This is a genomic window from Betaproteobacteria bacterium, from assembly GCA_009377585.1.
In the GTDB taxonomy this organism is placed as follows: domain Bacteria; phylum Pseudomonadota; class Gammaproteobacteria; order Burkholderiales; family WYBJ01; genus WYBJ01.
Genome location: WHTS01000029.1, coordinates 1 through 41444 on the forward strand (window position 1 = coordinate 1; position 41444 = coordinate 41444).

At 65.3% G+C, this 41444-nt stretch carries 36 protein-coding genes and 3 pseudogenes (1 of these 39 running past the window's edge); 11 read left to right on the top strand and 28 right to left on the bottom strand.

All coding sequences use genetic code 11. The features are described from left to right. From cas3u to GEV05_11715, 5 genes and pseudogenes are all read right to left on the bottom strand, one after another. Positions 1-1765: type I-U CRISPR-associated helicase/endonuclease Cas3 (gene cas3u, locus GEV05_11695; GenBank protein MPZ44048.1), on the bottom strand; the 1765-nt coding region annotated here is incomplete at its 3' end. 555 nt (positions 1766-2320) lie between these two features. Then, positions 2321-2530, bottom strand: coding sequence for a hypothetical protein (locus GEV05_11700; GenBank protein ID MPZ44049.1), 210 nt, complete (start codon positions 2528-2530; stop codon positions 2321-2323). 89 nt (positions 2531-2619) lie between these two features. Continuing rightward, a complete protein-coding gene (locus tag GEV05_11705; GenBank protein MPZ44050.1) occupies positions 2620-2901 on the bottom strand; it encodes a hypothetical protein in 282 nt (93 codons plus the stop codon). A gap of 78 nt (positions 2902-2979) precedes the next feature. After that, positions 2980-4389 (bottom strand): winged helix-turn-helix transcriptional regulator, encoded by a 1410-nt coding sequence (locus GEV05_11710; protein MPZ44051.1) that lies wholly within the window; start codon positions 4387-4389, stop codon positions 2980-2982. Between the two features lie 339 nt (positions 4390-4728). After that, positions 4729-4824 (bottom strand): annotated as a pseudogene (locus GEV05_11715) (hypothetical protein). Between the two features lie 1039 nt (positions 4825-5863). On the opposite strand from GEV05_11715, the gene GEV05_11720 reads away from it, so the two are divergent. The 3 genes from GEV05_11720 to GEV05_11730 all read left to right on the top strand — a co-directional run bounded on the left by GEV05_11720 (position 5864) and on the right by GEV05_11730 (position 7527). Beyond that, positions 5864-6085 carry an AbrB/MazE/SpoVT family DNA-binding domain-containing protein gene (locus GEV05_11720; GenBank protein MPZ44052.1) on the top strand — a complete coding sequence of 74 codons (222 nt, stop codon included), beginning with the start codon at positions 5864-5866 and terminating at the stop codon, positions 6083-6085. Between the two features lie 10 nt (positions 6086-6095). Further along, positions 6096-6572, top strand: coding sequence for a type II toxin-antitoxin system death-on-curing family toxin (locus GEV05_11725; protein MPZ44053.1), 477 nt, complete (start codon positions 6096-6098; stop codon positions 6570-6572). 79 nt (positions 6573-6651) lie between these two features. Next, complete coding sequence (locus GEV05_11730; GenBank protein MPZ44054.1) at positions 6652-7527, top strand: hypothetical protein; 876 nt, start codon at positions 6652-6654, stop codon at positions 7525-7527. Between the two features lie 83 nt (positions 7528-7610). On the opposite strand, the gene GEV05_11735 is transcribed toward GEV05_11730, so the two are convergent. From GEV05_11735 to GEV05_11745, 3 genes are all read right to left on the bottom strand, one after another. Continuing rightward, on the bottom strand, positions 7611-8765 hold the full coding sequence (locus GEV05_11735) for a DUF1501 domain-containing protein (GenBank protein ID MPZ44055.1): 1155 nt from the start codon (positions 8763-8765) through the stop codon (positions 7611-7613). 21 nt (positions 8766-8786) lie between these two features. Further along, positions 8787-10355 carry a DUF1800 family protein gene (locus tag GEV05_11740; protein MPZ44056.1) on the bottom strand — a complete coding sequence of 523 codons (1569 nt, stop codon included), beginning with the start codon at positions 10353-10355 and terminating at the stop codon, positions 8787-8789. Between the two features lie 103 nt (positions 10356-10458). Beyond that, on the bottom strand, positions 10459-10752 hold the full coding sequence (locus GEV05_11745; GenBank protein ID MPZ44057.1) for a hypothetical protein: 294 nt from the start codon (positions 10750-10752) through the stop codon (positions 10459-10461). A 394-nt stretch (positions 10753-11146) separates the two neighbouring features. On the opposite strand from GEV05_11745, the gene ompR reads away from it, so the two are divergent. The 3 genes from ompR to GEV05_11760 all read left to right on the top strand — a co-directional run bounded on the left by ompR (position 11147) and on the right by GEV05_11760 (position 13768). Beyond that, complete coding sequence (gene ompR / locus GEV05_11750) at positions 11147-11893, top strand: two-component system response regulator OmpR (GenBank protein MPZ44058.1); 747 nt, start codon at positions 11147-11149, stop codon at positions 11891-11893. Positions 11894-11924: 31 nt separating this feature from the next. Then, a complete protein-coding gene (locus GEV05_11755; protein ID MPZ44059.1) occupies positions 11925-13250 on the top strand; it encodes a HAMP domain-containing protein in 1326 nt (441 codons plus the stop codon). A 77-nt stretch (positions 13251-13327) separates the two neighbouring features. After that, positions 13328-13768: a host attachment protein gene (locus GEV05_11760; GenBank protein MPZ44060.1), complete on the top strand. Its 441-nt coding sequence runs from the start codon at positions 13328-13330 to the stop codon at positions 13766-13768. Between the two features lie 6 nt (positions 13769-13774). On the opposite strand, the gene GEV05_11765 is transcribed toward GEV05_11760, so the two are convergent. From GEV05_11765 to GEV05_11785, 5 genes are all read right to left on the bottom strand, one after another. Next, the gene (locus GEV05_11765; GenBank protein ID MPZ44061.1) at positions 13775-14380 is read right to left on the bottom strand and encodes a cyclic nucleotide-binding domain-containing protein; all 606 of its coding nucleotides are present in this window, start codon (positions 14378-14380) and stop codon (positions 13775-13777) included. After that, positions 14287-14859 (bottom strand): RNA 2',3'-cyclic phosphodiesterase, encoded by a 573-nt coding sequence (gene thpR, locus GEV05_11770; protein MPZ44062.1) that lies wholly within the window; start codon positions 14857-14859, stop codon positions 14287-14289. Before thpR ends, GEV05_11765 begins: the two co-directional genes overlap by 94 nt. Before the next feature lie 63 nt (positions 14860-14922). Then, on the bottom strand, positions 14923-15402 hold the full coding sequence (locus tag GEV05_11775) for a 2-C-methyl-D-erythritol 2,4-cyclodiphosphate synthase (protein ID MPZ44063.1): 480 nt from the start codon (positions 15400-15402) through the stop codon (positions 14923-14925). Continuing rightward, complete coding sequence (locus GEV05_11780) at positions 15393-16103, bottom strand: 2-C-methyl-D-erythritol 4-phosphate cytidylyltransferase (GenBank protein MPZ44064.1); 711 nt, start codon at positions 16101-16103, stop codon at positions 15393-15395. Before GEV05_11780 ends, GEV05_11775 begins: the two co-directional genes overlap by 10 nt. Positions 16104-16144: 41 nt before the next feature. Next, complete coding sequence (locus GEV05_11785) at positions 16145-16411, bottom strand: hypothetical protein (protein ID MPZ44065.1); 267 nt, start codon at positions 16409-16411, stop codon at positions 16145-16147. 495 nt (positions 16412-16906) lie between these two features. Here GEV05_11785 and amrB point away from each other — a divergent pair, with 495 nt between their 5' ends. Both amrB and amrS read left to right on the top strand, forming a co-directional pair. Continuing rightward, positions 16907-18322 carry an AmmeMemoRadiSam system protein B gene (gene amrB, locus GEV05_11790; GenBank protein MPZ44066.1) on the top strand — a complete coding sequence of 472 codons (1416 nt, stop codon included), beginning with the start codon at positions 16907-16909 and terminating at the stop codon, positions 18320-18322. A gap of 18 nt (positions 18323-18340) precedes the next feature. Next, positions 18341-19423 (top strand): AmmeMemoRadiSam system radical SAM enzyme, encoded by a 1083-nt coding sequence (gene amrS, locus GEV05_11795; GenBank protein MPZ44067.1) that lies wholly within the window; start codon positions 18341-18343, stop codon positions 19421-19423. A 6-nt stretch (positions 19424-19429) separates the two neighbouring features. On the opposite strand, the gene GEV05_11800 is transcribed toward amrS, so the two are convergent. Then, a complete protein-coding gene (locus GEV05_11800; protein MPZ44068.1) occupies positions 19430-20701 on the bottom strand; it encodes an aminotransferase class I/II-fold pyridoxal phosphate-dependent enzyme in 1272 nt (423 codons plus the stop codon). Between the two features lie 305 nt (positions 20702-21006). Here GEV05_11800 and mfd point away from each other — a divergent pair, with 305 nt between their 5' ends. Continuing rightward, entirely contained in the window at positions 21007-24558 is a 3552-nt protein-coding gene (gene mfd / locus GEV05_11805; GenBank protein MPZ44069.1) for a transcription-repair coupling factor, read from the top strand. 3448 nt (positions 24559-28006) lie between these two features. On the opposite strand, the pseudogene GEV05_11810 reads toward mfd, so the two are convergent. Continuing rightward, positions 28007-28327, bottom strand: a pseudogene (locus GEV05_11810) (hypothetical protein). A 151-nt stretch (positions 28328-28478) separates the two neighbouring features. On the opposite strand from GEV05_11810, the gene serB reads away from it, so the two are divergent. Further along, entirely contained in the window at positions 28479-29312 is an 834-nt protein-coding gene (gene serB / locus GEV05_11815; GenBank protein MPZ44070.1) for a phosphoserine phosphatase SerB, read from the top strand. A gap of 397 nt (positions 29313-29709) precedes the next feature. Here the strand turns inward: serB and GEV05_11820 are convergent, their stop codons facing one another. The 12 genes from GEV05_11820 to GEV05_11875 all read right to left on the bottom strand — a co-directional run bounded on the left by GEV05_11820 (position 29710) and on the right by GEV05_11875 (position 39763). Next, positions 29710-30762 (bottom strand): metal-dependent hydrolase, encoded by a 1053-nt coding sequence (locus GEV05_11820; GenBank protein ID MPZ44071.1) that lies wholly within the window; start codon positions 30760-30762, stop codon positions 29710-29712. A gap of 3 nt (positions 30763-30765) precedes the next feature. Continuing rightward, positions 30766-31086, bottom strand: a complete 321-nt coding sequence (locus tag GEV05_11825) for a Rieske 2Fe-2S domain-containing protein (GenBank protein ID MPZ44072.1) — start codon at positions 31084-31086, stop codon at positions 30766-30768. 212 nt (positions 31087-31298) lie between these two features. Next, entirely contained in the window at positions 31299-31865 is a 567-nt protein-coding gene (locus tag GEV05_11830) for a NifU family protein (protein MPZ44073.1), read from the bottom strand. Positions 31866-31868: 3 nt separating this feature from the next. Beyond that, complete coding sequence (locus GEV05_11835) at positions 31869-32360, bottom strand: SUF system NifU family Fe-S cluster assembly protein (GenBank protein MPZ44074.1); 492 nt, start codon at positions 32358-32360, stop codon at positions 31869-31871. Further along, positions 32357-33625 carry a SufS family cysteine desulfurase gene (gene sufS, locus GEV05_11840; GenBank protein ID MPZ44075.1) on the bottom strand — a complete coding sequence of 423 codons (1269 nt, stop codon included), beginning with the start codon at positions 33623-33625 and terminating at the stop codon, positions 32357-32359. The genes GEV05_11835 and sufS overlap by 4 nt, the downstream gene beginning before the upstream one ends. Then, the gene (gene sufD, locus GEV05_11845; GenBank protein MPZ44076.1) at positions 33622-34932 is read right to left on the bottom strand and encodes a Fe-S cluster assembly protein SufD; all 1311 of its coding nucleotides are present in this window, start codon (positions 34930-34932) and stop codon (positions 33622-33624) included. Before sufD ends, sufS begins: the two co-directional genes overlap by 4 nt. Positions 34933-34937: 5 nt before the next feature. Next, positions 34938-35726: a Fe-S cluster assembly ATPase SufC gene (sufC, locus tag GEV05_11850; protein MPZ44077.1), complete on the bottom strand. Its 789-nt coding sequence runs from the start codon at positions 35724-35726 to the stop codon at positions 34938-34940. Beyond that, positions 35723-37156, bottom strand: a complete 1434-nt coding sequence (gene sufB / locus GEV05_11855) for a Fe-S cluster assembly protein SufB (protein ID MPZ44078.1) — start codon at positions 37154-37156, stop codon at positions 35723-35725. The genes sufC and sufB overlap by 4 nt, the downstream gene beginning before the upstream one ends. Beyond that, the gene (locus GEV05_11860) at positions 37153-37500 is read right to left on the bottom strand and encodes an iron-sulfur cluster assembly accessory protein (GenBank protein MPZ44079.1); all 348 of its coding nucleotides are present in this window, start codon (positions 37498-37500) and stop codon (positions 37153-37155) included. The genes sufB and GEV05_11860 overlap by 4 nt, the downstream gene beginning before the upstream one ends. Positions 37501-37530: 30 nt before the next feature. Further along, positions 37531-38001, bottom strand: coding sequence for a Fe-S cluster assembly transcriptional regulator IscR (iscR, locus tag GEV05_11865; GenBank protein MPZ44080.1), 471 nt, complete (start codon positions 37999-38001; stop codon positions 37531-37533). A 103-nt stretch (positions 38002-38104) separates the two neighbouring features. Next, positions 38105-38833 (bottom strand): serine O-acetyltransferase, encoded by a 729-nt coding sequence (cysE, locus tag GEV05_11870; GenBank protein ID MPZ44081.1) that lies wholly within the window; start codon positions 38831-38833, stop codon positions 38105-38107. Positions 38834-39022: 189 nt separating this feature from the next. After that, the gene (locus GEV05_11875; GenBank protein MPZ44082.1) at positions 39023-39763 is read right to left on the bottom strand and encodes a TrmJ/YjtD family RNA methyltransferase; all 741 of its coding nucleotides are present in this window, start codon (positions 39761-39763) and stop codon (positions 39023-39025) included. Between the two features lie 162 nt (positions 39764-39925). Between GEV05_11875 and GEV05_11880 the strand changes: the two genes are divergently transcribed. Then, a complete protein-coding gene (locus GEV05_11880) occupies positions 39926-40792 on the top strand; it encodes an inositol monophosphatase (protein MPZ44083.1) in 867 nt (288 codons plus the stop codon). A 73-nt stretch (positions 40793-40865) separates the two neighbouring features. On the opposite strand, the pseudogene GEV05_11885 reads toward GEV05_11880, so the two are convergent. Continuing rightward, positions 40866-41444 (bottom strand): annotated as a pseudogene (locus GEV05_11885) (response regulator) (it continues 1296 nt past the right edge of the window).

Below are 41444 nucleotides of genomic sequence, written 5' to 3' on the forward strand. Positions count from 1 at the left end.
CTAGCGGGCGCGAAAGCGCTGGCCGCAAAGGGACTGCCGTGCTACACGCCTGTATTGCGTGCGCGAAACCGGTATCGGCAACCGTATTGGCGAGGAGGTTAAGAAGCGCTCGTGGACTGGCATCACCATTGAGGCGCTCTAGCAGAGAAATCCGCTCTTTGTAGAGAATGGTTGGCGCCCAGTCCTCGCGATACTTCGCAAGCGCTTCCTGGTAGTTGTCCTCCGCCTTCTGCTGCCTCTTCTGCTTGTCTTTGAATAGCTTCAAAGCTTCCTTGTAATCGGCTTCCTCTCGGTTGAATCGGGAGATTGCCTGAGAGTAAGCACCGTACTCTTCAGTCGTCGCCTTCTTGCCAGGCTTCTTGGGCTTGACGGGCTTCGACGGATCAGAGAGTGCCGCGATTTGCAGCTTATCGGGCAGCTTGGTCTTGGGTGCTTCTGGTGGCGGAGCAACGATAAGGATGTCAGCCGAAACCCTACCGCGCCGATTTACTCGTCCGAAGCGCTGCACCATGCGCTCCCAGGCAACCAGGTCGCAGACAAGGTGATCGGCGTCGAGATCCACGCCGACTTCACCGGCAGAGGTCGCCACCAGATACGTCGCCGAGCCGAGATTCGACTTTGAGTCGGCAAGAAAGCCAAGCGCTTCAAGCCGCTTCTGCGCCTGCTGGCGCTCGCAGACTCGCCGCGCGCCGACGAACAGCTCGATACGCTCTTGAACTGCTACAGATACACGAACTTCGTGCTGCTCCTTGCTCTCTCCCTTGGCCTTCCTCATTTCCGTCTTTGCGCGCCTGATAAGCCGGTCTAGGAGATCGTCAAAAGCTCTCTGTGCATCATCGCGCCTGTCGCAATAGATCAGACACCGCACGTCGTTCACACCCTCGCCGGAAACTTCCCACGCCCGCTCCGCAATCGCCTGAGGCAAGTTTCTGGTGCCGGCCGTTTCGATGCGCAAGCGCTTGACGGCATCTAGTCTCTTCCGCGTTCGCTTGGCCCCTTCGTCGGCAGGATCGTCGTAATCCTGCGCTTCCAGCGCGAACACATCTGCGCCCGAGTTGCGGTTGGTGGCCGACAACGGGAGCACCTTAAATTCCGGAATTCGCTTGCGATCCTCCTTGGTGTGTGCACCGTAAACATGCGGCCCGCTCGCAATCGTGGCCAGCAGCGCCTCAAAAGGCGGCACAAGATGCGCTTCGTCTAGCATGACCAGCGAGTCGGCACCTAAGAGGCCCGCGTGATAGGGTCGCATCCTACGGCTCACCCCGTAGCCTTCGAACAGCAGCCGTGAGCCGATCATGTCCACAGTGCCAACGATGATCGCGGGTCGGCTGGGGTTTTCCAGCCACTCGCGATTGTCCACGAACTGACCGCGCAAGGTGGAGATGGCAAGCTTCTGATCTTCGGTGAAGCCAAGGGCGGTGCGCAGTTCATTCGCTGCCGGTGTCGCCAAGGCTTCACGCAGCTTTTCAGCGAAGATCGTGGACTGGTCCACTACGGCCCTTCGGTCAACGACATAGACCAGGCGCCTTGGGAGACTGGGCGCTGCTTGATTTCGCATCTGCCATGCAAAGCCGATGAGCCAAACAGCCATGACCGCTGTCTTACCCAGGCCGGTCGGGATACTGACTGCCTCGGGCAAACTGCCAGATACGAAATGTGTACCAAACAGACGTGCCTGCCACGGCATCGGCGGATATCCCGTCAGCGCGAGGAAGGAACTCGTGAAGAACTTGCCAGCCTCCAATTGTTCATGCCTGATCGTCATCACTGGCTTCCAGTTGCGTTGGTCGGCGACACGAGTCGCGTCGAGATATGGCCGGGTGGGCGAACCCAAGTTCTGTGTGGCTCATCGCTCCTCCACGCTTCTCAATCTTGGACGGCGCTCGCGTACCTGGCATATCTCGGTGCGGGGAAGATCGCCGCTCACTTCCGTTTCCCCTTCTTCAAACCGCTCTCCCCAGACATCCATAAGCAACGGCAAGTCGTTCCGATCGGCAGCGCGTAACACAATCAATACTCGGTCCTGTCAGGCTCAGCCGTTGGCGCAAGCCGCACAGGCGCAAGGTCGAGCCGCCGCAGAATCTCGCGCAACTCGCGAGCAAGCGTCGGTACCCTGAAAAAATCAGGCGGCTGGTGTCGCCGACGATCACGTTCGTGCGCCGCCAGCCGGCGCTCTGCGGCACGAGATCGCCGCAGATCAGCCGATGAAATTGACGCAGTAACGCGTCGTCGAGGCTGGCCTTAGGAAATTCGCCATCCTCGAGGCGGCGTTCCAGGGCAAGGACCCTGCGCGCCAGGTGCGGTGCGAGCTCGGTATAGCTCAGGATTCCGAGGCGGGTCTCGACGTATCGGCCAGCGTGTCGAGGCGCATGAGCTCCGCCTTCATCGTCTCCAGATCCACGGGTTCGCCCTCCAAGGCCATGCTCTCGGCCACGTTGAGAGGAATGCGGTCGCGCCGCATGCGGGTCCGTGCTGCCTCCGGGAGGCTGCGCCAGCGCTCGATTGCCTGTTTCCAGTCCACGGGCGGCATTGTGGGCGCCCATGGAAGGAGGCTCAAGCTTCTCTTGTCGCGCGCTACTGCCTAAGAGCGTAAGCAATTTTCCGATCCACTTCAGCATGTCAGGCCGATGAGTTCCTGATTACTTCCAGGCCCAGCACCTCCGGACTGTGATCGAGCACGTCGCGCCCGTTGAGTTTGTAGAATGCTGCCAACTCATCCGCAGCGATGGTGACGGATAGGTCGTCGTGCCTGATCTCGTAGTCGGTGAAGTGCTCACGGTCGTGGTAGACCCGGAACATCGTGGCGCCGTCGAACGTGCGGATCAGCACGCCTCGCACGCCCGCTGCTGACTGCACCTCCGTCGTTTGCCTGCCGTAGAGATATCTACTGCTCGCTGCCATACGCCCTCACTCATCCGCTAGCCGAAAGGACCTTCCAAAGAACTCATTGGCCTCCAATGGGGTCATGCGAGAGCACCATCAGGGTCGTACCTCCCACCGCCCGCCCTTGTCCGGACCGATCCGGCGCAGACGGCCGTCTTCCTTCAGTCGCCGGATGTGCCACTCGGCACCCTTGGGTGTAATGGCCGCGCCCTTCGCCAACTCGACTGTGGCGATTGCCGGGTTTGCCCGAAGCAGCTCCACGATTTTCTCCCTAGTTTTCTCCCTAGTTTTCTCCGCCGCTCCAACGCGGCCCGACGCTGGCTCTGGAGGAACAGGTGCTCTTCTCCGAACCGTCGCGACGAAAAGGCACCCATCCCGGTCGTCCAGGAATTCGATTTCAGGCCAGGATTCAAGTGCTCGGGGCACACCGGAGCCGAGCCCGCGATAAGGCAGAAGCCCTTTGGCCACGTAACTCGCGAGGATCGGATTGCGCAGGTTGGAGTTGCCCGCGCGAATATTGTCGACCGTCAGGTTGTTCGGCAGATAGCCGGGGCTGATGATCTCGATGCGATTGTTGAACACGAAGAGGCGAATCGGCGCACTGATGAGATAGTCCCGGTGCACCAGTGCGTTTACCAACAATTCCTCGAACACGACGGGCGGGATCTCGGGTAAGCCCGGATCGTTGACGCCACGCCCCGCCTGGATCTTGTGGAGATTGCGCAGCACGAAGGCAAGCGCATCATCGAAGACCCGGCGCATCGGCCCACTGAAATCCTCGGTGTCGTCGTAGCTCGTGGTATGTATGTCGTTTCCGGGATACTTCACCGCCTTGACGACGAACTGCGGCTTGAAGCGCTCCGGCTGCTCGCCGAAAAGCAGCAGGCCTGCCAGGTTCAGGACGCCATCGCCGGTGGCGAGCTTCATATTCCTCAGAAGTTTTCGCCGCTCGGCCGAAGCAGCCGGGAATGCGCGGCCGTACACGTCGCGTAGAAAGTCGCGAAAGCGCAACTTGTCCAGCGCATCGAGTCCGGCCCGCGTCGGAAGCTCATCGGCATGGAACTGGTCGCTCGTTTGGAATAGGCGCCGCAATTCCTCCTTCGAATTCACCCGCCGCTTGTCCGCTCCTGCTTTGAGCCAGATCACGCCGTTGCGGTCGAAGTACGGCTTGTCGATCCCCTTGGGAACGGTGAGCATGATCACGAGGCGGCCGTTGCCGAGTGGCACGTTCCGAGTCTGTACCGTGATAGGGCTGCGCACCGCGTGGCTGGCGGCATTGCCGATGAGCTGATTAAGGCGCCTCACGTCGTCGCGCGAAAGACCGGGCGCCACGCCGTCGTCGGCTACGCCGATGAAAATCGTGCCGCCCTCGGAATTGGCGAACGCGACCATCTCGGAGGCCAGCGAATTGCCGTTGTGCACGTCCCGCTTGAACTGGCGCGTGCCATCCTCGCCGAGAGATATTGCAGCGAGTGCCGACGGCAAGGCTACGCGCGTTCGAATCATCGCGCCGGAAAGCCAGAGCCGTCCGGAAAGCACGCGGGGTCGGTCACGTCGTTCGCGATGATCCCAACAGACGAGGGGGTGAAAACACCAAGCGGCGCGCCCCGGAAACATGGCGCATGCATCGATGCGTCCGGCACGGGCTCGTCGGAGCACGCGTCCAGCATACGGCGCTGCATAGTTCCTCCCTGCCGCAAATTGTAGACCGATTGCCATGCATCGGTCATTGCTCGCATTATGCGGATCGAGAGGCTCACCAGATGAGCCTGCCGAAGGGATTTGGCGTCACGACTTCCGTACGCGTCTGGCCGCGAATGGAATCGGGCGGGTCGATAACCGAGCTCAGCCGTCCTTACCCAGACAGCATTTCTTGTACTTCTTTCCGCTGCCGCAGGGGCAAGGATCGTTGCGTCCGACCTTCGGACCTTCGCGCACGAAGGGCAGCACCGGCTCGCCGAGATCGTCCTCGTCAGCCTCGTCTTCCTCGCGCGCCCAGCGTTTCTGGCGCTCGACGATGGCGGACGGCTCGTAGAATTCCCATGGATCGTTGCGCTCGTGCCACTCGGGACGATCCTTGGCAGACCCGTAGGCTTCGGTCACCTCCTTCCCGGTGAAGAACACTGCCGGACCGGCTTGTTGCTTCGCCAAGTTACGCAGGAGCGGGCGGTAGCGCTCGCGCGGGAAATCGAGCAGACGGTTGCCCGTTGCTAGGCGCATGTCCCAGTCGTCAGACTCATCGGCGGCAATGCCTGCCACCCAGTCCAGCGCAGCATCGAGCGCATCTGCGCCGCCGCGTTCGGCCATGGCCAGAACCGAGCCAACCGCCTGGCTGCGCATGTACCAGTCGACACCACGGTCATGCCCAAGCTCACGCAGCGCCGATAGCAGCGATTCGGGCTTTTTGCGGAAGAAGATCGGCCAGTGTCCTGCGAGCCAATCCTGGATGTCTTCGTCGTTCGCCCGTTCCATCCGGCGCATGAACGATACGAGCAGCCGGCCGGCTCGCTCGCCTTCCATGAGCCCGAGAATCATGACCGCGTGCAGCTGCAGCCACCATTCTCCGTTCGTGCCCGGATCGCTCCATCGCCGATCCGGGGCGATCAACGTGGCGAGGCGCTCGACCATCGCTTCGCCGCGTGCGGCGCACTCGTCGATGAGTGCGCGGGGCGCCCGGTCCTCGTTCTGGATCAGCAGGTCGATCAGTGCATCGGGATCCCGTGATGCCAGGTCGGCTGCGTCGTATGCCGGCAGCGGCGTCGCGCCGGCTGTCGTGAAAGTCCCCTCTTGTTTGCCTTCCGTCTGGTTCACCATGTTGCCTTCCGAGCGAGCCCATTTGCGATTCACCCGGAAGTGTAAAAGACGAGCGATCGGGTGACACATGTGAGCGGGCTTCACCGCGAAAGTCGCGCTCCTGATTCAATTCGGGCCGAAACGCCCACGTATAACAAACGTTATAATCGCCCGCGGAGGTGCCGCAATGAAGATCAAGATCACGACCGTAGGCAATTCCGCGGGAATTGTCCTGCCAAAAGAGCTGCTTGCGCGGCTGCGCGTCGGCAAGGGCGACGAGCTTTATGCGACCGAGCTGTCCGACGGCATCAAGCTGAGCCCGTTCGATCCGAAGCTCGCGGAGCAGATGGAGGTTGCGGAGCGCATCATGCGCAAGGACCGCAACGTACTCCGCAAACTGGCCAAGTAGGTCAATCGTCATGACCGTCTGGTTGCAGAAAGATCTGCTGCTGGCGATCCACGCCCGGCAAGTCGCGGAGCACGGCGGGAGCCACGGGATACGCGACGAAGCACTTCTCGAATCGGCGCTTGCTCGACCGCAGCAACGGGCCGCATACGGAGACCCTGAACCGGATCTCGCGAATCTGGCTGCAGCGCTTGCATACGGGCTGGCACGCAACCACGCGTTCGTCGATGGCAACAAGCGTACGGCGCACGTTGCCTATCGGACGTTTCTCGTCCTCAACGGAGCCGATGTCGTCGCGGCCGACGAAGAGAAATACGTCGCCATGATGGCGCTTGCCGAAGGCAAGCACTCCGAGCGGGAGTTTGCGGCCTGGCTGCGAGAACGCCTGCAGTCTCCGACCCGGCACAAGGCTCATGAGCCGGCAGCGACGTACCAAGCCAAGAGCAGAGGACAGCGCGAAGCGGCGGCTCGAAGACGCTCCGCGCGTTGAAGGGTGCGATTGACTTGGTAGCATTTGCGCGATAGAACAATAGCATTCGCCCAGCGAACCGCCCGAAGGGAGAAGGACGATGCATCCGCTGCACCCCAGGCAGAACATTGCCGGCATCGCAAACAAGGCGAAGACGGCGATACGGCAAAAGCCGAAAATCACCGACTCGGCCGTAATCAGCGCCGCGCGCTCGCGCGCTCAAGCTGGCTTGCACAAGTTTCAACGCCTCCCGATCGGTGCCTCCCCGGTCGCGGTGGCCTTTCAGCACTATTTGCAGGACCGTCTGAGCAACGGCGAGGACATCGAGGATTTCGTGCAAGAGGTGAAGCAACGAGCCGAGGAGGAGATCGACAAGCGTCGGCACATCGTGTCCGCGCTTGCCGAAGCGATGGAGCTGTGCAGCAGCAAGGACAGGCTCCCCCGGCTTCGCACCGACGTGCTCCAGCCCGCCCGAGCGCGACGGATCAACGGAACACAAGCCTGGGACAAGGTCACGGAAATATTCGCTACGCCGTACCCGTTCCTGTCGTGGATCGAACGCCGTACGGGTCCGTTTACCATTGGCCTGGCCATGCAGGTCGAGGGCGGCGCAGGAGTCGGCGGCGGCATGACGACCGGTATATCCGGGCTGCGCCATTGCGCTTTAGGCTGTTACTTCCAGCAATATTCGGTCTGCGTCGGAGCGGTTGCAGAAGCGGAGATTGCGCTGCAGCTCTCGGTTTCAGCGGGCAGGCCGGCATCTGGGGTCAGTTGGGGCGTCGAAACGGGCGCGGGCGGCGGTGTCAATGCCACCGTGTCGGTTACCGCCTCCTTCACGCCGAGCCTGCACCGCCCCAGCCTGCGCGAGTCGTGGATCTGCGACTACGAATTCGACGGTCTTGCCGTAAGCATCGGTGGAGGCGGCGGTCTCGATATCGGCGTTGCACTCGGTGCCACGTTCTCCGCCGCCTTGTGAGACAAACCTTGGTAGCGGCCAATTCCGGCGCCTGCCTCGCGGCGATCGCCTGCGCGGCCTGAGCCCCGCGGAGGGTGTCGCACTCAAGTGCGAATCACATCCAGCGGCCGAAATCTCCCCCCGAGCGGTCCATACGAATCGATGCCCCACCAGCGCTCGAGCACGGTGGCATAGAGCTCGCGGAAATCGACGGCGAATGGCAGATTGCCGGTTCCGTCCAGCCGGTCGAGCGCAGGCGCCGCGCCATACAGTCCGCCGCTGACGCGGCCGCCGGCGAGGAAATGCACGGAGGCAGTCCCGTGATCGGTGCCGCCGCTTGCGTTCTGCCGCGGCCGGCGTCCGAACTCGGCATAGGTCATCACGAGCGCGTCGTCCCAGCGACCCAGCTCGACCAGCGCCTGCTTCAGCGCCGCCATGCCATCGGCGAACGTCTGCAGCAGCCGTGCGTGCACGCCGGCCTGGTTGCTGTGCGTATCGAACCCGTTGAGCGAAAGCTTGACCGCCGCAACGCCCGCGCGCGCCGCAATGACCTGGGCTGCGGTGCGAACGCCATTGCCGAATCCGGTGCGCGGGAATTGCGTTTGAAACGCATGACCGGTGTCGAAACGCGCCGCCGCCTGCACGATATCGCGCTCCACCCGCAGGATGTGACGAAGTGCGGCGTTGCTCGCATGCTCGGCGGGCGTCGCGAGCCGCGCCTGGCGCAGGAACCGCTCGGTGCTTGCCAGCGCAATCACGCGCGCGGTCGAACCTGCGAGAGGGCCGAGGTCGTGGCCGCCGACCACCACGCCGTCAGCCGCGAACTCGCGCGGCGCGGGCGCTTGCCGGAACGTGCGGCTCAACCAGCCTTCGTCGAGATACTGGTCGGACTTCGACGCCGTGTCCCAGATCTCGATCGAGCGGAAGTGCGACAGGTTCGGCCCGGGATAGCCGATCCCCTGCACGATCGCGAGCTCGCCGGATTGCCACAACGGCAGCAGCGGCTTCAGCGCGGGATGCAAGCCGCTGCGCTCGTCGAGCTGCAGTACCTGGTCGCGCGCGATGGCCAAGCGCGGGCGCAGCGCATAGTAGTTCTCGTCGGCGTACGGCACGAGCGTATTGAGTCCGTCGTTGCCGCCTTTGAGCTCGATCAGCACCAGCAGCTGCCGATACGTCGAAGCCGGCGCATCCCCGTAAGCCGGCAACGAGAGCGCGAGCGGTAATGCGCCGAGCGTTCTTACGAATTCGCGTCTATCCATGGCAGCCTCGCATTCTCACCGCTACTTCAGTTGATAGACAGGATCGAGCGCCAGCTGGCGCACCAAGGCCAGCTGGTCCGGCGCGCGCGTGACGGGATTCAGCGGTCGCGCGGGCAGCATCGCCGCTTCGATCTCGTCCACCGTGCCGCGCTCGAGCTGCGACGCCCAACGCGCCGGGTCGAACCGGACCGATCGCATCGCTTTCTGGTAACGGGTGGGCGCGGGCGCGGCCATCGCATTCGCATTTCCGGCCATCGCATTTCCGGCCATCGCATTTCCGGCCATCGCATTTCCGGCCATCGCATTGCCAGTCATCGAATTTCCGGCCATCGAATTTCCGGCCATCGCCGCCGGTGTTGCCGTCGCAGCCGAAGGGCTGCGTTCGCCATTCCGAAACAGCCGCTCCATGATCTGCTTGCGCGCGAGCAGCGTGCCGGCGTTGATCCAAGCTTCGCCGCCGGGCCAGCCTTTCACATTGGGTGGCGCCATCAGATCCTGCCCGAGCTGACGGCTGATGACGACGAAGGGATACACGTCGCCGACATCGAAGCGAAATTGCCGCAATGTTCCGACCAGCAGCTCCACGGGCGACTTCACCAGGGTTGCGCGATTGGCTTCTGCGAAGAACGCCTCCGAGGTCAGCAACGCCCGCATCGCCGCGCGGACGTCGTAGCCTGTACGGCGGAATATGTCGGCCAGGCGACGGATCTCGTCCGGATCGGGATCGGGCGAGACGAACTCGCGCCAAAGCTTGCGCACGATCGACTCGGCCGTTTGCGGTTGCGCAAGCAGGATATCGAGCACTTCGTCGCCGTCGAAGGCGCCGCTGCGGCCGAGAATCGTCTTCACCCCGCCGTCATGCAAGGCGGGCCGGAACCGGAACGCGCCGGTCTCACCGTCGATCCCCCAGCCGGTAAAAGCGCGCGCGGCTTCCTTCACGTCCTGCTCGCTGTAGTTGCCTTCGCCGAGCGTGAACAGCTCCATCACCTCGCGGGCGAAGTTCTCGTTGGGCTTGCCCTTGCGGTTCGAGGCGTTGTCCAGGTACAGGATCATCGCCGGATCGCGCGCGACGGCATGCAGCATGTCGCGGAAGCTGCCGAGCGCGTGGCGGCGCAGCAGCAGGTTCTGTCGATACATGAGACGCGTCGGGCGCACTTTGCGCAAGCTGGAGACGAAGTGGTTGTGCCAGAAAAGCGTCATGCGCTCGGTGAAGGACGAGGGTGTGGCAAGCATTTCGCCGAACCACCATCCGCGCAGCGCCTGGCCCTGCTCGATCGTGTGCCGCAACCGGGCGCGCCGGTCCTGCGGGCTCATGGCGCGCAGCTCCGAGCGCGGCGTCCAGCGGTCGAGCTCAGGGCTCGGGTGCGTGCTGGGCGCCGTTCGCGCGCTGTCCAGCAGCCAATCCACGGCTTCGCTGCGAGTGAGCCCGGCAAGCGCCCGAACCTCGCCGGGCGCAGCATGAAAGCTCGTCCGCAGCAACAGGTGGCGCGCCTCCTCGGGGCCCATCGGCATCGATGGCTGCGCACTGGCCGCGATCGCCAGCAGCATGCCGATGACGGCCATCGCGATCTGCCCGAGCCTGCTCACCATTCGAGGTTCACGCCGATCTCGGCTCGCCCGATGGAACCCGGCCAGCGCGATCTGCCCGAGTCTGCCTCCCATGCCGAATCGCTGTGCGCGCATGGGACGCCTCTCAGCGCCTTTCCCGGCCCTGGCGATAGATCTCGCGATTCGCGCGCTGCAGATCGCGATTGAGCTCGCGGTGCTCGTCCGGGGTCAGCGACTCGCGTTGCTGGCGATCCGCTTCGCGGCGGCGCTCGCGCTGCTCGCCCCGACGGTTGTCCCGGCGATTGTCGCGGCGCTGAGCATCACGGTCCCTGTCGCGCTGGGCCACGACGAGCGGATCGTCGCGATCAGCGGGTTGCGCCTGCGCCGCGGGCAGCCCGATGCACCAGGCAAGCGCAGCGATTGCCATCCATCGCCACATGACCGACTCCCTCGTGCTCGCCCGTGCTCCGCCATCGGCGCAACGTGCGGGCGGTTCGGCACTGGCTCGTGATGCCGGCTCCTTCGTGCTCGTACGCGCCACGCCATGGGGAATTCGTGCGCGCTCATTATAGGCAACGCCGGAGCTCGGCGCGGCGACATCGGATGTGGCGTAGGAATTTGTCATGGACGGATGGTTGCAACCGGCGATGCCGAGCATACTGCATACTGCGCCGAATGCAGCGGTTCGGCCGCAATCGGTCTGTAACAGTTTGTTAGCCCGCAAAGCCATGCAATAAACTGTTACAGCGCGCTCGCGCCGCGCCGCAGTCCGGCGCGTATTCTGCGTCATCGAAAACCGCGGCGGCGGGGCTAAGGAGCGAAGGCGGACGAGCATGACGGAAAAAAGAACCAAGATCCTGGTCATCGACGACGATCTGAGGTTGCGCGACCTGCTGCATCGGTACCTGAGCGAACAGGGTTTCGCGGTCCAGACCGCGCCCGACGCGGGCGCGATGGATCGGCTGCTCAATCGCGAGCTGTTCGATCTGCTGGTGCTCGATCTGATGCTTCCGAACGAAGACGGCCTGGCGGCCTGCCGGCGCCTGCGCGGAGCCGGCAATACGGTTCCGATCATCATGCTGACCGCCAAGGGCGACGAGGTCGATCGCATCGTCGGGCTCGAAATGGGCGCCGACGACTATCTGCCCAAGCCTTTCAACCCGCGCGAGCTGGTGGCGAGAATCCACGCGGTGCTGCGCCGGCGCCAACCGCCGCCCCCGCCCGGGGCGCCGGCGCTGGAGGAGCAGGCGGTGAGCTTCGGCGCCTTCACACTCGATCTCGGCACGCGCACGCTCACGCGCGGCAAGGAGGAAGTGCCGCTCACGACCGGCGAGTTCGCGCTGCTGAAGGTGCTGGCGACCCATCCGCGCGAGCCGTTGTCGCGGGACAAGCTGATGGAGCTCGCGCGCGGACGCGAATTCGAGGCGTTCGACCGTTCGATCGACGTGCAGATCTCGCGGCTGCGGCGCCTGATCGAGCCCGATCCAGCCCGCCCCGCGTTCATCCAGACGGTCTGGGGATTCGGCTACGTGTTCGTGCCCGATGGCCGCAAGCGCGAGGAAAAACCGGCCAAGGGATGAGCAGTCCAGCCCGCAGCCGCAGCCGAACGTCATGATCGCGCCCGCTGCCCTGTTGCCGCGCTCGCTGTTATGGCGCACCTTTCTCCTGATCACGCTGCTGCTTCTGGTGAGCCTGATCGCGTGGATTACGGTAGTTGATCTCTCCGAGCGCGAGCCGCGCGCCCAGGCAGCGGCACGCTGGATCGTCAGTATCGTCAACCTGACGCGCGCCGCGCTCATTACTGCTGCGCCGGATAAGCGAATCCCGCTGCTGCGCGATCTGTCGCAGCGCGAGGGCATCCGGGTCTACTCGTCGAGCGACCACGAAGAACCGCTGCTCGATCTGCCCGACTCGGCGCGCAACCGCATCATCCTGCGCGAGGTGCAGGATGATTTGGGCGACGACACGCAGCTCAAGCTCGAGCAGGAGGGCGTCTCCAGTTTTCTGGTCAGCTTTCGCATCGACGATGAGCAATACTGGCTCGCGTTGCCGCGCGGGCGCATCGAGCGCCCGATCCGTTGGGAATGGATCGGCTGGAGCGCGCTGGCGGCATGGCTCGCCATGCTCGGCGCCTGGTACATCGTTTCTCGCATCAACTCGCCTCTGCGCGCTCTGACCGATGCTGCCGCGGCGCTCGCCGGGGGCGAGCGCCCGCAGCCGATGGCGGAGACGGGAGCCACCGAGCTGAGAACCTTGGCCGGCGCATTCAACCGCATGACGGCGGCGTTGCAGCAGGCCGAGACCGAGCGCGCGCTGCTGCTCGCCGGCGTATCGCATGACTTGCGCACACCGTTGTCGCGGCTGCGGCTCGCGGTCGAAATGAGCATCGATCACGACTCGGCGATGAAAGCCGGCATGGTGCAGGATATCGAGGACATGGACGCCATCATCGACCAGTTCCTCGACTTCGCCCGCGACCAATCCGGCGAGGGCATCGAACCGGGCGGCGACCTGAACGCGATCGTGCGTTCGGTCGTGGCGCGCTACGAGCGCCGGCAACAACCCGTAAGCGCACGCCTGAGCGAGCTTCCGCCGATACCGCTGCGCCCGGCTGCCATCCAGCGCCTGCTCGTCAACCTGATCGAAAACGCGCTGCGCCACTCCGGCACTGCGGTGGAGGTCGAAACCCGCCTGGAAGACGGCAATGTCGTAGTCGCAGTGGGCGATCGCGGCCCCGGCATTGCAGCCGGCGAGGCACAGCGCATGCTGCAGCCGTTCACGCGCATGGAAGCTTCGCGTAGCGGCGCCACCGGGTCGGGTCTCGGGCTTGCCATCGTCCAGCGCATCGCGGCGCTGCACCGCGGGCGCGTCGAGTTGTTGCCACGGCCGGGAGGCGGCCTGGAAGCGCGTGTGACCTTGCCGCTGCCGCCCGGGTGAGAATGCCGGAGAGGAATTCCCCCGACCGTGGCGGGTCTCACGGGAAGCATCCCGCGTCCCTGGAAAAGGAGGACTGAATGGCACGCACCTGGATTCTCGTCGCCAACGCCTCGCAAGCAAGCGTCTACCTGAACGAAGGTCCGAACAAGGGCCTCACACGGCTGAAGACGCTGGAGCATGCAGCCAGCCGTGAGAAGGGCGCCGATCTCACCACCGACCGGCCTGGCCAGCAGCAAGGACCGAATGCCGGGCGCGGCTCCTTGGTCGGAGCCAAGTCGCCGAAGGAAGTCGAGGCCGAGCGTTTCGCTCTGCAAGTTGCGCGCGAATTGGACCACGGACGCACGAAAAATGCGTATCAGCGCCTGATCCTGGTCGCCTCACCGCATTTCATGGGACTGATCAATCAGCATCTCGATGCTCATGTGCGGCAACTCGTGAGCGATTCGATCGAGAAGGACTACACCAAGATCAGCGAAAAGGAGCTGACCGGGCACCTGGAGGGGTGCATTTTTCTCTGATTTCGTTCAGTGCACGCGCACCGTCGTGCTTCGCAGCCGCAGCGACAGGATGCGAGCCAATGCAAACGCCAGGTCGCGCGCCAGCGCGGGCGCAGCCGCCGCAAGCGCCGCGTAGCCTTCGAACGGCAGGACGAGCAATTCCCCGGTCGCATGCGCCCAGACGTTGGCCGAGCGCGGCAGGCCGTCGAAGAACGATTGTTCGCCGAACACGCTGCCGGTCGGAATGCGGGCGAGCGACGTGAAGCTCATGCCACCGATGTACGCACCGCCCACTTCGTACTCGCCCGCGACCGTGAAATACAGGCAGCGCTCCTCGGTACCCCGGGCGATGATGATTTCGCTCGCCGCCACGCGACGCAACGTCGTGCGCGAGAGCAGCGCCATCCAATCCGGCTCGGACCAGTGCGGAAGCAGCAACGCATCGGCCGACGGCGTAACCGCCGCGCGCGAAGCGTTCATGAACACGTGCGCATATTCCAAGCGCTTTCCTCCGGGAGTTGCCAGGCGAGCATAGCGGCTCAGTCGGCAAGCGTCCAGCGCTCGAGCGGCTGGTAAACGAGCCGGCCCCCACTGCGCACCGATTGCACCAGCGCGAGGGTATCGACCTGCCATAGCAGGGACGCAACGCGAACACCGGCTGGCGCCCGGCGCGCCGCGCGCAGCAACGTCACGTGCGCGAAATAAGGGCGCTCCTCGATGCGAAATCCCGCCCCGGCAAGGCGCAGCGCCAGTGCCCCCGCCAACGCGGACAATGGCGCCGGCATGGATTCGGCCGTCGCGTACACGATCCGGTTGTGGGGCCAGTAGCCGACGCGATCCAGCACGAGCTCGAAGCGCTCGGCAACGATCTCCTGCGCCAGCACAGCGAGCTCGGGTAAGCGGCCGCGATCGATCTCGCCCAGGAACGCAAGCGTTGCGTGCAGATTCTCGCGCCGCACGAGCCGGCCTTCCGTGCTCGCGCGGCAGGCTTGCGCCCAGCCGAGGAGCTCGCTTCGAACCGCTTCGGGCGGCCAGAGCGCGAAGAATGCACGCAGCCTGGGCTCTGCGTCCGCAGACCGCATTCCGGCCCGGGCGCTGGCATCAGGGCACATCAGGTGCCTCCGAACGATGTAGCTCCCGCGTCCGAAGGCCGCATTCCGACCCGCGTCTCGGCATCAGGGCGTGGCGAGCGGGCGCAATAAGGCGATCGCTTCGGCTGCGATGCCTTCGCCGCGTCCGATCGCGCCGAGCCGCTCCATGGTCTTCGCTTTCACGTTCACGGCGCATTCGCCCCCGATGCACTCGCGCAGCCGCTGCTCCATGCGCGGAATATGAGGCGCCATGCGCGGCGCCTGCGCGATGATGGTCGCATCGACGTTGAGCGCCTCCCAGCCGCTTGCGCGCACGCGCCGCATCACCTCGGCGAGCAGCGCCATGCTGTCGGCGTCGCGGTAGCGTGGATCGGTGTCGGGAAAGTGGCGGCCGATATCGCCCAGCGCGGCGGCGCCGAGCAGCGCGTCGCAGATCGCGTGCGCCAGCACGTCCGCATCGGAATGGCCGATGAGGCCTTTGTCATGCGCGATTTCGACGCCACCGATCACGAGCTTGCGTCCGCTCCCCAGCGCGTGCACGTCGAACCCCTGCCCTATCCGCATCGGTCCTCCGCGCGGCTCGCCAGGATCTGCTCGGCGAGCGCGATGTCCTCGGGGTATGTCACCTTGATGTTGGTGGCGGCGCCGGGCACCAGGCGCGGGCGCAGGCCGAGCGCCTCGATCGCAGCCGACTCGTCGGTCGGATTGGACGATCGCGTCTTGTACAACGCCTCGACCAGCAGGCCGTAGCGAAACATCTGCGGGGTAAGCGCACGCCACAGCGCGTCGCGCGGCTGGGTCGATACGACCCGATCGGCCGGGTCGGCGCATTTCAGCGTATCTGTGACCGGTAAGGCGAGCAGACCGCCGACGTCGTCCGCATCCGCTTCGCCCAGCAGCCGGTCGAGCTCCGCGCGGGTGAGGCACGGCCGTGCCGCGTCGTGCACCAGGATCCAGTCCTGCGGCTGGATGCGGTCGCGCAAGGCGACCAGCGCATTGAATACGCTGCACGCCCGGGTCGGCCCGCCGCAATACAACGGTGCGACGGCGCCGCCCAGCGCATTCCAATCGCAAGCGGCAAAGTCGCTATCCCCGGGGGCGAGCACGACGAACGTGCATTCGATGGAGGGGTGACCGGCGAGCGCGCGAACCGCGTGCTCGAGCATGCTGCGACCAGCTAGGGAAGAATACTGCTTGGGTTTCGCTGCACCGAAACGTGAACCGCTGCCGGCGGCGGGGACGATTGCGAAATGACCACCATCCATCCGGGTTTCAGCACTCGCTCCGCTTCAGCGCTCGCTCCGCTTCAGCGCTCGCTCCAATTGAGCTCGTCGGTTGCGATCAGCCAGTTGTCTTCGGCTTCGTTGCCATGCGTTGCGGCACGACCGGTGAGGAGTATCTCCATCTCGGCTTCCTCGAGCCGATCGCGGTCGGAATCGGTTTCCGCCCAATCGTCCAGATCGCGTTCCTCGGCAGCCAGGCCAAGCCGGGTGGGCCCCTGCTCGACCGCGATGGTTCTGCGCTTGAGCGACCGACGCGATGCGCCGGTGCGCGGAGCTGCTCTCGCTGGCATCGTCATCTCCTTTACCGTCTTCGCGGCAGCCGCCCGATCGGTTTCCGGACACCGGCCAACCGCATGGCCGCGGTCGCAATCGCTGTCCGTGACGCATTCGCGCCTGCAACTCGATTCCGACACGCGCAGCTTAGGCTTGTCCCGCGCCCGGCGCAACCGTCATCGTTGGCCTGGCGCTGTGCCTGACACGGACTCGTCTCGATCGACGACATCATCGCAATCCTGGCCGAGGAAATGAACGGGCTTGCGGCAACAGCCTGGGTGTATCCAGGGTGCATGGCTTCGTCAAGCCGTCGCGCGGCCACATCGCCATCTGCGGTGAGATCGGGCGAGGCACGACCGTGCGCTTCATGCTATGCCGGCGCGAGCGAGCGTCTGGACGCCGTGACTTGCACCCCGGGTGGTTCCGGGCGTATGGTCGCCGTAGCACCGGCTTGCGCTGCCTTGTCATCGGGCCGCGTCGCCGCCATTGGAGTGATCGACCCGAGAAAACCCATGCCCAGCACCCGACCACCGGCCGTTGCCGGAACGTTCTATCCCGCCGAGGCCCGCACCCTGGGTGCCGAGATCGATGCGATGCTCGCAGCTGTCGCCACGCGCCCCGAGGCGACAACGCCCAAGGCGCTGATCGTGCCGCACGCCGGCTATGTCTATTCCGGGCCAGTCGCGGCCTCGGCCTATGCGCGCATTGCGGGCGCGCGTGCACGCAATGTGAGCGCGCATCCGCGCAATGCGAGTGCGCATCCGCGCAATGCGAGTGCGCATCCGCGCATTCGCCGCGTCGTTCTACTCGGCCCGGTGCATCGCGTGCCGGTCCGGGGCCTGGCCTTGCCGGGCGTCGAGGCGTTCGAGACGCCGCTTGGCCGGGTCGCGCTCGACACGGACGCATGCACGCGGCTGCGCGCATTGCCGCAGGTTGTCGAGAGCCCGGCCGCTCACCGCCTGGAGCATTCGCTGGAGGTTCACCTGCCGTTCCTGCAGCGGGTGCTGGACGACTTCACCCTTGTGCCGCTCGCCGTGGGCGATGCAACCGCCGAAGAAGTCGCCCAGGTGCTCGATTCACTCTGGGGCGGGGACGAGACGTTGATCGTGATCAGCTCCGACCTCTCCCACTACCTGCCCTACGATCGGGCACGTGCGGTCGACAGCGAGACCGCCGCCATGATCGTCGCGCTGCGCAGCGACATCGAGCACGACCAGGCGTGCGGCGGAACACCCGTCAATGGCTTGACCTTGGTTGCGCAGCGCCGCGGACTTTCGATCGAGCTGCTCGACTTGCGCAATTCGGGCGACACCGCGGGCGGCCGTGAGCGCGTGGTCGGCTATGGCGCCTTCGCCGTCGCTGCCGAGGCGCGCATCGGTGCGGGCACCGGATCGACGCTGATCGGCATCGCACGCGCCGCGATCGGCGAAAAGCTCGGCGCTTCGGCGTCCGTTCATCGACCGGCACCGTGGCTCGAGCGCCCGGGTGCGACGTTCGTGACGCTGACGTGCGAGAACGCCTTGCGCGGCTGCATCGGCTCGCTCGAAGCGCGCAGGTCGCTCGCGCTCGATGTGCGCGAGAACGCCTTGGCGGCAGCGTTTCGCGATCCGCGCTTCAAGCCGTTGACCGCGCAGGAATGGGCTCGCACCTCGGTGGAGATTTCGTTGCTCTCGGCGCTGGAAGCGCTGCCGCTCGACGACGAATCGCAGGTGCTGCAGCGCCTGCGCCCCGGCGTCGACGGGCTCGTGCTGGAGTTCGGCCATCATCGCGGCACGTTCCTGCCGCAAGTCTGGGAGCAGCTGCCGGAACCAGCGTCGTTCCTGACGAATCTCAAGCGCAAGGCCGGCCTGCCGCCGGACTTCTGGGAGCCGGAAATGCGGCTTTCGCGTTACACCGTGAGCAAGTGGCGGGAGCAGGATCTCGCCTGATTCATGGACCGAGACGATATGGCAGGACACGATTATCCCGGGCGCTATTGGCATCTGCTCCCCGACGGGCGCATGCAGTGCGACCTGTGTCCGCGCGACTGCAAGCTGCACGAAGGCCAGCGTGGCGCGTGTTTCGTGCGCATGCGGCTGCGCAATCAAATGCTGCTCACGACCTACGGCCGGTCGTCCGGCTTTTGCGTCGACCCGATCGAGAAGAAACCACTCAACCAGTTCTATCCCGGCAGCTCGGTGCTCTCGTTCGGCACCGCCGGCTGCAACCTGGCGTGCAAGTTCTGCCAGAACTGGGACATCAGCAAGTCGCGCGATATGGACCGGCTGGCCGACGAGGCGTCGCCGCAAGCCATAGCCCGCGCCGCGCGCGACGCCGGATGCGCATCGGTTGCGTTCACTTACAACGATCCCGTCATCTTCGCCGAGTATGCGCTCGATGTCGCTACAGCGTGTCATGCCCATGACGTAAAGGCGGTGGCCGTGACGGCCGGCTACATCGGACGCGAAGCGCGGCGCGAGTTTTTCGCCCAGATGGACGCGGCCAACGTCGACCTGAAGGCGTTCACCGATGACTTCTACGTCAAGCTCTGCGGCGCGCGCCTGCAACCGGTGCTCGACACGCTCGTTTATCTCAAGCAGGAAACCCAGGTCTGGTTCGAGATCACGACCTTGCTGATCCCGGGCAAGAACGATTCGGACGCGGAACTGAGCGCGCAGTGCGAATGGATCATGCGCGAGCTGGGTCCGGACGTGCCGTTGCACTTCAGCGCGTTCCATCCCGACTACAAGATGACCGACATCGCACACACGCCGGCGGCGACGCTGACCCGCGCGCGTAACATCGCCCGCGCCGCGGGTTTACATTACGTCTACACGGGCAATGTGCACGACCGCGACGGCGGCACGACCTATTGCCCGCACTGCGATAGCGCGCTTATCGTGCGCGACTGGTACGAGATCCGCGACTATCGGCTCAATGCTAGAGGCACCTGTCCCGATTGCGGCGGTGCGATCGCCGGGCGCTACCGCAAGTTCGAAGGTCAGTTCGGCCGGCGGCGCGTGCCGATGAGAATTGGAACTGTGGCGTGAGTCGGTTCATACCGCAACCAGCGCTGCATCGAGATCGGCCACGATGTCGTCGATGTGCTCGATGCCGATCGAGAGTCGCACCGTTTCCTCGGTGACGCCGGCTTTCGCCAGCTCCGCAGGCGCAAGCTGCCGGTGCGTGGTCGAAGCCGGGTGACACGCGAGCGACTTGCAATCACCGATATTGACCAGCCGCACCACCAGTTTCAGCGCATCCTGGAAGCGCGCGCCGGCCTCGCGCCCGCCTTTCACACCGAAGGTGAGAATCCCGGAAGCGCGCCCGCCCATATATTTCTGCACCAGCGGATGATCGCTGTGCGCGGGCAGGCCGGCGTAGTTGACCCAGGTCACCTTCGGGTGTGCCTCGAGATACTGCGCGACCGCGAGCGTGTTCGCACAGATCCGGTCCATTCGCAGCGCCAGCGTCTCCACGCCTTGCAACACGAGGAAGGCATTGAACGGACTGATGGCGGCACCGGTATTGCGCAAAGGCACCACGCGCGCCCGGCCAATGTAGGCAGCCGGCCCGAGCGCCTCGGTATAAACCACCCCGTGGTAGGAGACGTCGGGCTCGTTCAGCCGGCGGAACCTGGCCTTGTGCTGCGCCCAGGGAAACTTGCCCGAATCGACGATCATGCCGCCGATCGAGTTGCCATGGCCGCCGAGGTACTTGGTGAGCGAGTGCACCACGATGTCGGCGCCGTGGTCGAAGGGCCGACAAAGGTAGGGCGTGGGAACGGTGTTGTCGACGATCAGCGGCACGCCGTGGCGATGCGCGATCTCGGCCAGGCGCTCGAAGTCCGTGATGTTGCCGAGTGGGTTGCCGATCGATTCGCAGAACAGTGCCTTGGTCTTGGTGTCGATCAGGCGCTCGAACGCACCCGGCTCGCGATAGTCGGCGAAGCGCGCTTCGATGCCGAACTGCGGCAGGGTATGCGCAAACAGGTTGTAGGTGCCGCCGTAGAGCGTGGAAGCCGACACGACGTTGTCACCCGCCTCGGCGATGGTCATGATCGAGTAGGTGACTGCCGCCTGGCCTGAGGCGAGCGCGAGGCCGGCAATGCCGCCTTCCAGCTCCGCCACCCGCTTCTCCAGCACGTCCTGGGTGGGATTCATGATGCGGGTGTAGATGTTGCCCTGCACCTTGAGGTCGAACAGATCGGCGCCATGTTGGGTGTTGTCGAAGGCGTACGAGGTGGTCTGGTAGATCGGCACCGCGACCGCCTTGGTGGTTGGCTCCGGCGAGTAGCCGCCGTGTACGGCGATCGTTTCGAATCTCATCGCGCATTCTCCTTGTCGAACCTGCGTGGTGAACGAAGCACCCTGGCGTGGAACCGCGGGCCAGTATACCGCCCGCGGAAAAAGGGGCCCGGAAAAAGGGGCCAGGCTCCGGGCCAGGCTCGATTATTTTCTCTTGCGAGCCTGGCCCCTTTTCCTCTTTCCCTGGAAAAGCGAGCCTGGCCCCTTTTCCGGAGAACGGGAGTGCGGGGAGATCGAGCAAGGCGGACGATATAATCGCAGCCGCTGGCGTCGTCCCGATGCGAGCTTGCGCCTGACGCCTCGGCGCCTCATCCGTTGGCTGAAGCATGATACTCAGTGCTCCCCCGCCCGCCGCCGGCATGCGGCATCGTTATTCCGGGCTCGCCGGCTCGGCCGACGCGCTTGCGCTCGCGGAGCTTGCGGCGAGCGGCCGGCCGCTGGTCGTGCTCACGGCGGGCGCCGCGGACGCGCAGCGCCTGACCCAGGAGCTGCCCTACTTCGCGCCGAAGCTGCGGGTGTTCATGCTTCCGGATTGGGAGACGCTGCCCTACGACCAGATCTCGCCGCACCAGGACCTGGTGTCCGACCGTCTCGCCACGCTCTACCACATGACGCAGCGGGCGTTCGACGTGATCACCGTGCCCGTCACCACCGCGCTCTACCGGCTCACTCCGGCGGAATATCTTGCCGGACGCACGTTCTTCCTCAAACAGAGACAGACGCTCGATCTCGAGCGCTTCCGCGCTCAACTCACCCTCGCCGGCTATAGTCACGTCACCCAGGTTGTCGCGCCGGGCGAGTATTGCGTGCGCGGCGGCTTGATCGATCTCTTCCCCATGGGCAGCGCGCTGCCCTACCGCATCGATCTGGAAGATCGCGACATCGAGAGCCTGCGCACGTTCGACGTCGACACCCAGCGCACGATCTACAAGGTCAATGACGTGCGCCTGCTGCCGGGGCGCGAGTTCCCGCTCGACGACGACGCGCGCGCGTACTTCCGGCGCCGCTTTCGCGAGCGCTTCGAGGGCGACCCGTCCAAGCGCGAGCTGTACAAGGCGATCGGCCGCGGTGGCGTGCCGGCTGGCATCGAATACTACCTGCCGCTGTTCTTCGAGCAGACGGCGCTGCTGACCGACTACATCCCGGCCGACACGCTGCTGTGCGTGCACGGTGACATCGGCGCATCGATCGCGCGCTTCTGGGAAGACACGCACGCACGCTATACGCTCATGCGCGGCGACCCCGACCGGCCGTTGCTGGAGCCGGCGGAGCTCTTCCTCGCGCAGGATCAGCTGTTCGGCGCGATCAAGCCGTTCGCGCGTATCGAGCTCGACACGCGGGCCGTCGCGGCCTCCGCAGTTCAGGCCGAGCCTGCACAGACGCGCATCGAGCCCGACGTTCCGGCCGCCGATGCCTCCGCAGTGCAGGCCGAACCTGCACAGGCGCGCGCGACCATCGCGTGCCCGACCGCGCCGCTGCCGCAGATCGCGGTAGAACGGCGTGCCGACGATCCGCTGCGACGGCTGAAGTCGTTCATCGAGCGCGTCGAAGGCCGCGTCCTGGTCGCGGCCGACAGCCTCGGACGGCGCGAGACGATGGCAGCCTACTTCGCCGAGTACGGCCTGCGCCTGCCGACTTGCGCCGACTATGCAGCGTTTCGCGCTCACGACGCCAAGGCGATGCTCGGCGTGGCGCCGCTTGCTGGCGGCTTCGTGCTCGACGCGGACGGCATCGCGATCGTCACCGAGAACGAGCTCTACGCCGCGCAGGCTCGCACGCGTGCCGCGCGCGAAGTCGGCAAGCGCATTTCCAGCGAAGCGATGGTGCGCGATCTGTCCGAGATCCGCATCGGCGACCCGGTGGTGCACGAAGGCCACGGCATCGCCCGCTACCAGGGCCTGCAGACGCTCGATCTCGGCGACGGCGCGAGCGAATACCTGATGCTCGAATTCGCCAACGCCGACAAGCTCTACGTGCCGGTCACGCAGTTGCACCTGATCGGGCGCTATGCCGGCGCCGCGGCCGACCAGGTCACGCTCTCCACGCTCGGCAGCGGGCAATGGGAGAAGGCCAAGCGCCGCGCCGCGCAGCAGGTACGCGACACTGCCGCGGAGCTCTTGCATCTCTATGCGCAACGTGCCGCGCGCAAGGGTCACAGTTTCAAGCTGAAGCCGCACGACTACGAAGCGTTCTGCGATGCGTTTCCGTTCGAGGAGACGACCGACCAGGCCGCCGCCATCACGGCCACGGTGTACGACCTGCAGGACGGCAAGCCGATGGACCGCCTGGTCTGCGGCGACGTGGGCTTCGGCAAGACCGAGGTGGCGCTTCGTGCCGCGTTCGTCGCGGTGATGGACGGCCGCCAGGTCGCGGTACTGGTGCCGACGACGCTGCTCGCCGAACAGCATTTCCAGACTTTCTCCGATCGCTTCGCCGACTGGCCCGTGAAAATCGCCGAGCTCTCACGCTTCCGCTCCGGCAAGGAAGTCGCGCGCACGCTGCAGGGTCTCGGCCGCGGCGAGATCGATATCGTCGTCGGCACCCACAAGCTGATCCAACCGGACATCAAATTCAAGCAGCTGGGGCTCGTCATCATCGACGAGGAGCATCGTTTCGGCGTGCGCCAGAAGGAGCGGCTGAAAGCGCTGCGGGCGGAAGTCGACGTGCTCACGCTCACCGCCACGCCTATTCCACGCACGCTCGCCATGGCCTTAGAAGGGCTGCGCGATTTCTCCGTCATCGCCACGGCACCGCAGCGGCGGCTCGCTATCAAAACCTTCGTTTCGCCTACCAGCGCGGGGCTCATCCGCGAGGCGTTGCTGCGGGAGCTGAAGCGCGGCGGCCAGGTGTATTTCCTGCACAACGACATCGACACCATCCAGCGCCAGGAGGAATCGCTCGCGCGCCTGGTGCCCGAAGCACGCATCCGGGTTGCGCACGGTCAGATGCGCGAGCGCGAGCTCGAGCAGGTCATGCGCGATTTCTACCAGCAGCGCTTCAACGTGCTGCTGTGCACGACCATCATCGAGACAGGCATCGACATCCCGACGTCCAATACCATCGTCATCAACCGTGCCGACCGCTTCGGCCTCGCCCAGCTGCATCAGCTGCGCGGTCGGGTCGGACGCTCGCATCATCAGGCGTATGCCTATCTGTTGATCCCGGACGAAGAGGCGATCACCACGCAGGCGCGCAAGCGCCTGGAAGCCATCCAGATGATGGAGGAGCTGGGCTCCGGGTTCTATCTCGCGATGCACGACCTCGAGATCCGGGGGGCGGGCGAAGTGTTGGGCGAGGGCCAGAGCGGCGAGATGGCCGAGGTCGGCTTCAATCTCTATGCTTCCATGCTGCAGTCCGCGGTGCAGGCATTGAAGCGCGGCCAGGAACCGGATCTCACCGAGCCGCTCGGGATCGCCACCGAGATCAATCTGCACTGTCCCGCACTGCTGCCGAGCGACTACTGCAGCGACGTGCACGAGCGCCTGGTGCTGTACAAGCGCATGGCGAGCTGCGAGAGCGTCGAGGCGCTCGACGAGATCACCGAGGAGCTGATCGACCGCTTCGGCCTGACGCCGCTGCCCACGCAGGTGCTGATCGAGATGCACCGCCTGCGCATCCTGGGCACACCGCTGGGCATCACGCGCATCGACGCCGGCTCCGAGATCGTGCAGCTGCAGTTCGGTCGTCACGCCGATATCGATCCGGCGCGCGTGATCCAGCTCGTCCAGACCCGCCGCAACTACCGCTTCGCGGGCCAGGACCGCCTGAGGATCGCGATTCCGGCCGGCGATATCGCGGTTCGCATTGCGGCGATCAAGGAAGCGTTTCGCGAGCTTGCAAGGCCGGTCCAGGCGCAGGCTGCGATGCGCGCGAGCTGATGCGCCGAGCGGCACGGAACATGCGCTCGAAGCGCTCGCGGTCGGCGACCGCATTGGCGCCGCGCAGCTCCGGCGCTCGCGTTGCGAGGTCCAGCCGCGTACCCGGATAGGCGGCGAGCAGCGCGAGCAGCGAAGACCATCCCACCCCCATGCGCTGCAGGTGGTCGGCCACGCGGAAATAGCGCAATCCCCAGTGGCCGGGACGCTCGGCCTGACTGCGCAACACCGCGAACGCGACCGGAAAGCCGAAGGTCGATTGCTCCGATGTGCCCGCGAGCGCGCTGCGCACCGTCAAGGCGAAACGCACGACCTGGTCCGAAGCGACGACTTCTCCGGTGCGATGCAGAGCCTCGATGACGTTGCCTTCCAGCACGCTCGCCAGGACCTCGGTGCGCTCGTGGTGCAGCTGTGCCACGGTCAGCTCGGCGTCGATCGTGACATCCGGATCGCCCAGCCCGAGGTGGTGCTGGCAGAAGCTCTGGAAGCGCGCGCCGTACGATGCGCTCGACACCGCCCAGGTGACGCGCACCATGCCGGCCGCAGCGAAACGGCGAAAGAGGTTCATCCAGCCGCGATTGTCGGGATGGTCGTAAGTCGTCTCCAGGCTCACGTCGATGTAGACGCTTTGCATGAGCTGGATGATCGATTCGCACAGGTAGAACGCTGCGCGCAACGCCAGCACGTCGTTGGGCAGCCAGGGCTGAGCATGGGATTGAGCGCCGACCTTGTGCTCGAGATATGGCCATTCGGGATTGAGCTGGCGATCGAGGAAGCGCAGCCTTTCATCGCACCGAATGTGATCGAGAATGCGGTCGAGCGCATCGCCGTGGCGCGTCACCGCGCCTTCGGCCAGCGCCAGGCGCGGATACCAGCGCTGGCGCAGCTCCTTGAACAAGCGCTCGATGTCGATGTCCGCGTCATCGTTGTCGCGCGTCACGTCCTGCGCCCGCGGCTCCTCGCTGCGGGCGCGCGCGACCGCACTTTGCAGCACGGTGTCGCCGATGTGCAGCCCGAGCCGGCGATAGCTCTCGAACTGCGGCTCGTCGAAGAACTGGTCGACCGTCGTCTGGTGCGGAAACTCGGGGTGCTCGTTGCGATACTGGGCGACGTCCTGCGGCTCGGCGCCGCATAGCGTCGTCTTGATGTAGAGCAGGTAGCCCACGCTGCCCGCGCGTGCCTGCACGCGATCGTAACGGATGAGCCCGAGCGCGCAATGGTGCGGACTTACGCGCGCATCGCCCTGGGGCACGAGCGCGCTGGTATCGATCTCGATGTCGACGCCGAGATCGATGCGACACTTGCGGATCGCGTTGCCCAGGTCTTCGAACGTGCTCCTGGGGTCGCAGCTCGCATCGCAGGCGACGATGAAGCGGCAGCGCCGGCGCACCAGCTCGTAGATGGCGAGATTCTCGAAGTGCCCGCCGTCGCTCAGGTAGACGAAGTCGCTGCTATCGTTCGACAGCCCGAACAATTCGCTCAGCAACGGCCGCAAGCTCTGGCTGGGACCCGGCCTCGCCCACACCTTGGGCCGGCGCGGATTCTGGAACCAGCTGCCGAGCCGGACGCTGAACACGGTGAGCAGGAACGCGACCGTGGGCGAGGAGTGATAGCCGGCGTTCGGGCTTGCAGCCGCCCCGGAGATGGTGACCGCGTTCGAGAGGGCGATCGAGCCTTTGCGTCTGAAGCGCGATACGCCGCTCACATAATCCTGTGTCGCGCAGTAGCGTCCGATCCAGCGCGAGCTCCCTTCCTCGGGCATCTGATAGCCGCAGTACAGCGGCGTGAAGACGAACGAGCCGGCCTTGCGATGCTGCCAGGCGAGCTTCTGCCCGGTGGTGAGGTTGATCGCCGTGTTGACGATCGGATACGGCCGCTGCTTCGAGCTGGCGAGGTCGGCAAGCGCGATGTCGTCTTCGCGGTCGAAGCCGGTGAACGGATGCGGGCGCCGAACCGTCCGGCTGGCGCCGAAATAGCAGCGCAGCAGGCGGTTGCGGTACAGGGGCCCCAGCGAGAACACGTTCACGTCGACCCGGGACGAGAGCACGATCGCCAGCACGGCGAGCCCGAACATCAGCAGCGCCAGTTCGACGATGCGCGTCAGCGCGAGCTCGCAATAAGCCACGGCCGCATGCTGCGAGAACTCCGGCGGCGGCGGTACGCCGCCCGACGGCGCGGCTGCCGAGGCTGCTTCGGCTGCGACGGCATCCGGAGTGCACAGCAGCGGATCGGGTGCGAGCGCCCAATGCATCCCGATCGCAACCGCGATGATCAGCCCCGCGACGAAGACGTAGGGCAGCACCGCCGTGATCCACTCCAGGATGCGCCCGGGCCGCAGCACCGTGGTCGAGGCCGTCCGGCCGAGCAGCACGCCCACGATCGTAGTCGTGATCCAGCCGATGCTGAGCGCTGCCATCCATTGCCCTGCCCAGTCCATGACCGCGGGCGTATAGATGACCACCGCGAAGCCGATCCCCCAGGCGAACATCACCAGCGTCGCCCAGCCGCCCAGGCGTCCCCACCATTCACGCACGTCCTCGCTGAAACCGCGGCTCACCAGCCCGATGTGCAGCACCAGGCCGAAGGCTATGATGCTCAGAAACGCGGGCACGCCGAACGCCGTGATGAGCCACGACGACGCCTCCCAATACGAAACCGCCACCTGCAGGCCGACGACCGAATAGCCGTAGCACATCCAGCCGATCAAGGCGCCGGCAAAGGGCGCCCACAACACCACGTAGTCCCAGCGGAAGCGGCCGCTCGCCGGAAAGAACAGGCTCGCGGCCGCGCCCAGTGCCCAGGGCAGCGTGTACACGAAGGCGCCGGAAAGTATCCATGAGGCCATGTGCATCGGCTGCGGATTCGGCCACAGCGCCTGCGGCCAAAGCGCTTCCGGCGAAGCCGACCGGGGCCACCAGGACGATGGCCACATCGAGGCCACGGTGAACAGAGGTTCGCGCAGCGACGCAATGAACGTTCGCATCGCGGCCGCCAGCGGAAAGTCGACGATCAGCGCATGCGCCAGAAACAAAGCCGCGATCGTTCCGGGCGCAACGATGGCGAGTAGCACGCCAGGCTGGATGCGCAATAAGCGCCAATGCGGATTGTCGACGTTGGAATTGAGCAGAATGCAGGCGACCGACACGGCGATCGAACCGATCCCGATAGGACCGAACCAGATGCCGGGTATCCAGTCGAGCGCATGAATCAGCAACCTCGGAGCCAACAGCGCGAATCCGAGGCACGCAACGATCAGCGTGAGGTTGAGCCACAGGTTGCGCAGGTAGATCGCGATGGTGGACCAGCTGTCACCGCTGAAGAAACCGAGCCGCAGCACGAGGTAGTTGCTATAGTCGCGCAGCCAGCCGATCTGCGGCGGCTCCGGCTTCTCGCCCACGACGCCGTCGCGCAGCGCCTGTTGCACACCGCGCGCACCCTGCGGATGGCGATGGACCCACGCGGACAACCAGGCGCCGATATAGCCGCCGCCGGATACCGTCGACAGGTAATCGAAGCGCGTGAGCAATCCATATCGGGCGAGCGATTGCAGCATGCCGAGATTGAAAGTCGCGCTGCGGATGCCACCTCCGGACAATGCCAGGCCAACGAGATTCGCACTGCGGGCCCGATTTGCCGCGGCCGCCTCGTCGTCGGAAGCAGGGGGCTCGACCATCTCGGCTCCGAGTCCGCAGCTGCTGCGCGCGTCGGCGATGAGGTCGATCTCCGCGTTCAGGACATCCTTGAATCGCCTCGGCTGGACTTCCTCGGCCATCGCTTCCGCCTCCCTCGTCGGGCCGCCGCTACTGGCAAGTGCACCGCAGCCGCAAGTCTGGCACACAAGAATTGCGCCGCCATCGTCCGGAAGGACGTGGCTGCATGCGGGCCAAGCCCGTAGAATACTTGATTGACCAGCCTCAACCTCGATGTCGAATCTCGTCATTCAAGGCGCCGAAGTCGCCACGGCCGATCTCAAGGCGCTGGCGAAGCTCACAGACGGAAAGCGCATCGAGCGCATCGGTCCGAATGCTTTCCGGATAGACGAAGCTCAGCCGCACGGCGATGTCACGGCTTTGTGTGCTCGCGCGCAGCTCGATCATGCCTATGTGCCCACGGGCCGGCGGCTCACCGATTTCGGCCTGGCGGTCATGGACATGGACTCGACGCTCATCTCGATCGAGTGCATCGACGAGATCGCCGACATGCAGGGCATCAAGGCCGAGGTCGCGGCGATCACCGCGGCGGCCATGCGCGGCGAGCTGGACTATGCGCAAAGCCTGCGCCGGCGGGTGCAGCTGCTCGCGGGGCTCGACGAAGACGCGCTCGAGCGGGTCTACCGTGATCGGCTGCAACTCACGCCGGGCGCGGAGCGCCTGCTGAAGGGGCTGCGCGCGCAGCGGATTCGCACACTGCTCGTTTCGGGCGGCTTCGACTTCTTCACCGAGCGGCTCAAGGCTCGCCTGGCGATCGACTTCACTTGCGCCAACCGGCTGGAGGTCGTCGGTGGCAAACTGACCGGCCGCTTGCTGGGCGAGATCGTCGATGCGCACGGCAAGGCAGCCGAGCTCGTGCGCATACGCGCCTCGCTTGGCCTCACGCGCAGCCAGGTGATAGGGATCGGCGATGGCGCGAACGACCTTCCGTTCTTGCAGGAATCCGGCGTGTCGATTGCCTTTCGCGCCAAGCCGGCGGTGCGACAAGCCACCACTCACTGCCTGGACTACGTCGGTCTCGACGGCGTGCTGAATTTGTTCGAGTAGGTGCTGGCAACACCACTGCGGTATCACCCTGTCCGCGACATCGTCGCGTCCAAACTCCTCCTTGCCAGGAGAGGAAGCGATCAGGGACGAGACACCGCTGCGGGTCGCCGGACCACCCCGTCCGCGACATTGTCGCGTCCAGCCCCTCCTTGCCAGGAGGGGAAGAATGCTGGATATCCTTTTTCCAACAGAGGAAGGGTGTTTGTATTTCCCCTCCTCTCAGGAGAGGAAAGGGAGTTTGTATTTCCTCTTCTCTCAGGAGAGGAAGGGTGTTTGTATCTCCCCTCCTCTCAGGAGGAGGGGTGGCGCGAAGCGCCGGGGTGGTGTGGTCTGCGGGTTCGAACCAGCAGGCAACGGTACATCGGCCCCTGCGCGATGAAAGAATGCGCTGGCAGATTCAACGCGACAGCGCGATGCTCTCGCCGGGAGCGAGTGCCTGGTATGGCTGCCAGGGACCGGAGTTCTCCCGGCACATCCCATAGCGAAACGGCCAGCCGTCGCGCCCCGGAGTGAGGAAGCGCAAATCCTGGAACCATACGCACTCGGACGGGTTGCCGCGCTCGACGGCCGCCAGCACCGGGTAGGCCGCGAACCAGCGAAAGAAGCGGAACGCGGGTTGCTGGAACGCCTGCTCGGCCAGCGCTCGATCCACGCCGTCGCCGAGCTTGGTCACGGTTTCCCAGCGCGCCATCGCGACCGGACGATACGGCGCATCGAGCCGCGCGATGAAGCCGTCATCCGCTCCGATCTGCCTGACTTGCGAGCGCCGCAAGTTGACGAAGCTGTAGTGATACGTCCCCGGCGTGTCCACGATCACCATCCAGTTGAACGGCGACACCGGGCGCGGCAGTGCGCTCACCGATGCTTGCTCGAGGCTTTGCGAGCGTGCGTGCGCTTCGCCGACATCGATTGCCCGTTGCCGTTGCAGCGCCTGGAATCCGATGTAGCCGCAGAGGGCGGCCACCCCCAGGAGCGCGGGTATGCGCGAGCCGCGAAAAAGCGCAGCCGCGAGTAGTGCGATCGCGACGATGCCGCTGAGCCACGGGTCGATGATGAAAGTTGTATTCCACGCCACCCGCAGATCGGTGAGCGGCGCGAAGATCATGGTGCCGAAGGACGTGATCAGATCACCCAGGATATGCATGCCGATGCCGAGCACGGCCACCAGCAGATAGCTGCGGAATGCCTCGCGCCTGCGGCGCAGCCGCGACCAGACCCACGCCAGCAAGAACGCCCACAGCGGCAGCAGCAGAAGCGAGTGCGTGACGCCGCGATGGTAATGCAGATAGGCAAGCGGCGAGACGTAAGAGAGCACGACGTCGGAATCGGGAAAGGCGGCGGCGAGAAAGCCGAGCGCTACGCAATCGGCCCGGGTCGCGTACGCCGGCCGCGCCGGAACGACCGCACGCGCCATCAGCGCCCCCGACAGGGCGTGAGTGAGCGTATCCATGCGTCAGTCCCAGCGGTCGTCGCGAACCTGGACGATGCCGTTTTCGACGCGCACCGGAAACGTCGCCGTCGGTTCGTAAGCCGGCGCGCTCAGCGCCTCGCCGGTGCGCACGCAAAAGCGCGCGCCGTGGCGCGGACATTCGATCTGGTCGCCCTCCAGCGTCCCGCTCGCGAGCTCCCCGCCGTCGTGCGTGCAGACGTCCTCGATGGCATAGTAGCTGCCCTCGATATTGAAGACCGCGATCATTGTGCCGTCGGCGTCGACCACTCGGACCTGCCCCGGACCGAGCTCGTCCGCGGCTGCGACATCGACCCAGTCGGCCATCGCGCGAGCCGGGACCGTTTATTGACGATCCGGAAAGTGGCTGACAAGCCGCTTTCCACACGATGCTCCCCTCTCCCTCCGGGAGAGAGGTTGGGGGGTGAGGGCGGGAATTCGCGGACCATGGTCCGCGCCGACCGAACGGCATCGGCCTGCATGCCGATGCGCGCACTGCAAGTGAGGGAGCGAGCGGCCGGCCATCTTTTGGAAGCTCGCTAGACGGCGACCACTTCGATATCCGGCTCGATCGAGCGCACGAGCCCTTCGATGCCGGCGAGCGTGCCCGAGATGGAGCTGGGGCAGCTGCCGCATGCACCCTGGTAGTGGACTTCGAGCATGTTGCCCTTCAAGCCCACCACGTACAAGTCGCCGCCATCGCCCTGCAGGTAGGGCCGCACCTGTTCGTCGAGCAGCTCGTTGATGCGGGCGAAACGCTCCTGCTCTCCCGGCGTCATCTCCTCGACGTTCGGCGTAAACGTCGTGGTGCCGTATTGCTGCTCCGACTGGATCTCCGCCGAGGGCGCGCTTCGAATGGGCTCGGCGAGCTTGCGCAGGAGCTCCGGCCACTCGGCTTCTCCGTCCTGCGTGACCGTGATCCAGTGATCGACATAGAAGACGTTGGTCACGTTATCGATGGCGAACAGCTGCGACGCGAGCGGATCTTCCTGCGCCTGTTCGGCGTTATCGTACGCGCGGGAGATGCCCCAGGTGAGCGGTTCCCTGAGGATGAACTTCTTCGCGTTGGGGTTGGGCGTCCCCTCGATCTCGGCGATCCTGGGCATGGCTTAAGCTTGCTCCACTCCCGATCCTGGAACCGGATCGGCCTCACCCTCGGTCGACGCCTGCGCCAGCGAATTCAACGCCGCATGCAAGGTGTGCCACGGCAGGATCGCGCACTTAACCCGGGTGGGCAGGTCGCGCACGCCGGCGAACACCTCGAGGCGACCGAGATGATGCTCACCCGAGTCGGTGTCGAGCCGGCCCAGCGCCATGTCACGGAATTCCTGCGCGAGCGCTTTCGCATCGGCCACGCTCTTGCCTTTCACCGCATGCGTCATCATCGATGCGGAGGCCTTGCAGATGGCGCAGCTCTGGCCCTCGAAACCGATCGCCTCGACTTGCGTGTCCTTCAGGCGCAGATATACCCAGAGGTGATCCCCGCACAGCGGATTGAGTCCCTCGGCCTGGTGGCTTGCGTCGACGAGCTTGCCGAAGTTGCGCGGCTTGCGGTTGTGGTCGAGGATGACTTCCTGGTAGAGGTGGTTGGCGGCACTCATCCTGCGAAAACCTTTTGCACTTTCCTGATTGCAGCAACCAGGGTGTCGATTTCGGGCAGCGTGTTGTAGAACGCGAACGACGCGCGCACGGTGGCCGGCACGTCGAAACGCCGCATCACCGGTTGCGCGCAGTGGTGCCCGGTGCGTACCGCGACACCTTCCTCGTTGAGCAGCGTGCCGACATCGTGCGGGTGGATGCCGTCGAGCTCGAACGACAGCACCGCCGCCTTTTCCCTGGCGGTTCCGATGATGCGCACACCCGGCAGTGCGCCGACCCGGTCGGTGGCGTGGCGCAACAGCTCGTCTTCGTGCGCCTTGATCTGACCGATACCGATCGCGTTCAGGTAGTCGATCGCAGCCCCCAGGCCGATCACTTCGGCGATGGCCGGGGTGCCCGCTTCGAACTTGTGCGGGATCGGCGCGTAGGTGGTCTTCTCGAAAGTGACCGACGCAATCATGTCGCCGCCGCCGCGGAAGGGCTGCATCGCTTCCAGGTGGCGCGCTTTCCCATAGAGGATTCCGGCACCGGTCGGCCCGCACATCTTGTGGCTCGAGAAGGCATAGAAGTCGCAGTCGAGCGCCTGCACATCGACCGGCAGATGGGGTGCGGCCTGCGCGCCATCGACCAGCACCGGAACGCCGTGGCCGTGCGCGATCGCGGCCATTTCGGCAATCGGATTCACCGTGCCGAGCGCGTTCGATACGTGCGTGACCGCGACGAAGCGGGTCCTGTCGCTGAAGAGCTTGCGATACTCGCCCATCAGGAGCTCGCCGGCATCGTTGCACGGGATGACGCGGATACGGGCGCCCTTCTCCTCGGCCAGCATCTGCCACGGCACGATGTTGGAATGGTGCTCGAGCACCGACAGGATGATCTCGTCGCCGGCTCCGATGAACTTGCGCCCGTAACCGTGCATGACGAGATTGATCGAATCGGTGGTGCCGCTGGTGTAGATGATTTCGCGTTCTTCGCTCGCATTGACCCAGGCGCGCACGCGCCCGCGCACCGCTTCGTACTCGCGCGTGGCGACTTCGGAAAGATGGTGCACGCCGCGGTGGATGTTCGCGTGCTCGCTCGAGCGATAGCGCACGTAGCGGTCGATCACCGCTTGCGGCATCTGGCTGGAAGCGGCGTTGTCGAGGAAGACCAGCGGTTTGCCGTTCACGCGCGTGCGCAGGATCGGGAAATCCTCGCGGATGCGCTCGACATCGAAGCCGAGCTCGTCGGCGCGCGGACCGGGCGTGGTGGCGAGTTTGGAGCTCACGCGACCTCCACGGTGCGTTCGACCAGTGCGCGTTCGAGCTCGCGCACGACACTGGCCACCGGGATGCGCTCGATCACCTCGGCGGCAAAGCCATACGTCAGCAGGTTGCGCGCCTTCTGCGCCGATAGACCCCGGCATTGCAGGTAGAACGCTTCCTCGGGATCGAGCTGGCCGATCGCCGCGCCGTGCGCGCACTTGACGTCGTCGGCGAAGATTTCGAGCTGCGGCTTGGCGTCGATCTGCGCGCGCGCCGAGAGCAGCAGGCCGCGGCACGATTGCGCCGCATCGGTACGCTGCGCACCCTGCCGGACCAGGATCTTGCCGTTGAATACGGCATGCGCGCCACCGCTCGCAACGGCCTTGTACAGCTGCCGCAGCCGCCCTTGCGGATGGGCGTGATCGACCATGCTGTGGGTATCCGCGAGCTGGCGCGCGCCGATCAGCGTCAGCCCGTCGAGCACGGTTTCGCAACCCGGGCCTTCGTGCGCCACGTGCCAGTCGAGCCGCGACAGCCGTGCGCCCAGCACGACGTTCGCCGCCTGGTAGCGGCTGCCGGCGGCTTGCGCAACGGCGCAGGTACCGAGATCGAACGCACCAGGCGCCTGGCGCTGCAGCCGCACGTGCTCGATCGAGGCCTCGCGCGCAACCACGATCTCGGTGACCGGGGCGGCGAAATAGCCGGCATCTTCGGTAGCGATGAAATCTTCGATCAGCGTGCAGCGGCTGCGCGCCCCTGCCATCAGCAGCGTGCGCGGATAGATTGCATGCGCTCGCTCGCGCCGGGTGGCGACGTGCAGGATCTGCACGGGCGCGGAAAGCGCGGCATCGGCATCGAGCACGATCACTGCGCCGTGATCGAGGAACGCGGTATTGAGCGCGGCGAAAAGATTCGCATCGATGCGCGCCAGCTTGCCGAGGTGCGCTTCCAGTTCCGCTGCGCGGCTGGAATGGATGGCCGCGCGCAGCTCGGACACGAGCACCCCGCCCACGGCCGGAAGCTCGGAGAGCTGCGGTGCAAACACGCCGTCGATGAACACCAGTCGCGCGCACGCTTCCGGGATGAACCGCGTACGCAAATCCGCGGCGTCCAGCGCACCGGCCGAGCGTACCGGTTGGAACGAGAGCCGCGTGAGCGCAGACAGGTCGGTGAAGCGCCACTCCTCGTCGCGCGTGCTCGGCACGCTCAGCGCATTGGCCCGCTCGAGCGCCTGCGAGCGCAAGCGGCTCAACCACTCGAACTCGGACCCGGCGGGCGGCCGCTCGGCGAGGAGGGTGGTCAGGAAAGGGCTGCTGCCGGTCGCCGCCATGGGATTCAAGCTGCCTCCCGGCGCTCGTACTCCGCCCGGACCCAGTCGTAACCGCGCGCTTCGAGCTCCAGCGCAAGCTCGCGCCCACCGGTCTTGATGATCTGCCCACCCTCCATGACGTGCACGTAATCGGGCACGATGTAGTTGAGCAGACGTTGATAGTGCGTGACCAGGACGATCGCCTTGTCGGGGCTCGCCAGGGCATTGACGCCCCCGGCCACCACGCGCAGCGCATCGATGTCCAGGCCCGAATCGGTTTCGTCGAGCAGCGCGACCACAGGCTCGAGCAGCGCCATCTGCAGGATCTCGTTGCGCTTCTTCTCCCCGCCCGAGAACCCTTCGTTGACGTTGCGCTCGAGAAAGCTCGGGTCCATCGCCACCATCGCAAGCTTCTCGCGCACGAGGTCGTCGAACTCGAGCGGATCGAGCTCGTCCTCGCCGCGCGCGGACCGCACCGCGTTGTAGGCAAGGCGCAGGAACTGCGCGTTCGACACGCCCGGGATCTCGACCGGGTACTGGAAGCCGAGGAAAAGGCCCGCCTGCGCGCGCGCTTCAGGCGCCATCGGGAGCAGATCCTCGCCGCGATAGCGTACCGTGCCGCCGCTCGCCTGGTAAGTCGGATGGCCGGCGAGGAGCTTGGCGAGCGTGCTCTTGCCCGAGCCGTTCGGCCCCATGATGGCATGCACTTCGCCTGCGCGCACGGTGAGGTTCACGCCCTTGAGGATCGCGCGAGCGCCGATGCTGGCATCGAGATCGCGCACCTCCAGCAGAATCGGAGCGTCTTGCCTGATCATCCGACGCTGCCCTCCAGCTTCAGACCCAGCAGCTTGGTCGCCTCGACCGCGAACTCCATCGGCAACTGCTGGAAAACATCCTTGCAGAAGCCGTTGATGATCATCGAAACGGCCTCTTCGGCGCCGACGCCGCGGCTCGCGAAATAGAACAGCTGGTCCTCGCCGATCTTGGACGTGGTCGCCTCGTGCTCGACCTTCGCGCTCGGGTTCTGCACCTGGATGTACGGAAAGGTGTTCGCGCCGCAATTGGAGCCGATCAGCATCGAATCGCACTGCGAGTAGTTGCGTGCGCCGTCGGCTTTCGTGCCCACCTTCACCAGCCCGCGGTAGCTGTTGTTGGAGCGCCCGGCCGAGATTCCCTTGCTCACGATGCGGCTGCGGGTATTGCGGCCGATGTGGATCATCTTGGTGCCGGTGTCGGCCTGCTGATAGTGGTTGGTGAGCGCCACCGAGTAGAACTCGCCGATCGAGTTTTCGCCCAGGAGCACGCAGCTCGGGTACTTCCAGGTGATCGCCGACCCGGTTTCGACTTGCGTCCAGGAAATCTTCGAGTTCGCGCCCTTGCACAGCCCGCGCTTGGTGACGAAGTTGAAGATGCCGCCGCGACCGTTCTCATCGCCGGCGTACCAGTTCTGCACCGTCGAGTACTTGATGTCGGCGTTGTCCATCGCAACAAGCTCGACCACCGCCGCATGCAGCTGGTTGGTATCGAACTTCGGCGCCGTGCAGCCTTCGAGGTAGGACACCGAGGCGTCTTCCTCGGCCACGATCAGCGTGCGCTCGAATTGACCCGAGTCCTGGGTGTTGATGCGAAAGTACGTCGACAGATCCATCGGGCACTTCACGCCCTTGGGGATGTAGCAAAACGAGCCGTCGGTGAACACCGCGGAATTGAGCGCTGCGTAATAGTTGTCGCTCGACGGCACGACGCTGCCGAGGTATTTGCGCACGAGCTCGGGATGGTTCGCCACCGCCTCCGAGATCGAGCAGAAGATGATGCCGACCTCGGCCAGCTTCTTCTTGTAGGTGGTCGCAACCGACACCGAATCGAAGATCACATCCACCGCGACGCCCGCCAGGGCGGCGCGCTCGTTCATCGGCACCCCCAGCTTCTCGAACGTGCGCATGAGCTCGGGATCGACCTCGTCCATGCTCTTCAGCTTCTTCGCCTTGGGCGCGGCGTAGTAGATGATGTCCTGGAAATCGATCCGCGGGTAATGCACGTTCGGCCACCTGGGCTCTGTCATCGTAAGCCAGTGGCGATAGGCGCCGAGCCGGAACTCGAGCAGCCAGTCGGGCTCGTTCTTCTTCGCCGAAATGAGCCGAATGGTCTCCTCGGAAAGACCGCGCGGGGCGTTTTCCGATTCGATCTCGGTGACGAAGCCGGCATCGTAAGGCCGGTTCACCAAGTCATTGAGAACTGCGCTCATGCCAATGTGCTCGCATTCTTTTCCACGCTGAAGCTTTCGCCGCAGCCGCAGGTGGCGGAAACGTTCGGGTTGTCGAACCTGAACGACTCGGACAAACCTTCCTTGCGGAAATCGACGCGTGTCCCGTCCACATACGCCAGGGCGTCGCGCCCGATCACGACCTTCGCCGCGTGCGACTCGAACACCACGTCGTCGTCGCCGACCTGGTCGGCGTAGTCCATGGTGTAGGCAAGCCCCGAGCAGCCGACCCGCTTGACGCCCAGGCGCAGCCCCACGCCGCGCCCGCGCTTGTCGAGCTGCTTGCGAATATGGACTGCCGCGCTTTCCGTGAGTGTGATTGCCATAGTCGTTTTCGCTTGGAAATATTGGGCCCGTCAAGCCGTTACGGCCGGCGCTGTGCCTGGGCGCCGCTCGGTCACCTGAATCACCGAAACCCCGCCCGCCTGATGATTGCGTACCAGCTCGGCCAGCGTGACCGAGCGCAGGTAATTGAAAATGTGCGTATTGAGGTTGGCCCACAGGTCGTGCGTCAGGCACTTGTGGTCATCCTGGCAGTTTTCTTTGCCGGCGCATTGCGTGGCGTCGATCGGCTCGTCGACGGCGAGAATGATGTCGGCCACCGCGATCTCGGCGGTCGGCTTGGCGAGCCGATAGCCCCCGCCGGGCCCCCGCACGCTATTGACCAGCGCGTGCCGGCGCAACTTGCCGAACAACTGTTCCAGATAGGAAAGGGAAATCCCCTGTCGCGCGCTGATCTCGGCGAGCGTCACCGGCCCGCTGTCTCCGCGCAGTGCGAGGTCCATCATGGCTGTGACCGCGAACCGCCCTTTGGTGGTCAATCGCATCGTTACACCTCGCTTGAGCTTTGAATTTACGAAGAAAACGATAACGTTTTCACCGGACCGCTATAGTTGATCAATGCGCTCAACTATAGAGTTCCCAAGCAAGTTAGTCAACAATTCGATCGAGATAGTTCGGGTCGATTTCGGGACCGTTCGGCGCGTCGTCGACCGCGATGCCGGCCTTGCGCAGCGCGGCGGTGAGCTGCGCGATGCGCCGGTCGTATTCGGTGCATTGGTCGACCAGGCGGTGAATGGCCTGCGCCAGCGGATCGTTCATGTCGCGGCTTACCGCATAGGCGGCAAAGCCGGCTGACCCCGAGCCAGGCTCCTCCAGAATGCGCGCCGGAATTCCCACCGCGGTGGTCCCGGCCGGCACGTCCTTCACCACGACCGCATTCGATCCGACCTTGGCATTGGCGCCGACCTTGATCGGTCCCAGAATCTTCGCGCCCGCCCCCACCACCACGTTGGCGCCCAACGTCGGATGGCGCTTGCCCTTGTTCCAGGTCGTGCCGCCCAGCGTGACCGCGTGATAGAGCGTGCAGTCGTCGCCGATCTCGGAGGTCTCCCCGATCACCACGCCCATGCCGTGATCGATGAAAAAGCGCCGGCCGATCTGCGCACCCGGATGGATTTCGATACCGGTGAGCCAGCGGCCCAGGTGCGACATGAAACGCGCGAGCCACTTGAAACCTGCGTTCCACACTCGGTGCGACAACCGATGCAGCGCGATGGCATGCAGGCCCGGGTAGCACGTCAGCACTTCCCAGGCGTTGCGCGCCGCGGGGTCGCGCTCGAAAACCACGCCAATGTCTTCTCGTAGCCGGTCGAACATGAACGATCTCCGCGAGGCGGAACGTCGGGCCGTGTGCGCAAAGGCGGCTAGTTTAACCGCCGTTTCAATCGCGGCGCCAACCCGCGAACCGGAGTCACTCGTTCCATGTAATGTCGGCGGCTTCCCCGTGAATCGGAATGATTCGGCTCAATGCATTGTCGGCGTCGCGCCGCGAACCGGAATCCCGGTTCAATGCGGCTCGCGCTCGCTCACCGAGCGCAGGAATCCGCGCAGAATCGCCACTTCCTCGCTCTCCGGCCGCGCGCGCGCCAGCAGCCGGCGCATGCGCTGCACCAGGCGCCCCGGCCGATCGGGATGCAGAAACCCGGTCGCGCGCATCGTGCGCTCGAGATGCTCGACCAGCCGCTCGACCTCTTCGTGGCTCGCCGGATTGAGGACGCTGCGCTGCGGCTGCGCGGCTGCCCCGGCTTCCAAGCAGGCACAACGCAGCTCGTAGGCCATCACCTGCACCGACGCAGCGAGATTGAGCGACGGATACGCGGGATTGGCCGGAATGCGAACGAGGCGCTGGCAGCGGCTGAGCGCATCGATGCTCAGTCCCACGCGCTCGGTGCCGAACACGATCGCGGCTTCGCCGTTGCAGCAGTGCGCCGCAATCTCGCGCGCCGCCATGCGGGCATCGGCGACTTCCGGCGTCAGATCGCGCCGCCGCGCGCTCAGCCCGCAGACGAGCGTCGCCGCGGCCAGCGCCTGGTCAAGCGTATCGTGGCAGCGCGCAGCGTGCAGCACATCGAGCGCACCCGTTGCGCGCGCGTCGGCGTCCGGATGCGGATAAAGGCGCGGCCGCACCAATTCGAGCCGCGCAAGCCCCATGGTCTTCAACGCGCGCGCAGCGGCGCCGATGTTGCCCGGGTGGCTCGGTTCGCACAGGACGACGCGAATGCGCGCGAGCGCTGCGAATTCATCCACCGCACGCTGCTCCCCGCTCGTCCGACCTCAGCACGCTACAATCGAACCGCGCAAGCGCTGCGAATTCATCCATCGCACGGATCTCCGGACGTGACGAACGCGCCTGTTAGAATCGGCTTCGCATTGCCGCGGGCCGAACGCAGTCGCAACGACGTGAACACCATCCATCCCATGCTCAACACCGCGGTGAAAGCCGCGCGCCGTGCCGGCGGCGTGATCAACCGCGCAACGCGCAATCTGGACGTGCTGACCGTGCGCGCCAAGGGCGTGAACGACTTCGTCTCCGAGGTCGACCAGGAGGCCGAGCACGCGATCGTGGAGACGCTGCGCGGCGCCTATCCGGCGCATGCGATTCTAGCAGAGGAAGGCGGCGCCACCGGCCGCTCGGAGTACGTCTGGATCGTCGATCCGCTCGACGGTACGACCAATTTCCTGCACGGCTTTCCGCAGTACGCGGTTTCGATCGCGCTCATGCATCGCGGCGTGCTCACGCAGGCAGTGGTGTACGATCCGAACCGCAACGATCTTTTCACCGCCAGTCGCGGACGCGGTGCGTTTCTCAACGACCACCGGCTTCGTGTATCGAAGCGCGCACGGGTGGGCGACGCACTGATCGGCACGGGTTTTCCGTTCCGGCAGTTCAAGCACATCGACACCTACCTCGCCATCCTGCGCGAGGTGATGCAGAAGGCACCCGGCGTGCGGCGCGCGGGTGCGGCCGCGCTCGATCTCGCCTACGTGGCGGCGGGGCGCCTGGACGCATTCTGGGAGTTCGGCTTAGCGCCGTGGGACATCGCGGCCGGCGCGCTGCTCGTGATCGAAGCCGGCGGCCTGGTCGGCGACCTCGAAGGCAATGACGGCTACATGGATAGCGGCAACCTCATCGCCGGCACGCCCAAGGTGTTCGCCCAGATGGTGCAGTTGATCGGGGCGCATCTGCCTGCCGAAATGCAAAGCGACGAACAGCGCGGGAATGGAGTGAAGGGTGCAACGGGAAGGGTGAAGGGTGAAGAGGGGAAAGTCGCCTGAACCCGTGGCCCGTCTTCACCCTTCACCCTTCACCCTTCACCCTTCACCCTTCACCCTTCACCCCCCGCCGCACTCACGCAACGCGCTCCAACGCTCTGCGCACCGAATCGAATTCGAACTCCAGCGCCGAGAGCCGATCGAAGCGGACCTGCCCCGCGCGCGCGGCCGTCTCGAGATCGCGGCACAGCGATGCGAAGCGCACCGCGCCCACGTTGTGGCTGCTCGACTTGAGCGCATGCGCCGCGCGCTGCAACGCGACGCAATCGCCCTTGCCGGCGGCTTCCTGCATCGACTTGAGCATCTGCGGCACGGAATCGCAGTAAAGCCGCAGCACTTTCTCCAGCAGACGATCGGCGTCGGATCCGCCCGCCGCGCGAATCTGCGCGATCGCGTTGATCTCGAGCGTCTTGGCTGCGGCTGCGAGCCCAGGCGGCGGCGCAGGCTCGGACGGCTTCGGCCGTGGCTCGCCCGCGGGCAGCCAGCGCGCGAGAATGGCATAGAGCTGAGGCGCCTTGAACGGCTTCGACAGGTATTCGTCCATGCCGCATTCCAGGCAACGCTCGCGATCGCCTTCCATGGCGTTCGCGGTGAGCGCGACAATCGGCAGCCGTGCCCCATTGCGCGCCTCGCGCTGCTCGATCCGCGCCTCGCG

Coding starts and splice junctions, on each gene's coding strand:
- GEV05_11700 (MPZ44049.1), bottom strand. CDS start 2,530: ATGCCGCCCGTGGACTGGAAACAGGCAATCGAGCGCTGGCGCAGCCTC.
- GEV05_11705 (MPZ44050.1), bottom strand. CDS start 2,901: ATGGCAGCGAGCAGTAGATATCTCTACGGCAGGCAAACGACGGAGGTG.
- GEV05_11710 (MPZ44051.1), bottom strand. CDS start 4,389: ATGATTCGAACGCGCGTAGCCTTGCCGTCGGCACTCGCTGCAATATCT.
- GEV05_11720 (MPZ44052.1), top strand. CDS start 5,864: ATGAAGATCAAGATCACGACCGTAGGCAATTCCGCGGGAATTGTCCTG.
- GEV05_11725 (MPZ44053.1), top strand. CDS start 6,096: ATGACCGTCTGGTTGCAGAAAGATCTGCTGCTGGCGATCCACGCCCGG.
- GEV05_11730 (MPZ44054.1), top strand. CDS start 6,652: ATGCATCCGCTGCACCCCAGGCAGAACATTGCCGGCATCGCAAACAAG.
- GEV05_11735 (MPZ44055.1), bottom strand. CDS start 8,765: ATGGATAGACGCGAATTCGTAAGAACGCTCGGCGCATTACCGCTCGCG.
- GEV05_11740 (MPZ44056.1), bottom strand. CDS start 10,355: ATGGTGAGCAGGCTCGGGCAGATCGCGATGGCCGTCATCGGCATGCTG.
- GEV05_11745 (MPZ44057.1), bottom strand. CDS start 10,752: ATGTGGCGATGGATGGCAATCGCTGCGCTTGCCTGGTGCATCGGGCTG.
- ompR (MPZ44058.1), top strand. CDS start 11,147: ATGACGGAAAAAAGAACCAAGATCCTGGTCATCGACGACGATCTGAGG.
- GEV05_11755 (MPZ44059.1), top strand. CDS start 11,925: ATGATCGCGCCCGCTGCCCTGTTGCCGCGCTCGCTGTTATGGCGCACC.
- GEV05_11760 (MPZ44060.1), top strand. CDS start 13,328: ATGGCACGCACCTGGATTCTCGTCGCCAACGCCTCGCAAGCAAGCGTC.
- GEV05_11765 (MPZ44061.1), bottom strand. CDS start 14,380: ATGGCAGGTCGATACCCTCGCGCTGGTGCAATCGGTGCGCAGTGGGGG.
- thpR (MPZ44062.1), bottom strand. CDS start 14,859: ATGTGCCCTGATGCCAGCGCCCGGGCCGGAATGCGGTCTGCGGACGCA.
- GEV05_11775 (MPZ44063.1), bottom strand. CDS start 15,402: ATGCGGATAGGGCAGGGGTTCGACGTGCACGCGCTGGGGAGCGGACGC.
- GEV05_11780 (MPZ44064.1), bottom strand. CDS start 16,103: ATGGATGGTGGTCATTTCGCAATCGTCCCCGCCGCCGGCAGCGGTTCA.
- GEV05_11785 (MPZ44065.1), bottom strand. CDS start 16,411: ATGCCAGCGAGAGCAGCTCCGCGCACCGGCGCATCGCGTCGGTCGCTC.
- amrB (MPZ44066.1), top strand. CDS start 16,907: ATGCCCAGCACCCGACCACCGGCCGTTGCCGGAACGTTCTATCCCGCC.
- amrS (MPZ44067.1), top strand. CDS start 18,341: ATGGCAGGACACGATTATCCCGGGCGCTATTGGCATCTGCTCCCCGAC.
- GEV05_11800 (MPZ44068.1), bottom strand. CDS start 20,701: ATGAGATTCGAAACGATCGCCGTACACGGCGGCTACTCGCCGGAGCCA.
- mfd (MPZ44069.1), top strand. CDS start 21,007: ATGATACTCAGTGCTCCCCCGCCCGCCGCCGGCATGCGGCATCGTTAT.
- serB (MPZ44070.1), top strand. CDS start 28,479: ATGTCGAATCTCGTCATTCAAGGCGCCGAAGTCGCCACGGCCGATCTC.
- GEV05_11820 (MPZ44071.1), bottom strand. CDS start 30,762: ATGGATACGCTCACTCACGCCCTGTCGGGGGCGCTGATGGCGCGTGCG.
- GEV05_11825 (MPZ44072.1), bottom strand. CDS start 31,086: ATGGCCGACTGGGTCGATGTCGCAGCCGCGGACGAGCTCGGTCCGGGG.
- GEV05_11830 (MPZ44073.1), bottom strand. CDS start 31,865: ATGCCCAGGATCGCCGAGATCGAGGGGACGCCCAACCCCAACGCGAAG.
- GEV05_11835 (MPZ44074.1), bottom strand. CDS start 32,360: ATGAGTGCCGCCAACCACCTCTACCAGGAAGTCATCCTCGACCACAAC.
- sufD (MPZ44076.1), bottom strand. CDS start 34,932: ATGGCGGCGACCGGCAGCAGCCCTTTCCTGACCACCCTCCTCGCCGAG.
- sufC (MPZ44077.1), bottom strand. CDS start 35,726: ATGATCAGGCAAGACGCTCCGATTCTGCTGGAGGTGCGCGATCTCGAT.
- sufB (MPZ44078.1), bottom strand. CDS start 37,156: ATGAGCGCAGTTCTCAATGACTTGGTGAACCGGCCTTACGATGCCGGC.
- GEV05_11860 (MPZ44079.1), bottom strand. CDS start 37,500: ATGGCAATCACACTCACGGAAAGCGCGGCAGTCCATATTCGCAAGCAG.
- iscR (MPZ44080.1), bottom strand. CDS start 38,001: ATGCGATTGACCACCAAAGGGCGGTTCGCGGTCACAGCCATGATGGAC.
- cysE (MPZ44081.1), bottom strand. CDS start 38,833: ATGTTCGACCGGCTACGAGAAGACATTGGCGTGGTTTTCGAGCGCGAC.